Source organism: Ekhidna sp., assembly GCF_965221965.1.
In the GTDB taxonomy this organism is placed as follows: Bacteria; Bacteroidota; Bacteroidia; order Cytophagales; family Cyclobacteriaceae; genus Ekhidna.
In genome coordinates this window covers 2,191,363-2,249,033 of sequence record NZ_OZ244926.1, presented here as the reverse complement: position 1 = coordinate 2,249,033, position 57,671 = coordinate 2,191,363, and the positions used below count along the sequence as shown (strand labels likewise).

60 protein-coding genes (2 of these 60 only partly in view) are annotated in these 57,671 nt (G+C 42.1%); 54 read left to right on the top strand and 6 right to left on the bottom strand.

The features are described 5' to 3' along the window. The 32 genes from ACOQON_RS10750 to ACOQON_RS10595 all read left to right on the top strand — a co-directional run. Window positions 1-95 carry the 3' portion of a hypothetical protein gene (locus tag ACOQON_RS10750; protein WP_420575427.1) on the top strand. Its footprint begins 499 nt before the window's first position, so the window shows 95 of its 594 coding nt (coding positions 500-594); the start codon falls outside the window, past its left edge; the stop codon is at window positions 93-95. A 231-nt stretch (window positions 96-326) separates the two neighbouring features. After that, the gene (locus ACOQON_RS10745; RefSeq protein ID WP_420575426.1) at window positions 327-704 is read left to right on the top strand and encodes a c-type cytochrome; all 378 of its coding nucleotides are present in this window, start codon (window positions 327-329) and stop codon (window positions 702-704) included. Between the two features lie 12 nt (window positions 705-716). Beyond that, the gene (locus tag ACOQON_RS10740) at window positions 717-1,883 is read left to right on the top strand and encodes a hypothetical protein (RefSeq protein WP_350204907.1); all 1,167 of its coding nucleotides are present in this window, start codon (window positions 717-719) and stop codon (window positions 1,881-1,883) included. Window positions 1,884-1,895: 12 nt separating this feature from the next. Beyond that, window positions 1,896-2,210, top strand: a complete 315-nt coding sequence (locus ACOQON_RS10735) for a hypothetical protein (RefSeq protein ID WP_420575425.1) — start codon at window positions 1,896-1,898, stop codon at window positions 2,208-2,210. A gap of 3 nt (window positions 2,211-2,213) precedes the next feature. Continuing rightward, complete coding sequence (locus ACOQON_RS10730) at window positions 2,214-2,756, top strand: cytochrome c (RefSeq protein ID WP_350204909.1); 543 nt, start codon at window positions 2,214-2,216, stop codon at window positions 2,754-2,756. Between the two features lie 91 nt (window positions 2,757-2,847). Continuing rightward, entirely contained in the window at window positions 2,848-3,327 is a 480-nt protein-coding gene (locus tag ACOQON_RS10725; protein ID WP_420575424.1) for a hypothetical protein, read from the top strand. 379 nt (window positions 3,328-3,706) lie between these two features. After that, entirely contained in the window at window positions 3,707-4,240 is a 534-nt protein-coding gene (locus ACOQON_RS10720; RefSeq protein WP_350222536.1) for a YceI family protein, read from the top strand. 26 nt (window positions 4,241-4,266) lie between these two features. Further along, window positions 4,267-5,526 carry a hypothetical protein gene (locus ACOQON_RS10715; RefSeq protein WP_420575423.1) on the top strand — a complete coding sequence of 420 codons (1,260 nt, stop codon included), beginning with the start codon at window positions 4,267-4,269 and terminating at the stop codon, window positions 5,524-5,526. Between the two features lie 199 nt (window positions 5,527-5,725). Continuing rightward, entirely contained in the window at window positions 5,726-5,938 is a 213-nt protein-coding gene (locus ACOQON_RS10710) for an SHOCT domain-containing protein (protein ID WP_348284266.1), read from the top strand. A gap of 19 nt (window positions 5,939-5,957) precedes the next feature. After that, the gene (locus tag ACOQON_RS10705) at window positions 5,958-6,791 is read left to right on the top strand and encodes a universal stress protein (protein ID WP_348284267.1); all 834 of its coding nucleotides are present in this window, start codon (window positions 5,958-5,960) and stop codon (window positions 6,789-6,791) included. A gap of 10 nt (window positions 6,792-6,801) precedes the next feature. Next, window positions 6,802-7,032, top strand: coding sequence for a hypothetical protein (locus ACOQON_RS10700; RefSeq protein ID WP_420575422.1), 231 nt, complete (start codon window positions 6,802-6,804; stop codon window positions 7,030-7,032). Then, window positions 7,013-7,294 (top strand): DUF5676 family membrane protein, encoded by a 282-nt coding sequence (locus ACOQON_RS10695; RefSeq protein ID WP_348284269.1) that lies wholly within the window; start codon window positions 7,013-7,015, stop codon window positions 7,292-7,294. Before ACOQON_RS10700 ends, ACOQON_RS10695 begins: the two co-directional genes overlap by 20 nt. A gap of 113 nt (window positions 7,295-7,407) precedes the next feature. Continuing rightward, window positions 7,408-7,959, top strand: coding sequence for an ion channel (locus ACOQON_RS10690; protein WP_350222531.1), 552 nt, complete (start codon window positions 7,408-7,410; stop codon window positions 7,957-7,959). Between the two features lie 4 nt (window positions 7,960-7,963). Next, window positions 7,964-8,347, top strand: coding sequence for a hypothetical protein (locus ACOQON_RS10685; protein ID WP_420575421.1), 384 nt, complete (start codon window positions 7,964-7,966; stop codon window positions 8,345-8,347). Between the two features lie 41 nt (window positions 8,348-8,388). Next, the gene (locus ACOQON_RS10680; RefSeq protein ID WP_348284272.1) at window positions 8,389-9,012 is read left to right on the top strand and encodes an L-2-amino-thiazoline-4-carboxylic acid hydrolase; all 624 of its coding nucleotides are present in this window, start codon (window positions 8,389-8,391) and stop codon (window positions 9,010-9,012) included. A gap of 9 nt (window positions 9,013-9,021) precedes the next feature. Next, window positions 9,022-10,362: a dicarboxylate/amino acid:cation symporter gene (locus ACOQON_RS10675; protein WP_420575420.1), complete on the top strand. Its 1,341-nt coding sequence runs from the start codon at window positions 9,022-9,024 to the stop codon at window positions 10,360-10,362. Next, complete coding sequence (locus ACOQON_RS10670; protein ID WP_348284274.1) at window positions 10,359-10,778, top strand: hypothetical protein; 420 nt, start codon at window positions 10,359-10,361, stop codon at window positions 10,776-10,778. The genes ACOQON_RS10675 and ACOQON_RS10670 overlap by 4 nt, the downstream gene beginning before the upstream one ends. Window positions 10,779-10,926: 148 nt before the next feature. Further along, entirely contained in the window at window positions 10,927-11,787 is an 861-nt protein-coding gene (locus tag ACOQON_RS10665; protein WP_348284275.1) for a restriction endonuclease, read from the top strand. Between the two features lie 23 nt (window positions 11,788-11,810). Continuing rightward, entirely contained in the window at window positions 11,811-13,169 is a 1,359-nt protein-coding gene (locus ACOQON_RS10660; protein WP_350204919.1) for an MBL fold metallo-hydrolase, read from the top strand. After that, window positions 13,169-14,689 (top strand): thymidine phosphorylase family protein, encoded by a 1,521-nt coding sequence (locus ACOQON_RS10655; protein WP_420575419.1) that lies wholly within the window; start codon window positions 13,169-13,171, stop codon window positions 14,687-14,689. The genes ACOQON_RS10660 and ACOQON_RS10655 overlap by 1 nt, the downstream gene beginning before the upstream one ends. Before the next feature lie 2 nt (window positions 14,690-14,691). Beyond that, entirely contained in the window at window positions 14,692-15,588 is an 897-nt protein-coding gene (locus ACOQON_RS10650) for a ribose-phosphate pyrophosphokinase (protein WP_420575418.1), read from the top strand. After that, window positions 15,581-16,270 (top strand): hypothetical protein, encoded by a 690-nt coding sequence (locus ACOQON_RS10645; RefSeq protein ID WP_420575417.1) that lies wholly within the window; start codon window positions 15,581-15,583, stop codon window positions 16,268-16,270. Before ACOQON_RS10650 ends, ACOQON_RS10645 begins: the two co-directional genes overlap by 8 nt. A gap of 6 nt (window positions 16,271-16,276) precedes the next feature. Then, on the top strand, window positions 16,277-17,008 hold the full coding sequence (locus ACOQON_RS10640; protein WP_420575416.1) for a PPK2 family polyphosphate kinase: 732 nt from the start codon (window positions 16,277-16,279) through the stop codon (window positions 17,006-17,008). Window positions 17,009-17,020: 12 nt separating this feature from the next. Further along, complete coding sequence (locus ACOQON_RS10635) at window positions 17,021-19,105, top strand: copper-translocating P-type ATPase (protein WP_420575415.1); 2,085 nt, start codon at window positions 17,021-17,023, stop codon at window positions 19,103-19,105. 5 nt (window positions 19,106-19,110) lie between these two features. Next, window positions 19,111-20,196, top strand: a complete 1,086-nt coding sequence (locus ACOQON_RS10630; protein ID WP_350204924.1) for a saccharopine dehydrogenase family protein — start codon at window positions 19,111-19,113, stop codon at window positions 20,194-20,196. 15 nt (window positions 20,197-20,211) lie between these two features. Continuing rightward, window positions 20,212-21,438 (top strand): MFS transporter, encoded by a 1,227-nt coding sequence (locus ACOQON_RS10625; RefSeq protein WP_420575414.1) that lies wholly within the window; start codon window positions 20,212-20,214, stop codon window positions 21,436-21,438. Next, a complete protein-coding gene (locus ACOQON_RS10620) occupies window positions 21,435-21,668 on the top strand; it encodes a hypothetical protein (protein WP_420575413.1) in 234 nt (77 codons plus the stop codon). The genes ACOQON_RS10625 and ACOQON_RS10620 overlap by 4 nt, the downstream gene beginning before the upstream one ends. A gap of 80 nt (window positions 21,669-21,748) precedes the next feature. Continuing rightward, the gene (locus ACOQON_RS10615) at window positions 21,749-22,714 is read left to right on the top strand and encodes a nuclear transport factor 2 family protein (RefSeq protein ID WP_348284284.1); all 966 of its coding nucleotides are present in this window, start codon (window positions 21,749-21,751) and stop codon (window positions 22,712-22,714) included. Continuing rightward, window positions 22,705-23,478 (top strand): DUF6503 family protein, encoded by a 774-nt coding sequence (locus tag ACOQON_RS10610; RefSeq protein WP_420575412.1) that lies wholly within the window; start codon window positions 22,705-22,707, stop codon window positions 23,476-23,478. The genes ACOQON_RS10615 and ACOQON_RS10610 overlap by 10 nt, the downstream gene beginning before the upstream one ends. 5 nt (window positions 23,479-23,483) lie before the next feature. Next, window positions 23,484-24,119, top strand: a complete 636-nt coding sequence (locus ACOQON_RS10605) for a DUF2911 domain-containing protein (protein ID WP_348284286.1) — start codon at window positions 23,484-23,486, stop codon at window positions 24,117-24,119. A 10-nt stretch (window positions 24,120-24,129) separates the two neighbouring features. Further along, on the top strand, window positions 24,130-27,555 hold the full coding sequence (porU, locus tag ACOQON_RS10600; protein ID WP_420575411.1) for a type IX secretion system sortase PorU: 3,426 nt from the start codon (window positions 24,130-24,132) through the stop codon (window positions 27,553-27,555). A 306-nt stretch (window positions 27,556-27,861) separates the two neighbouring features. Then, entirely contained in the window at window positions 27,862-28,014 is a 153-nt protein-coding gene (locus tag ACOQON_RS10595) for a hypothetical protein (RefSeq protein ID WP_420575410.1), read from the top strand. Between the two features lie 62 nt (window positions 28,015-28,076). Here the strand turns inward: ACOQON_RS10595 and ACOQON_RS10590 are convergent, their stop codons facing one another. The 5 genes from ACOQON_RS10590 to ACOQON_RS10570 form a co-directional block, all read right to left on the bottom strand. Then, window positions 28,077-29,393: an APC family permease gene (locus ACOQON_RS10590; RefSeq protein WP_420575409.1), complete on the bottom strand. Its 1,317-nt coding sequence runs from the start codon at window positions 29,391-29,393 to the stop codon at window positions 28,077-28,079. 115 nt (window positions 29,394-29,508) lie between these two features. Continuing rightward, window positions 29,509-29,895, bottom strand: coding sequence for a DUF302 domain-containing protein (locus ACOQON_RS10585; RefSeq protein WP_420575408.1), 387 nt, complete (start codon window positions 29,893-29,895; stop codon window positions 29,509-29,511). 226 nt (window positions 29,896-30,121) lie between these two features. Continuing rightward, a complete protein-coding gene (locus tag ACOQON_RS10580; RefSeq protein ID WP_420578688.1) occupies window positions 30,122-32,314 on the bottom strand; it encodes a multicopper oxidase domain-containing protein in 2,193 nt (730 codons plus the stop codon). A 355-nt stretch (window positions 32,315-32,669) separates the two neighbouring features. Then, a complete protein-coding gene (locus ACOQON_RS10575) occupies window positions 32,670-33,278 on the bottom strand; it encodes a DUF4136 domain-containing protein (protein ID WP_420575407.1) in 609 nt (202 codons plus the stop codon). Between the two features lie 250 nt (window positions 33,279-33,528). After that, window positions 33,529-33,798 (bottom strand): YHS domain-containing protein, encoded by a 270-nt coding sequence (locus ACOQON_RS10570; RefSeq protein WP_420575406.1) that lies wholly within the window; start codon window positions 33,796-33,798, stop codon window positions 33,529-33,531. Window positions 33,799-34,116: 318 nt separating this feature from the next. Here ACOQON_RS10570 and ACOQON_RS10565 point away from each other — a divergent pair, with 318 nt between their 5' ends. The 9 genes from ACOQON_RS10565 (at window position 34,117) to ACOQON_RS10525 (ending at window position 44,644) form a co-directional block, all read left to right on the top strand. Then, window positions 34,117-34,695, top strand: a complete 579-nt coding sequence (locus tag ACOQON_RS10565) for an AraC family transcriptional regulator (protein WP_420575405.1) — start codon at window positions 34,117-34,119, stop codon at window positions 34,693-34,695. A gap of 80 nt (window positions 34,696-34,775) precedes the next feature. After that, complete coding sequence (locus ACOQON_RS10560; RefSeq protein WP_420575404.1) at window positions 34,776-37,025, top strand: heavy metal translocating P-type ATPase; 2,250 nt, start codon at window positions 34,776-34,778, stop codon at window positions 37,023-37,025. A gap of 39 nt (window positions 37,026-37,064) precedes the next feature. Continuing rightward, window positions 37,065-37,271: a heavy-metal-associated domain-containing protein gene (locus ACOQON_RS10555; RefSeq protein WP_350205658.1), complete on the top strand. Its 207-nt coding sequence runs from the start codon at window positions 37,065-37,067 to the stop codon at window positions 37,269-37,271. 154 nt (window positions 37,272-37,425) lie between these two features. Then, window positions 37,426-37,848: a DUF6326 family protein gene (locus ACOQON_RS10550; protein ID WP_350205659.1), complete on the top strand. Its 423-nt coding sequence runs from the start codon at window positions 37,426-37,428 to the stop codon at window positions 37,846-37,848. A 175-nt stretch (window positions 37,849-38,023) separates the two neighbouring features. Then, entirely contained in the window at window positions 38,024-38,458 is a 435-nt protein-coding gene (locus ACOQON_RS10545) for a hypothetical protein (RefSeq protein ID WP_420575403.1), read from the top strand. A gap of 83 nt (window positions 38,459-38,541) precedes the next feature. After that, a complete protein-coding gene (locus ACOQON_RS10540) occupies window positions 38,542-39,726 on the top strand; it encodes a TolC family protein (protein ID WP_420575402.1) in 1,185 nt (394 codons plus the stop codon). Window positions 39,727-39,745: 19 nt separating this feature from the next. Further along, complete coding sequence (locus ACOQON_RS10535) at window positions 39,746-40,018, top strand: hypothetical protein (RefSeq protein ID WP_420575401.1); 273 nt, start codon at window positions 39,746-39,748, stop codon at window positions 40,016-40,018. A gap of 21 nt (window positions 40,019-40,039) precedes the next feature. Beyond that, a complete protein-coding gene (locus ACOQON_RS10530; protein WP_420575400.1) occupies window positions 40,040-41,548 on the top strand; it encodes an efflux RND transporter periplasmic adaptor subunit in 1,509 nt (502 codons plus the stop codon). Between the two features lie 12 nt (window positions 41,549-41,560). After that, window positions 41,561-44,644: an efflux RND transporter permease subunit gene (locus tag ACOQON_RS10525; RefSeq protein WP_420575399.1), complete on the top strand. Its 3,084-nt coding sequence runs from the start codon at window positions 41,561-41,563 to the stop codon at window positions 44,642-44,644. Between the two features lie 69 nt (window positions 44,645-44,713). On the opposite strand, the gene ACOQON_RS10520 is transcribed toward ACOQON_RS10525, so the two are convergent. Next, window positions 44,714-45,376, bottom strand: a complete 663-nt coding sequence (locus ACOQON_RS10520; RefSeq protein ID WP_420575398.1) for a metal-dependent transcriptional regulator — start codon at window positions 45,374-45,376, stop codon at window positions 44,714-44,716. Between the two features lie 85 nt (window positions 45,377-45,461). On the opposite strand from ACOQON_RS10520, the gene ACOQON_RS10515 reads away from it, so the two are divergent. The 13 genes from ACOQON_RS10515 to ACOQON_RS10455 form a co-directional block, all read left to right on the top strand. Then, complete coding sequence (locus ACOQON_RS10515) at window positions 45,462-46,655, top strand: di-heme oxidoredictase family protein (protein WP_420575397.1); 1,194 nt, start codon at window positions 45,462-45,464, stop codon at window positions 46,653-46,655. Between the two features lie 2 nt (window positions 46,656-46,657). Then, window positions 46,658-47,089: a Rieske (2Fe-2S) protein gene (locus ACOQON_RS10510; RefSeq protein ID WP_420575396.1), complete on the top strand. Its 432-nt coding sequence runs from the start codon at window positions 46,658-46,660 to the stop codon at window positions 47,087-47,089. Further along, a complete protein-coding gene (locus ACOQON_RS10505; RefSeq protein ID WP_420575395.1) occupies window positions 47,086-48,318 on the top strand; it encodes a hypothetical protein in 1,233 nt (410 codons plus the stop codon). The genes ACOQON_RS10510 and ACOQON_RS10505 overlap by 4 nt, the downstream gene beginning before the upstream one ends. Before the next feature lie 3 nt (window positions 48,319-48,321). Continuing rightward, the gene (locus tag ACOQON_RS10500) at window positions 48,322-48,723 is read left to right on the top strand and encodes a Fur family transcriptional regulator (RefSeq protein WP_420575394.1); all 402 of its coding nucleotides are present in this window, start codon (window positions 48,322-48,324) and stop codon (window positions 48,721-48,723) included. Further along, window positions 48,705-49,076, top strand: coding sequence for a DUF6660 family protein (locus ACOQON_RS10495; RefSeq protein ID WP_420575393.1), 372 nt, complete (start codon window positions 48,705-48,707; stop codon window positions 49,074-49,076). The genes ACOQON_RS10500 and ACOQON_RS10495 overlap by 19 nt, the downstream gene beginning before the upstream one ends. Window positions 49,077-49,260: 184 nt before the next feature. Further along, the gene (locus ACOQON_RS10490; protein WP_420575392.1) at window positions 49,261-53,661 is read left to right on the top strand and encodes a CusA/CzcA family heavy metal efflux RND transporter; all 4,401 of its coding nucleotides are present in this window, start codon (window positions 49,261-49,263) and stop codon (window positions 53,659-53,661) included. Between the two features lie 36 nt (window positions 53,662-53,697). Continuing rightward, window positions 53,698-54,891 (top strand): efflux RND transporter periplasmic adaptor subunit, encoded by a 1,194-nt coding sequence (locus ACOQON_RS10485; RefSeq protein ID WP_420575391.1) that lies wholly within the window; start codon window positions 53,698-53,700, stop codon window positions 54,889-54,891. A 24-nt stretch (window positions 54,892-54,915) separates the two neighbouring features. Beyond that, window positions 54,916-55,803, top strand: coding sequence for a cation diffusion facilitator family transporter (locus ACOQON_RS10480; RefSeq protein WP_420575390.1), 888 nt, complete (start codon window positions 54,916-54,918; stop codon window positions 55,801-55,803). A gap of 80 nt (window positions 55,804-55,883) precedes the next feature. Beyond that, entirely contained in the window at window positions 55,884-56,255 is a 372-nt protein-coding gene (locus ACOQON_RS10475; RefSeq protein ID WP_420575389.1) for an ArsR/SmtB family transcription factor, read from the top strand. Then, the gene (merTP, locus tag ACOQON_RS10470) at window positions 56,252-56,887 is read left to right on the top strand and encodes a mercuric transport protein MerTP (RefSeq protein ID WP_420575388.1); all 636 of its coding nucleotides are present in this window, start codon (window positions 56,252-56,254) and stop codon (window positions 56,885-56,887) included. Before ACOQON_RS10475 ends, merTP begins: the two co-directional genes overlap by 4 nt. 23 nt (window positions 56,888-56,910) lie before the next feature. Continuing rightward, window positions 56,911-57,243, top strand: coding sequence for a heavy-metal-associated domain-containing protein (locus ACOQON_RS10465; protein WP_420575387.1), 333 nt, complete (start codon window positions 56,911-56,913; stop codon window positions 57,241-57,243). Next, window positions 57,243-57,464, top strand: coding sequence for a GDCCVxC domain-containing (seleno)protein (locus ACOQON_RS10460; RefSeq protein WP_420575386.1), 222 nt, complete (start codon window positions 57,243-57,245; stop codon window positions 57,462-57,464). Before ACOQON_RS10465 ends, ACOQON_RS10460 begins: the two co-directional genes overlap by 1 nt. Further along, window positions 57,461-57,671, top strand: the 5' end (the start) of a protein-coding gene (locus ACOQON_RS10455; RefSeq protein WP_350205646.1) for an NAD(P)/FAD-dependent oxidoreductase. Its footprint extends 1,130 nt past the window's final position; the window shows 211 of its 1,341 coding nt (coding positions 1-211); the start codon lies at window positions 57,461-57,463; its stop codon lies beyond the right edge, outside the window. Before ACOQON_RS10460 ends, ACOQON_RS10455 begins: the two co-directional genes overlap by 4 nt.

Genomic DNA, 57,671 nt, shown 5'->3' with positions numbered 1-57,671 from the left:
TTGACGAAATGGTAGGGTATCCTATAGTGAACATTCATATCATTACTACTCTGCTCAACCCTATTATTAAGCGAGAAAAAACTTCCAATGATTAGCTTTTTGGGGTCTGGTCTCTGCAACAAAAGGTATCCATTCATCCTTTCATAATTCCTTAAATCATAACCACAATAAGGTAAATAGTGAGAAGGATTTGCTCCTAAGTTTACTTAGGTGAATTAGTAGTCACTCAATTTTTAGTCTTCTCCTTAATTAGTAGAGAGGGTAGTGATTTAACATGGGGAGGCATGAAAGTGTCTCCCATTTTTTAGGACATTATAGATATTGAAATGAAAAGCGCTTTTGTAATTGCATTCTTAATTTTTATAGGTGGAATATCTCAGGATAAGTGGAAAGCTCCTCCTGAAGCAGATAAGCTCAAAAACCCAGTAGCTGGACAGCAAGAAGCTATTAAAGGGGGTAAAAAAATCTTTGCCACCATGTGTGCCATTTGTCACGGAGAAAAGGGCAAAGGCGATGGAGTAGCTGGAGCTGCTCTCAACCCAAAACCCACTAATTTGATTACAGCGACCTTTCATGCTCAAAGTGATGGAGCTATTTTCTGGAAAATCACAGAGGGTAGGGCTCCCATGGCATCCTATAAAGCTACTCTTTCTGAAGAGAAAAGATGGCAATTGGTCAGCTACTTAAGAACACTGAAACAATAAAACTACTGGCTTATGAAATATAAATACCTAATTAGTCTAACCTTGGTCATAGGTGCTTTGGTTGATATCAATGCACAGAACCAAGGTGGCCTTAGCTCCCAACCTGGCAACAGTAGGTTTTTGCTGCGTGGCTACTCAGATGCGACATTCATGTCAAATGATGAGGAAACTACCTTCGGAAATGCACGATTTGTACCCTTATTTCTTTACAAGCAATCAGACAAACTGTTCTTCGAAGGTGAATTGGAATTTGCCGTAGAGGATGGTGAGATAGAAGTAGCTCTAGAATATGCCAATTTTAATTATAGCCTCGCACCCAACCTAAACCTTAGGGCTGGTAAAATTCTTATTCCTTTTGGGATCTTTTTCGACAGACTGCATCCTTCATGGATCAACAGGCTGCCAACAGTCCCACTAGGGTATGGACACGATGGAATTCTCCCCACCTCAGACTTGGGAGCAGAGTTAAGAGGTGCCTCTTATCTCGGAGGAATGAAGTTCAACTACTCACTCTATGTAATGAACGGCCCACGCATTGAGGACGGTGAGGACGAAGCAGAAGAGGTAGGTATGATTGTGCATGAGGGTGATGAGGACAACAATAACAACAAGGCTATTGGTGGTCGTCTGGGGGTGTTCCCTCTTCGGAATCAGTCGCTGGAAGTTGGGTTTTCTGCTCAATCAGCCAAGCTGGGCAACCGTGACTCTGAATTAGAAGATGTGGGCGCTTTTATGTATGCGTTTGACTGGACCTATGTAAGGAAGGTATCTTTTCTAGGTGGTGTGATTGATCTAAAAGGCCAGGTAAACTTCATCAATATTGATGACCAGACATACACAGTTGAAGAGGACAGTGTGATGGAGTCATACACGTTTGACAACAAATCCAACTCCAGTTTCTTTCAGCTCGGCTATCGCCCAACATTTGGCTCCAACGAGTTTGTTAAAAACCTGGAACTAGTAGGGCGGTATTCCACACTCAACACTCCGGAAGAAGCACCATGGGAGTCAGAAAGCACCCAGTTGGCCATTGGGCTGAACTACTGGATCGATTGGAGAACAGCCATCAAATTTGCCTATCAGATGGATAACGTTTCCGGAGGGCATGGAGAAGGAGGCGAGGAACCTGAAGAACTGGATGTCAGTACCTTTTATATTCAATGGACCCTGGGCTTTTAAAATTTAACGAAAATGAAGAATTTCAATAAAATACTCCTACTAATAACTGCTGTTACCTTTTTGTCCTTGGTTTTCACACAGTGTGCCTCCCAGCAAAGCGCAACGAGCAGTACTGACAATACTTCCAAGGGAACTCCTGAGTATGTTTTGCAGAAAAGTGGCGCTCAGCTTTGGGCAGAGTCATGTATCAGATGCCACAATACTGCTTCCCCTGCCACCTTTAGTGATGTAGAATGGGATGTGGCTGTTAAGCACATGGAGATTCGTGCACAACTTACACGAGTGGAAGCGGAAAAGATTTTAGAGTTTATTCAATCGGCCAATTGATCAATGAATAAAAGTAACATAAAATATTTCTTGATTTTTGGATTATTGATATTAGGCTATGGAAGCTATCCTCAGGAGGTAGATGGGTCGGCCATATTTGCTACCAACTGTGCCGCCTGTCATACGATCGGTCAGGGCCAGTTGGTAGGGCCTGATCTAGAGGGGGTGACCGAAAAATATGCTAAGCAATGGATTACAAGGTTTATTCGTGAGTCTCAGGCTATGATTGAGGAAGGTGACGAAAAGGCGGTGGCTGTTTTCAATGCATACAACATGATACCCATGCCTCCAGTGCCACTAAGTGATGAGCAAATTGATGCTTTACTTGATCATATTACCAAAGTGAGTAAGGGTAAACCAGAACCAGAACCGCTTGTGACTGAAAAAAGGGTTGCTGCCCGACCTAGTGTTGCAAAGCAAGCTAAAGGAGGGCTACCTGCAGAACAGAGAGCGGCTACCCGAAAAGCAATGATGACTGGCATTTTGGTTGCCTTTGGAGCACTGACTGTCATGGGAATCGGTATTTGGTGGGCCACTAGATCATAACATGATACAATATTTAAAAATAAAAGTGAAGCTTTGGTTGTTAGCTGGGCTACTAGTTAGCAGCGGGTCGGTGGTTGCACAAAAAACTTATATGACCAGGCAAGGTTTTATGGTAATTAAAACCTATGAAGGAGATTCGTTAAAAAATTACCGATTCAATAATATCATTGTATTGCTGGATTATGAAAAAGCGACTGTGGATTTGAGTTTTAAACTGGACGATAGCCTGGAAGATATTGTCCCAACCAACCGTTTCTTTTCAGATCATGATGCAAAAATTACCACCCGGCTCTCCATACCCAAGATCGAAACACAACCCCACCCGGACTGGAACTTTTCTACAAAAGGCGAATTATACTATGATGAAAAAGTATACTATATGTCGGGTAATGGTGAGTTGCGCCATCATGACGGGAGTGAAACATTAGCCTGTTACTTGATGCTGAAGCTACAACCCATTGATGGGGTAGAGTTGATAATGAAGCCCTTTGGGAAAGTACAAGAGTTGCACCTGTTCCAGGCAGTACTTAATCATGTCATCCTTGATGATGCCGGGATAAATGATTTTTAGCTGAACCACCAGAATCATGATGGCAAAACATTCAGGGGAAAGAAGTATTCTGAGGAGAAGCTTGTACTACTATACTCCTTGCAGAGTGGTAATGCAGGACTAATCATTCAATCTGTTTTGCCAATAACTACCGAAAGAATCCGCTAAAAGTACGCAACTTCTAATCAACTCAGACTAGGAAATGTTTAGCTCATCTCTTTTAACATGAGTGAATACAGCCCATAATATTGATGAATTACAGGCACTCCAATGACTTAAATCATTGTTTCAGCATTTCATAAAAATCACTCAAAATTTGATAAATATCCACCTTATAACCCTCGTATCTTCACCTTATAAATATCAGATTATAAGAGTCTGAGCAAAAAAAATATTTGATATGGCCCTATATATACGAGTAGTCTTATTGCTTTTTATTACCAACAGTGCTTATGCTCAGTTGCACTTTCACCCTGAAAGAAGTTCCATGAAAATAACCGGAACTTCTTCTCTGCATGACTGGGAGATGACAGTCAATGAATTTAATGTGACCGGAGTAATTACTCACACGCAAGTTCAGAATCTTAAAGCAACCATTAAAGCCAAGTCTATGGAAAGCGGAAAGTCTATCATGGACGACAAAGCTTACGATGCTGTACAAGCCGACGACTATCCTGAAATTATTTTCTCTGCCAAGACTTTACAGATCAGTGGGAATAGTATTGTGGGGAAAGGGAATTTGGTTATTGGAGGAGAATCAAGAGTAATAGACCTGGATGCTGAAATTGTCAAAAATGGCGCGGAAATGCAGCTACAAGGCAAAGTCCCACTTAAAATGAGCGATTTTGACATAACCCCACCAACTGCCATGTTTGGTACGCTTAAAACTGGTGATGAGGTGGTGATACACTATGACATTTTTTTAACTAAATAATTATTCATTTATAAATAACCTGAACTATGAAAACTTCATTTTTTAAACACATAGTAGCGACCCTGATGCTGTTTGGAACGGTAGCAGTCTACGCCCAGTTTCCCTCAATCCAGTACTACAGGTACAACGATAAGAGAGGCGTCAATGTCTTCGAAACAAGTAAAGAAGACACAGTAAAATACGACGGATTAAAACTCCGTGTTGGTGGTGACTTTTCTTTCATGTTCCAGGGAATTTCTCAAGAGAATGACTTGGTAGGAGACACATTGGTAGAGCTTTCAAATAATTTTTCTTTACCAACAGCAAACCTGAACTTTGACGTTCAGCTAGCTGACGGTGTTCGTATGCACTTGAGAACTTATTTATCTTCCAGAAACCATACAGAAGCCTATGTAAAAGGGGGGTATCTCCAAATGGATAAACTGGATTTCATAAGCCCTGGATTCCTTGGCGGATTTATGAAAATGGCCACCATTAAAGTGGGTATGGATGAAATCAACTACGGTGATACCCACTTTAGACGCTCTGATAATGCTAGGGCAATTTATAATCCATTTGCAGGAAACTACATCATGGATTCTTTTACAACTGAGCCATTCTTGGAAGTTACTATTCAAAACAATGGAATAATTGGTCTTTTAGGGTTGTCCAATGGACGTTTGAATCAAAGCCCAACTGCAGGAGATGACGGTCGCGTGTTTTATGCCAAACTGGGCTATGATAAGCAAATGAATGATGATCTAAGGTTCAGACTGACAGGGTCTTTATACAGCAGTAGTGATAAAGGTACGAGAGATTATCTCTACAATGGTGATAGGGCAGGTGCTAGATACTATAATGTATTAGAAGGAATCAATGATGGTGGTAGTGCCTTCTTACCAAGGTTGAATCCTGGTTTTGCTTACCACACGGCATTCCAAATCAACCCATTTGTTAAATATAGTGGTCTTGAATTCTTCGGTGTGTTTGAAAAAACATCTAATGGTGATGATGCAACGGGTGGAAGCTTCACACAATTAGGCGCAGAGCTACTCTACAGATTTGGAACTACAGAACAACTTTACGTTGGAGGTAGATATAACTCTGTGACAGGTGAGTTTGCAGATGGACTGCCAGCAAGTGATGTAAACAGGTTAAATCTTGGTTTTGGATGGTTTATGACACAAAACATTGCAACTAAATTGGAATATGTCACTCATAAGTATGAAGGTGACGGTTGGAATGGAACTAGGTTTCAGGGAGCTAAGTTCGACGGAATTGTGATCGAGGCGACAATCGGTTTTTAAGGAATTAGTAGTTAGTAGTGATGTAGGTTGTTAAAGGACTTATCGGGAGATAAGTCCTTTCTTTTTACTTCAATTACTGTCGATTAAAAAAACAAAATATCATACATTAATCACAAAATATCTAAACTAACTTTAGTATCAATCGACTACATTGAATCATAGGAAAATCCTGTTTTTAATAATATTAAACCAGTGAGTTATGCATTTATTCGAAGGACATTATTGGGGCATGCACATTTTCTGGTGGGTCGTATGGGTGATCTTCATCATTTGGATTTTTGTAACCCCATGGGACATTCCTGGTCAGCGCACCAAAAAGGAAACCCCTTTAGACATTTTGAAAAAGAGATATGCCAGTGGAGAAATAGATCGGCAACAGTTTGAGGATATGAGGAAAGATCTGCAAAACTGACGACAAAGGAATTTATCAGATGAAAAACATTTTGGTCCCTACGGATTTTTCAAAAGCTGCTAATCGAGCTTCAGAGATTGCCATTGCGATTGCCGAACAAACTAATTCGGAAATTCATTTTCTACATATCCAATACACTCCGGTACCTTGGATAACTCTAAACAAAGAAAGGGAGGAACGTTATCCTGAAACACTCAAAGAAATTGGTTATGCTAAAGGGGAGCTTTCCAGACTTGTGAAGAAGGCAGAGGATAAGGGATTAAAAGCTGAGCAATTCTTAGTGTTTGATGAAGGAAGGGAGGAGATCTTGAAACATATTCCTTTTCACCATCATGATTTCGTTGTAATGGGTTCAAGCGGTGCAACTGGAGCAAAGGAGCTGCTCATAGGTTCAAACGCTCAAAAGATACTTCGGGATGCTACCATTCCGGTATTGGTGGTAAAAGAGGGATCCGTTTGGCCAGTTGAAAATATTGTATTTCCTTCAAGTTTTGAGTCTGATGTTAAGCAGCCATTTCAAACTGTGGTAGAATTTGCTGATCTCAATGATTCAAAAATCCACCTTCTCTATGTGAACACTCCTTTTTCATTTGAAGAAACAGAGCAAAGTATGGCTAAGATGCATGACTTTCACAGGACATGTCCGCGAGGAGGATCATGTACTCTTAACATCTATAATTCATTAAATGAGGAACGTGGGATTATGCAATTTGTAGATTCCATAGGTGCAGGCCTGATTGCAATTACAACACATGGCAGGTCAGGATTTCTTCGACTTATAAGCAAAAGTATTACCGAGAGCCTGGTAAATCACACGGAAATCCCTGTGTTAAGCATAAACTTGAGCTCTTAAATTTATTATTATGAAAAACCATATGATTTGGATGCTAATCGGCTGTTTTGGAATATTCCTTTTACTATTCCTATTACCGGTTCTTGGTTTCAATGGCACCAATTCACTATTTATTTTCCTCATTGTCTTTTTTGTGGCCCACCTATTTATGCTCAGAGGACACAGAAACCATGCAGGGCATGTAGGCCATAAAGAACAACAATCTAAAAACGAAGACGATCATGCAACACATCGACATTAAGAAATTTGCACTAGCCTGGGGGGTAGTAGGAGCATTATTCTACCTGGGTTGTATCATTTTAATGGCAACAGTAGGCCGGGATGGTACCATCCTTTTTTTCAACAGCCTGCTGCATGGTCTGGATACCAGTGCGATTATACGGATGGATGTCCCTTGGACTGAGGCTCTGATTGGTTTGGTAGAAATGTTTGTACTGAGTTGGTTATTCGGTGCGTTGGTAGCAACCGTTTACAACATCTCGTTCAATAAAAAATATCGATGATTACCAAGGTGGTTGTATGTTAAGGATAGCCTTCGTTGGTTATTACTAGATCATTCCTGCTTTCGAGGAGGGATGATCTTTCTTTTTTGTTATAACCAGCAAAATATAGTCAAATGAACTCTGGTAAATTCCTAAACTTGCTTCTAAAGCGTTTACGTCCCGCCATTATATTGGTGGTGATAGTAGCAATTGTATATGTCTACCTCATGCAATTCGTAGATCATGGGCTTAGTTGGGTGACCTACCTCGTTATTTTTTTAGCACTGATCAAGACCTCATATTTTACATTTTTCACCTTCAAGCAGGTAAATAAGTCCATCAAAACATGCCACTCCTTTGGGCAGTTGCTATGGATATTTGGGTTATTAGTTATCCTAATTGTCTTTTCATATGCCGCAGACTTTACCTGCCTGATAGCTTCGGATAGATATTCCTTTCAGATCAATGGCTTAAATGCAATCAATAACTTCAGCTATTTTGATTTCTTATTTGAAACCTTCTATTTCAGTGTAGTCACGTTTGCGGCCATTGGTTATGGAGATATTGTGCCAGTTACTACCCCTGCAAAAATTTTAGTGATGATGGAGATTGGTCAAAGCTTTGTGTTGATCGTATTCGGACTGTCCAACATAAATAACATTCATACTACAATCAAAAATCAATAATACCATGCAAAGGAAAATAGCACTTATTGGATATGGCGTAATCGGCAATAGAGTAGCGGATGCGATCGTACGACAAGATGACGTATTGGTTTTCGGAGTATGTGATGTGTTCAGCGACTGGCGTATTAAAACTGCCATAAAAAAAGGTTTGCCCGTTTATGTAGCACCGAAAGATACCAAAGCAAAGATGCAACAGGCCGATGTTTCGATAACCGGCACCATGACAGATTTGTTGGATGTGGTAGACCTGGCGGTAGATTGTACCCCAAAGAATATAGCTGCACAAAATGTAGAAACATACAGGGAGCGGAAAATGAAATTTATCCTGCAGGAGATGAAAAGCACAGAACCACTAGCTACTCTTTTAATAAAGCGGAAAATCAATTAGAAAGACCAATGGAAGTTTAGGGATAAATTAAAAAAAAGACCATGAGAAGGCTGATTCTATTCTGGTTCAGAAGGCAAGCTGCTAAAGCAGCAATGCATGTTCTTTCACCATATTTTGAAAGAAGTGAAATACTTGATATCCTTCGAAACTATTGGCAAAGATATCAGGTTCTAAAGCTGGAGATATCCCAAATGCCTACAATGGGAGGCACTATAATGATCCACCTGTCCGCCATGTCCACGGCGTTTTATGAGGAACTAATTTCAAGAGGCATAAGTAAAGAAGTAACTACCCAACTCTTTTACAATATTGCCTGGAAAATCTACAAAAAAATGGGCAGACTCTCCTGGCGGCTGGCAGGATGGAGTAGTCTGAACAGTTACAGCAGACTTTTAAAAGCAACAAAGCTATTTAGGACATTCCCCTTTAATAGCCCTTCATATCTATGGAGTGACGTGCCTGCCGGTGATAATGTGGTAGGTTTCGATTGTTTAAAATGTCCGGTAGCTGAGTACTTCAAGGCAAGAGGCTTGTCTGACTTTTGTGCAAAAACGTGGTGTGACCTTGATTATCCATTGGCCAATATGTGGGATGCTGAATTAAAGAGAACTGGAAGCATAGCAGCAGGAGCCAAAAAATGCGATTTTCGATGGATTGTGAAATGAAGCAATCAAATGTTTGATACGGAAATAAAGACACTTAAATCACTCAATACCTACCTTCAAAAACTGGTAGAAGGTAAGCTATGGCTTAAGGTGATCATTGCGCTTTTCCTGGGAGTGGGATTCGGCCTTTTATTAAGTCCACAAAATGAATGGGTAAGTAAAACCACTGCCGATGTTTTAGGCAACTGGCTGGCCCTTCCCGGAATGCTATTTCTCAAACTGGTACAGATGATCATGATCCCATTGATTGTGGCATCTATCATTACTGGCATTGCCAGCAATGACAAAGACAACCTGAAAAAACTTGGCGGGGGGGTCCTCCTGTATTTTATTGCCACAACTATCATTTCTGTAAGCATAGGTAGTGTGTTGGCCATGCTATTTAAGCCAGGCCGCTACTTGCACGAGCAGGCAGCAGCCGAACATGAAGAGGCTTTAGCAAAAGAAGCCAACAGTGCGGAATTGTCTTTTGGTATCAATGATATGCCACGTATCATTACGGATTTACTACCGGAAAATCCTCTGGCTTCAATGGTCAGTGGAGAAATGTTGAGTATTGTCATTTTCACCATTATCATTGGAGTGGCTGTACTTTCATTGCCTTCAGACCTATTGCGTCCGGTAAAGTTGCTGCTAAGTGCCATTCAGGAGATTTGTATGACTGTAGTAAGATGGGCAATGATTTTGGTACCGGTGGCTGTTTTTGGACTAATGGCTCAGCTTACCTCTAGTGTAGGCTTAAGCTCGCTTGCGGGACTAGGCTATTATGTAGTCGTAGTGCTACTTGGTTTACTGATTCTTGTAGGTGTCTATTTACTGATGGTAAGTTTACTGGGCAGGAGAAATCCGTTGAAGTTTTTAGGAAAGATAAAAGATGCACAACTCTTGGCATTTTCCACCACCAGTTCAGCAGCCGTTATGCCACTGTCATTGCAGACAGCAGAAGAGAAGCTAAAAGTTGACCCGGCAATCAGCAACTTTATTATCCCCATAGGAGCTACCGTCAACATGGATGGTACAGCACTCTATCAAACCATTACCACTTTATTTATTGCCCAAGCGTACGGACTGGAAATGAGCCTGTTAAATATTATTGTAGTGATCGTCACCATAGTTGCAGCGTCTATAGGAACCCCGGCCATTCCGGGTGGCGGTGTAGTGATACTGGCTTCCGTACTAGGTAGCGCAGGGATTCCGGCCGAAGGGATTATCATCATTATAGGTGTAGAAAGGTTACTTGGAATGTTTCGAACAGCGGTCAATGTTACAGGAGATTTGACGGCTTGTATTCTATTTGATAAATGGCAGAATAACGATTCCGATTTAAAAGTAAATGTTGAGGTCAAATGAAGCAGTATTTCATCAAATTAGTTGTATCTGCTTTCCTACTTAATATCATGTGGGAGAATTTGCATGATGGCCTATATACCACCATTATTTCCTGGATGAAAAACATGGGCTACTTTCTGTGTAGTCTTGGGGATGTGGCCTTAGTTGTTATTATATATGTTGTAGTCGCTCAAATTGCGAATGATATAAAATGGGGGCAAAAACCTTCTGCAAATCATCTCTTATGGATGCTTTTGATTGGTGCGATTGTAGCCTTGATAGCCGAAAAAACCGCATTGTTACTGAATTGGTGGCAATACAACGAACAAATGCCGGTATTACCTCTTCTAGGTGTAGGGGTATCCCCATGGTTGCAAATAACCCTTACACCAGTCATATCAGTTTTAATTTCCAGCAGACTTAAACAGCCAACGTAGTGAATAATATCCAACGTTAATAAATGCTGATATCGATCTATCTTACTATTAAGCAATAACAAAATTTCATACATCGAATATATAATTTCGTAAAGGGTTGGAATGCTGCTCTTATATCTTTAACAGTAGATGTTAAGAGTAGATGTAGATGCCTGAAAAGAATGTTTTTATTACCAAGGCTTCCGGAGAAAAGGCGCCCTTCTCTCCAACGAAGCTCAGACAATCCCTTGAAAGAGCTGGAGCCGGTTTAGCTATTGTAGACCTTATCATTGACGAAATAGAAAAGCAGTTAGTCGATGGAATGTCTACGAAGAAAATCTACAGCCAGGCGTTCTCTATGCTCCGAAAGCATTCAAAACCCGTTGCAGGCAGGTATAAGATCAAGCAGGCCATTATGGAGCTAGGCCCCACAGGATATCCCTTTGAGAAGTTTGTGGGTGAAATTTTGAAGCATCAGGGTTATCGTACCAAAGTAGGTGTGATTGTTCAGGGGCATTGTGTAACGCATGAAATAGATGTAGAGGCCGAAAAAGACAACAAACACTTCATGGTGGAGTGCAAATTCCACAATCGGCAAGGGTATAAATGCGATGTAAAAATTCCACTCTATATCAGATCCCGGTTTGAAGATGTGAAAACGCAATGGGAAAAACGTAAAGGACATGCCACCAAATTCCATGAGGGTTGGGTAGTGACTAACACCCGGTTTACGGAGGATGCCATTCGATATGGTAAGTGCAGTGGCCTGATACTTATTGGTTGGGATTATCCACAGCAAGGAAGTATCCGTGACCGAATTAACCTCTCTGGTCTTCACCCTGTTACCTGCCTGACTACCCTATCTAAGGCAGAAAAACAAAAGCTCATTGATAAAATGATTGTACTGTGTAAAGAACTCTGTGAGCGACCTGAAATACTGGAGGAAATGGGGATAGCACCAAGCCGGGTTTCGAAGATCATAGAAGAAGGGACACAAATATGTTTGAGTACAGAAGCACGTAATAACTAATTGTTTAAAAGATGTTGGATAAAATGACCATAAAATTTCTGGGAGCAGCAGGAACAGTGACTGGCTCTAAATATTTGGTTGAAACGAGCAAAAAAAAGCTTATGGTGGATTGTGGGGTATTCCAGGGTTTGAAAGAATTGCGGTTGCTTAATTGGGCACAACCAGAGTTTGATCCACAAACTATAGATGCCGTTTTATTGACCCATGGACACCTTGATCATACCGGATATCTGGCCAGATTGGTCAAGCTAGGCTTCAGGGGCAAAATATACGGCACTGGCCCCACACTTAAGATTGCAGAGATCATTTTAAAGGACAGTGCAAAAATACAAGAGGAAGAAGCTGCGCGAGCGAATAAGGATGGGTATAGCAAACATCACCCGGCAGAAGCATTTTATGATCTGGAAGATGTAGAAAAGACGGTACCTCTTTTCAACCCTGTAGCTGAGGGTAAATGGCATGTAATTGAAGATGATTTCAGAGTTAGATGGCCTTACAACGGCCATATCATTGGTTCCACTTCCGTTGAGGTGGAATTTCATCATAAATATGTGGTGTTTTCCGGAGACATAGGCAGAAAAAAAGACCTGCTACTTTTTCCTCCAAAAAAACCGGAGAAAGCCGATGTACTATTGATTGAATCCACGTATGGCGGCAGGATTCATGGAGACGAAGAAAACATCATTCCCGAGCTGGAGCGTATCATAAATGAGTCAGTGGAGCGTGGTGGTAGTGTGTTCATCCCCAGCTTTGCCGTAGAGCGGACACAATTAATGATGTTGATGATCTGGAGGCTTTTGAAAGAAAAAAGGATACCAAAGATTCCGATGATCATGGATAGTCCCATGGGAGCCAATGTGCTTCATCTCTTTCACTACTCCCGAGACTGGCACAAGCTGGACCCGGAAGAATGTGACGATATGTGTTCCCATTTTCGTGTTGTGAGCAATTTTCGGGAAACACTAGCACTACGCAAAGATGAAAAACCTAAAATCGTTATTGCCGGAAGTGGTATGATGACCGGTGGACGAATACTCAATTACATGGAGGCACGATCCGGTAATAGCAGGGATACCTTACTTTTTGTGGGCTACCAGGCAGAAGGAACACGGGGAAGAAAGCTGCTTGAAGGAGACAAAAAAATCAAAGTCTATGGCAAATGGCTACCGTTCAACATGCACATAGAACAAATAGAAGGGCTGAGCGCTCACGGAGATCAAAAAGATCTGATCGACTGGCTTTCGGAAATCAAAAAACAGCCCGAAAAGCTATTCATTATCCATGGAGAAACAGAGCAAGCCTGTGCCCTTCAGCAGCGCATCAAAGAAGTATACCAATGGGACAGTGAGATTCCCAAAATAAATCAAAAGGTAGAATTGTGATGGAAGCAAAGGATACCCGGCATAACGTATTAAAACTAGTAAGATTAGGCATAGATGCCCGAAACGAATACATGGTATTCATGCGCAAGGACTGTCCGGTGTGTGTGTCCGAAGGGTTTGAGGCGTTAAATCGTATAAAAGTTTCAAACGGAAATAAAACCATCGTGGCATCACTCATCGTTTGGGATAATAAAGCGCATTTAAACCATGATCAATTGGGGCTTTCTGATGCAGCCATTGAAGCCCTGGAAACAAAAGAAGGTGACTTGCTTAGTCTGAGCCATCTAGATGCCTTGGATTCAATGAGTGATGTTCGAAAAAAGATATACGGGCATAGGCTCAACCAGACTGAGTTTGACAGGATTATTGGTGATATCGTTAATCGGAATTTATCCAATATCCAACTATCTGCTTTTCTGGCTTCCAGTACGGGAGATTCACTCAACCAGGAAGAAGTTATTTTGCTTACCAAGTCTATGATCAATGTGGGTTTCAAACTGGACTGGGATTCGGGCAAGGTTTACGATAAACACTGCATAGGTGGCTTGCCAGGTAACAGAACTACGCCATTAGTAGTATCTATTGTTGCCGCAGCAGGGTTGACCATCCCTAAAACTTCTTCCCGTGCCATTACTTCTCCAGCCGGTACTGCTGACACCATGGAGGTAGTCACCAATGTAAATCTCACCACCGGGCAAATGAAAAATGTGGTGGAACAGGAGGGGGGGTGCCTTGCTTGGGGCGGATCAGTACAGCTAAGTCCGGCTGATGATATACTCATCAGGGTAGAAAAAGCTTTGGATATTGATAGTGAAGGGCAGATGATCGCTTCTGTGCTTTCTAAAAAGGCGGCAGCAGGCTCTACTGATGTAGTCATAGATATACCTGTTGGCCCTACAGCCAAAGTGCGTTCAAAAGAGACTGCAGAGCAACTTTCCGAAAAAATGGTTGCCGTAGGAAAGGCCATCGGACTGAATATTGAAATAATATTGACCAATGGCGCACAGCCTGTGGGGCGGGGCATTGGACCTGCCTTAGAAGCACAAGATGTTTTGTCTGTCTTGAGAAACGAAGAAAATGCTCCGAATGACCTACGTGAAAGAGCGGTAATACTTGCAGGCAGATTACTTGAAATGGGAGGAAAAGCACTTGAAGGTAAGGGCAGCCAATTGGCGATGAAAATATTAGAAAGCGGAGATGGTTACAAAAAATTCATCTCTATCTGCGAGGCACAAGGGTTTTTTAGAGAACCTGAGGTTGCGCCCCGTAAGCATAAGATTAGATCAGCAGTAAGAGGAATAGTTTCAGAGATTGATAATCGCAGACTGGCGAAAGTTGCTAAGATGGCCGGTGCTCCTAGTGTTATGACAGCAGGCATTTTGCTGCTTACGCCATTAGGTACTCAAGTGGAAGAGAACGATACCCTGTTTGAAATCCATGCTGAGTCACAGGGAGAGCTTGAATATGCCCTTTCTTACCTGAAAACACAAAAAGAAATTATTAAAATCAACGAGTCATAAATATGGAAATGATAATATTTGCCCTACCGGGCAATGAAGAACTTACCGATAAAATAGCCGGACACCTCAAGGCTGAAAAGGGAGAGGCAACCATACGGCAGTTTCCCGATGGGGAAAGTTATGTGCAGATTCACTCTGAGGTTAAAGATAAATGCGTGGTAATGGTATGCACATTACACGAGCCGGATGCCAAATTGCTGCCCCTGTACTTTTTAAGTAAGACGGCCAAAGAACTTGGTGCTGCCTGTACGTGCCTGGTAGCGCCTTATCTGGCCTATATGCGTCAGGATAAGCAGTTTAATCCGGGAGAGGGTATCACGTCTACGTATTTTGCTGAATTGATATCAGGCTTTGCAGAAACGTTGACCACCGTTGACCCACACCTTCACCGTAGAAGTTCGTTAAGTGAGATTTACACCGTACCTAATAAACTCATCCATGCGGCATCACACATTTCAAAATGGGTGAGCGATAATATTGAAAAGCCGATATTCATCGGCCCGGATAGTGAAAGTGAGCAATGGGTTTCCCAGGTAGCAGAAGAAGCCGGGGTACCTTTTACCGTGTTAGAGAAAGTAAGGCATGGTGACAGGGATGTGGAAGTGTCCGTCCCCGATGTAGCAAAATACAAAGACCACACCCCGGTATTGGTGGATGATATAATTTCCACCGCCAGAACGATGATAGAGACAGTCGGCCATTTAAAAAAAGCCGGAATGCACCCACCGGTTTGTGTTGGGGTACATGCCGTATTTGCTGGCTCAGCCTATGCGGATCTAAAAAATGCAGGGGTACAACAGGTCGTCACGTGCAACACCATCCCTCATGAAAGTAATCAGATTGACCTTTCAGATATTCTGGCAAAAGAGATTAACCAACTGATGAAGCATCATGCGTAGTGCGCTACTCACCTTAATAGCGTGTCTGCAACTTGCCCCTGCAATTTTGTATGGTCAGGAGAAAGAAATGTTCATTGAGCAAATAGCGCAAAAAAGAATAGTACGTGAAAACTATGATCAAAATGGAGACCTGCAGGGCAAGCAGATATTTTTAACGGGTGAGTTAGAGCAGCAGGGTAAAACTTATCGGATAAAGGTAATAACCGAGCTCTATGACGAAAGCGGCCGGCTTACGGAAAAGTACACAACCACATATAAGTGCAATCCCAATGAGTTTGATGTGTTATTGAATGTATTTCCTTTTTCTGATCCGGATGACGAGAAGATAAAAGTGGATGTCACTTCAGAAGACTTTCAGCAACTGTATGAACTGGGTAAAGGAGAAGAATTAAAAGATATTCATTTGAAGATGAGTGTTGAATCGGGGGTGTTAAGTTTTTTCGGATCCAAAAGCCTGGTCACCATAAAAAACAGGAAAAAGGAGGTAGTGAACCAATCAGTAAAAATAAGTAGTGAGGCTGTTATTGAAGCATACATGATGGGAATCCGTATTAAAACGATAAACTATGTCGTGGAAGAATACCTGACTAACGATTTCGTATTGCAACGTCAGCAGTTTACAGAGGATGATGGGGCCTGGTTTACTATGAAATATGAACAGAACGCAAAAGAAATTGAATAAAATCAGATGGTTGAGTTAGAACACATATCAACACTGCCACCGGAAGATGCCGATAAGGCGGAAACAAAGAAAGCCTTGAAAAAACTCCGAAAGGAGCTTTTTCTGTTGCAGAATAAGTTCTATGCCGATGGAAGATACAGCATGCTCATTGTCTTGCAGGGGCTTGATACTTCCGGTAAAGACGGTACGATCCGTCACGCTTTTAGCGGCATGAACCCGCAGGGCGTGCAGGTAACATCGTTTAAGAAACCCACAATTGATGAGCTCAAACATGACTTTTTATGGCGCGTTTATCCACATTTTCCCCAGAAAGGTATGATCAGGGTATTTAACAGGTCATACTATGAAGACATTCTGGTTCCGGCTACAAACAGGAGCCTTTCAGAAGATGTCTTGCAGCACCGCATCAACCTCATCAATGAACTGGAACATCATCTGTTGGCCAATGATACGTTGATTTTAAAGTTTTATCTGCACCTATCGGCTAATGAGCAGGAAAAGCGTATTGAGGAGCGTAAAACAAAACCGCACAAACGATGGAAATATGCCAAAGAAGATGAACTTATCCCAAAAAAATGGGATGACTACAGGAAAACGTATCATACCATATTGAATGCCTGTGATCACTTGCCCTGGCACATTATTCCTGCAGATAAGCGATGGTTTCGTAATTATACAGCAGCTAAAATTTTAGCCGAACAGCTTGAAAAACTAAATCTGAAATACCCAAACAAATAAAAAATAGTCATTATGGAAAATCATAAAGAGCATAATCACACACACCATAAGCACGAAGAAAGTAAAAAGCATGAAGATCATTCCGGACATGAAGGTCACGGCCATGGTAGTCATTCGGGTCACAACCCCGGGCATGGTGAAATGGGACATGATCATCATAAAATGATGATTGAGGACTTCAAAAAGCGGTTCTGGATATCCCTGGTACTTACCATTCCAATACTTGTTTTTTCGCCAATGATCCAGGGGTTTTTCGGGTATGAGTGGCTGCTGCCGGGCAATGCCTACATTCTGTTCGGGCTTTCTACCATCGTTTATTTTTACGGAGGCTGGCCTTTTCTGAAAGGATTGAAGGATGAGCTGAAGGAAGGTGCCCCGGGCATGATGACCCTAATATCCATGGCCATTAGTGTTGCCTATTTTTATAGTTCCGCAACAGTTTTCGGCCTTGAAGGAGAAGACTTTTTTTGGGAACTGGCCACCCTGATTGATATCATGTTATTAGGCCACTGGCTGGAAATGAAATCCGTACTGGGAGCTTCAAAAGCCCTGCAGTTATTGGTAAGCATGATGCCCTCAGAAGCGCATCGGGTCAAAGGTGACACAGTAGAAGATGTGAAGCTGGAAGACCTGCAAAAAGATGATATTATTTTGATTAAACCCGGTGAAAAAGTTCCGGCTGATGGCATTATCGTAGAGGGGGAAAGCTACCTGAATGAATCCATGCTGACCGGGGAATCCAAACCGGTAAAAAAAGGCCTGGAGAATAAAGTAATCGGAGGGTCACTCAATGGCAATGGCTCACTAAAAGTAAAAGTAGAGCATACAGGTAAAGACAGCTACCTCAATAAGGTAATTACGCTAGTACAAGAGGCGCAAAAGTCTAAGTCAAAAATGCAGAATTTGTCAGACCGTGCCGCTAAGTGGCTTACCTATATTGCATTGGCCATTGGTTTTGGTACGCTGGCTGCCTGGTTGTTTTTAGGCTTTCCTTTCGTATATGCCCTGGAAAGAATGGTTACTGTCATGGTCATTGCTTGTCCACATGCGCTGGGCTTAGCCATACCATTAGTGGTTGCCATATCCACTGCGGTTTCGGCACAGAATGGTCTGCTGATTAGAAACAGGACTGCTTTTGAGGAATCAAGAAAGATCTCGGCCCTCGTTTTTGATAAAACCGGAACACTGACCAAAGGCGATTTTGGCGTTACCCGTGTAGAGACGGTAGATCAGCAATTTGAGGCAGACGAACTATTGAGGCTTTCCAGTGCTTTGGAGCAAAGTTCGGAACATCCTATTGCCGTTGGTATTATCAAAAAAGTAAAAGAGAAAGACATAGCTGTACCCAAACCGGAAAACTTCAATGCCATTACCGGTAAAGGGGTAGAAGCAAAAGTGGAAGGGAAAGATGTGAAAGTAGTGAGCCCGGGTTATCTGAAAGATGAGAACATTTCCATACCAGATGGTGCCTACAGCAGTGCTGCGGAGACAGTTGTATTTGTGCTGGTGGATAATAAACTGGCCGGGTACATCGCCCTGGCTGATGAGATCAGACCGGAAAGTGCCGAAGCGATCAAAATATTTAAAAACAACAACATCAAAGTGATGATGGCCACCGGTGATAATGAAATAGTCGCCAAAGCAGTAAGTGAAGAACTAGGTCTGGACGGATACTACTCAGAGGTATTGCCACACCAGAAGGTAGAAATTGTGAAAGACCTGCAGGCCAAAGATGAATTTGTTGCCATGACCGGTGATGGGGTGAATGATGCGCCTGCGCTGGCGCAGGCCAACGTAGGTATTGCCGTGGGCTCAGGCACCGATGTAGCGGCCGAAACAGCCGACATTATTTTGGTCAATAGCAACCCGCAAGACATTGCCAATCTGATTCTTTTTGGTAAGGCTACTTATAGCAAGATGATCCAAAACCTGATATGGGCTACCGGCTACAATGCTGTTGCCATTCCTCTTGCGGCAGGGGTGCTTTACACATCCGGCTTTGTATTAGGGCCTGCTGTAGGTGCGGTATTTATGAGTTTGAGTACCATCATCGTAGCTATCAATGCACAGCTGCTCAAAAAGAAAATAGGTAAGTAGTGCTAATGAAGAAAGACAAGATATTGGTTGTAGGTGGCTATGGGGATGTAGGCGGCAGAATATGCCTGGGGTTATCTGAACATTATCCTGATCAGGTGATTGCGGCAGGTAGAAGCCTAGAAAAAGCCCGTCAATTTGCGGCCAGCACTGGAGGAAAAGTGCTGGCCCGACAAATTGATATTGCCGGAGTGGTTCCAAATGAGGAACTACAGGATATTCTTTTGGTGATCATGGTGGTTGATATGCCAGACGCCAAATTCGTGCGTCAGTGCTTCGAACAATGTGTCCATTATATTGATATAACGGCTACCTATAAGCTAATAGAGCAAATTAAGGACCTTAATGAAATGGCCATTAGGCATGGGGCAACCGGAATTGTGAGTGTGGGGTTGGATCCGGGGCTATCTAATCTACTCGCCAAGCACTGTGTATCATATATGGAAAAAGTTGACCACATTGATATTCATTTGCTGTTGGGTTTGGGAGACAACCATGGTGAGGCGTCCATTAACTGGATTTTAGATACAATTCAAAGGGACTATGCCATTTTACTAAATGGACGTTTGACTAAGGTGAATAGTTTTAGAGATGGAAAACAAACACAGTTTCCGGGTGGTCTTGGAAAACATACCACCTATTCATTCAATTTTTCTGATCAACACGTGCTGCCAGAAACGCTTGGGGCAAGTAGTGTTAGAACAAGGATTTGTTTTGAAAACAGAAGAATTACTGCCCTGTTTGCTTTGCTTGCCAGAATAGGTTTTTTCAAGTTATTGAAATATAAGCCAGTTAGAAGTATTTATAAGCATTTGCTTAACGCATTCAAATACGGATCAGATGTCTATGCTGTCAAGGTAAAAGCGTATGGCTATGAGTATGACACCATGGTGCAGATGGAGGCTTCCCTCATTGGGCATAGAGAAGCTAATGGAACTGCTATGGCAACTGTGAAAACTGCTTGTTTACTCTTGGATAATGAAATAAAGAGTGGTGTGTTTCATAGCGAAGAGTTATTTGATTTGGGTGATTATGTAGATGATCTGGAGGGTATAGATTTTTATTTAGACAATAGATTACCGGTAGCTAGTTGACGAAACCACCAACGTATGAATTTAAATAATAGGAACATAGCAATTATATTGTTCTGCATCTTCGTGGTGATGAGTGGTTATGGAGTACTACTCCCTGTATTGCCGTACTATACCGAGCGGCTGGCATTAAAGTCCGGTGTAGTGGCAGATGAAGATATTAACTATCATATTGGCATCCTCACCAGTATATACCCGTTTTTTCAACTATTATTTGCGGTAGTTTGGGGTAAGTTATCTGACCGTTTTGGCCGCAAAATACTAATTGTGATGGGGATGCTTGGTTTTGTTATTATGCAATTTTTAACAGGGCTTGCTACTTCCTTAACCATGCTGTATGTAGCCCGTATCCTTGGAGGGATCTTCTCATCTTCGGTTATCCCCGTTGGCAATGCTTTCCTCAGCGACCTCACTGATAGGACCCACCGAAGGAAGGTGTTGGCTTGGTCCGGAGTGGCAGTAAGCGCAGGAGTCATTGCAGGACCTATGATTGGTGGATTTTTGGCACAGACCAATTTACATTTTAGTACGACTTTCGGACATTTCTTGCTGGACAAATTTAGTGTCCCCTTTCTTGTAATTGCACTATTAGGTATTTTGATTCTACTGGTGACCTTGGCTTGGCTTAAAAATCCGGAGAATAATAAGTCAGGAACACTACTGCAAGCACAAAAATCAAAACTGAAAGTTGGCCATGGGTTTATGCTGCTTTTATCTCTTTCATTAGTGCTACAACTAGCAGTTACCTTATTTGAAACAGTTTTCTCTGTATATGCTAAAGACATTCTGACTTTTGGCACGTCACAAATAGGCTTGGGCTTTATGCTTTGTGGCTTGATCATGGCGGTTTTACAACCTGTTTTCGCCAGTTTGGATGAAAAGAAGGTCTCTATCAAGGCACAGCTTCTTTTCGGTTTTGGCATAGCCTCCATTTCCATGTTTGTATTCTCATTGTGGAATTCCGACATGTATGTTTATAGCACTATCGTAGCTTTTGCAATCGGTGGCGCCATGGTTACCCCCAACCTTATTGCCATGGTCTCATTTATTGATCAGGATCATACGGGAACGAATCTATCACTTCAAACTTCTATGAATAGCATTGGTCAGGTGGCAGGCCCTGTTTTGGGCATGTGGTTGTACACCATGGATAAAACCTGGCCGTTTCCTTTTATTGGCGTAGTACTCCTGCTGGCAGCTGTAATGGTGGTGCCGAAACTTAATTATAAAATAAAAAGAGCATGAGAAAATTAAATGATTATTTGGGAGATCAGGCAGAATATCTACTGACGCATCAATGCAAAGCCATTGACAAGGCACGACTTACTATTCCTGCTCCGGATTATCTGGATCAGGTTTTTCTGAATACAAACAGAAATACGCAGGTACTTAATTCACTATCAAGATTGTGTGATATTGGCTTAAGCCTTACAGGAATGGGCTTTATTTTAGAAAGAAAGGCATTGAATTGTTAAATCTAATTCAGCAGGTGTACCTCGATAGAATTTACCATTGCATGATCAAAACAAATGAATAAACAAAAAACTTTATACCTATGAAATACTATATTTTCCTTTTACTGCCCTACTTTCTCAATGCTGTGGCGTTTGGTCAATCAAATGAAGAGATCAGAAGTGGTATTTATTTAAATGTTCAAGCATATGAAAATGATCAGTTAACATACGAGATCGACTGTAGCTCCGAAAAACATAAGATCAAACCTAATACACATAAAAAAAGAGGGTCATTTCGAGTTGTTCACAATAAACAAAAGATAGACTTAAACAAAGAAGAGGTTTATGGTTATAGAGATTGCAAAGGGAGGGATTTCAGGTTTGAAAACAATGTAAGCTATGAGATAATCTTTATAGGTCATTTGATTTTATATTCAAACTACGTAGATGACGGATTGGATGAAAATGGAAACATGCGTCAAAAAAAGGCATATTATTTCGGTAAGCTTCTGAGTTCAGATATTATTCCATTAAGCGTTGAAAACCTCAAAAATGCCTATCCCAACAATCATAAATTTCATGACCTGATAGACACTAATTTCAGCTCAGGCTCAATTACTGCTTACGATGACTTTCATGACACGTATAAAGTTAACCGATATCTAGCCCTTTCCAGGGAAGATATTGCTACTCCAAAAGAAGGGATAGATGAACTCATTCAGCGGATACAGGATGCCATCAATGCAAAAGATCTACACTCCCTTAATAATTGCTTTTCTGATAAGACTAAGGTCTACGAGCAAGGATCTATTGATGATTCCTGGGAACACTACCGGGATGGGCACTTAGGAAAAGAAATAGAAGAAATGGAAGACATGTCGTTCCTGATCGAAGTGGATGAGAGCCTCACTACTAAACAGATGGCACTGGTGAGAGGCAAGTATTTTATCAGGGGAAAAATGCATGGCCGGGAAATCAATTCTTCTGGATTAATTACCCTATCCATGCGCGTAGAGCAAGACATGTGGAAAGTCATTCACCTGCAATTTTCAAGAGGATGCAAATAAAGGGTAACATCTATTTAGGTATTCTTCTGGGTCTGCTCTTTGTCGGCTGTAATCCATCAGCTAGCACAACAACTGACCCTAAGGCACAGGCAGTAGTAGACTCTGCCATAGCCAGAAGCAATCTTCATTTATTAGCTAATGCGGAAGCATCCTTTGATTTTAGGGACAGATCATATGGTTATAAAATGAAAGAAAATCAGTTTGAATATACGCGTCTCTACATAGACAGTACTGGAACGGAAACCTATGATGTGCTTACCAATAGTGGCTTTACACGCTACATCAACGGTGAAGTGCAGGAACTCGTGGCAGAAAGGCAAAACGCCTACGCTAATTCGGTAAACTCCGTCATTTACTTCGCATTTTTACCCTACAGACTAAATGACGCTTCGGTAATTAAGAATTATCTAGACAAAGTCAAGGTTCTTGACAAAGAATATCATAAGATTCAAGTGACATTTAGACAAGAGGGGGGCGGAGAAGATTTCGAGGATGTATTTATCTATTGGTTCGATAGTGAGGACTACAGTATGGACTATTTTGCTTATGAATACCAAACCAATGGTGGTGGTATTCGATTCCGGGAAGCAACCAATCCCAGGAATATCAATAGTATCCAAATCCAGGATTACATCAATTACAAACCCAAACCAGGTGTTGAATTCAAGCTTTCAGAAATAGATAGGTACTATCAGCAAGGTAAGCTGGAGAAGCTCTCAGATATTGATTTAAAAAATTTAAACGTTAAACTAAATAACAATTAAAACCTATGAAAAAACTAATCTACACTCTTACAATAGCTGCGTTCACTTTTTCCGGATGCACAAGTCAAACTTCTGATACCCAAGAAGAGGGCCATGATGATGCCCATGAACACCCAGCCTCAGAAGCTTCTGATGAACATGAGGGGCATGATATGGCTAAAGAAGGAGCAAGTGAAAGTGAAGGGAAGCCTAAAAGCCCTCATACCAGTGCCATGGCCATGATAAATGATGCTCACGTGCATATCGATTACTCCTCTCCACGTGTTAGAGGCCGGGTTATTTTTGGTGGACTGGTAGCCTATGATGAAGTGTGGGTTTCAGGGGCACATAGAGCCACCTGGCTGGACACCAACAAAGAACTGCTCATCAATGGACAGGTACTCCCAAAAGGCAAATATGGCTTTTTCACCATTCCTGGAAAAGAAGAATGGACGGTCATACTCAACAAAAACTGGGATCAGCATGGTGCTGACGAGTACTCAGCTGATGAGGATGTAATGAGATTTTCTGTGACGCCAGAAGAGTTGTCCGAAGTAAAAGAGGAGCTGACTTATACCGTAGCAAAAGATGATGATGGAGGACAGATCTCACTGGAATGGGAAAAGGTGCGCATTAGCTTCGACTTTAAAGTCAACGAATAAATGACCAAAAGTGAATCTGAGAATCACATATCTGCTCATTCTGGTATTGCTCACTTTGGAGGTACGTGGGCAGAGTGTGTTTTCTGAAGGCTCGTGGTATAAGTTGGGTGTTACGCAGGGTGGTATTTACAAGTTAGATCGTGACTTTATTGTCAATGCATTAGGCATTAACATTTCAAACCTGGATGCTAACACCATTAAAGTTTACGGGTTTAATGGTGGTATGCTCCCGCAGGAAAACAGTGCTGCCTGGTACAACGACCCACCGGAAATACCGCTACTTAGAAGAGGTACGCAAGATGGAAAGCTTGATGTAGAGGATTACTTCTTGTTTTTTGCTCAAGCCCCTGATAAGGCAAAGCTAAAAACGAACGGGGCACTCGACTATGAGAAAAACCTCTATTCAGATACCGCCTATTATTTTTTAACATTCGGTGGGGATGCCGGATTGCAGCTGGAGAATCTTGAATCACAAAATGAGGGTGCACTAACTATCAACACTTTTGATGACTACCTCACTCACGAAATAGATGAAACCAATATCCTGGGTTCGGGAAGGGAATGGTTTGGTGAGCGCTTTGGGGGGTCTAGTGGAGTTTCCAGACAGGATTTCAACTATGAGATCCCGGGTATTTTGGATTCGGTAGGAGTTTTTACCCGCCTGATTGGTCAGTCAGAATCTCCTGGTTCTTTCGAATTGCTACTTAATCAAAGCACACTTGGAACTGTAGCGATTGATTCCATTCCATCAGTCTCTAGCTACAGCGATTTTTCTAGGGTAAGATATACTTTCCGCGGTACAGAAAGCTATGGTGTGTTTTCAAGAAACAATTTTTCTTCCAATGACTTGAGACTTACTTTCAGATTTGATGCAGGTGTCAGCACTTCAGGTAGGGCTTATATTGACTACTTCATATTAGGTTTCAAAAGGAACTTGCAGCTCTATGGTAACCAAACACAATTTAGAAGCACCCTGTCTGTAGGTAATGCCATTAGTTATCAGATCCAGAATGCCGATCCTGATGATATAAACCTATGGGATATCACTGATCCGGTAACCCCAAAAATACAGCAGTTTGTAAAAGCTGGTAACGGCATCCGCTTCGGGTCTGCACAAGACACTCTGCTGAATGAGTACATCATATTCCAGGGAAGTGATTTCCCCAATCCATCTTTTTTTGGCGAAGTGACCAATCAGAATATTAAAGGACAAACCAGTATAGATGGTTTGATCATTTCCGCACCTGTCTTTCTCAATGCTGCTGAACGACTGGCCGATTTCCATCAAAGTAATGATGGATTGTCTGTGGCAGTAGTTACTACCAATCAGGTTTACAATGAATTTTCAAGCGGCAGACAAGATATTTCGGCCATTCGAAATTTCATCAGATATGTTTGGCAGAACGGTGGTCGACTGAAGTACGTGCTTTTGATGGGTGATGCCTCGTATGATTATAAAAACAGGTTGAACAACAATACCAATTTTGTGCCAGTATACGAGTCCAGGCAATCATTTCACCGACTTTACAGCCATTCCTCTGACGATTATTTTGGGTTTTTGGAGGATGAAGAAGGCTATTGGGACGAAGGCGTGCTGGAGCTTTACAGCGGCACTCGTTTCCCGATAGGTTATACCGATCACACCCTTGAAGTGGGTATTGGCAGACTACCGGTAAAAACCCCTAAAGAAGCAGACGATGTGGTAAATAAAATCATCAGGTATGCCACCAGTGTAAATGCGCTGGGCAAGTGGAGGTCTGAGGCGGTGTATATGGCTGATGATGGCGATGGTGCGGTACACATGAGACAGTCAGAGACAGTCAACAAAATTGTGAGAGAGGGATATGCCGAGGTAAATGTGGGTCGACTCTATCTTGACAATTTCAAAACTGTGGAATCCATGCAGGATGCTTTTCTGGATAAAATGACTGAGGGCGTTCTGATTCTGGACTTTCTTGGACATGGCAGCCCTTCCGCACTTATGCAGCGAAATGAAGAGAATAGGTTAAAAACAGTCATTACCATACCACTATTGGAAGAACTAAAAAACAGACATAGGCTACCTTTGTTTATGACCGCCACTTGCAACTTTGGTCAGTATGACAATCCCATCTTTGTATCTGGTGGGGAAAACATGATGCTTAACCCGAATGGTGGTGCTATTGCCTTGCTCACAACTACACGTGCCGTTTTCTCTTCTACTAATCTACCGTTAAACGAAGCGTTTCAGAAGGCAGTGTTATCCAAGCAAAATGGGCGCTATCCCAGGCTTGGAGACGTGATCAGACAAACGAAGAACAACAGCCTGGCAGGGCCTATCAATAGAAACTTTGCCTTAATGGGTGACCCAATGCTGATGCTAAATTATCCCGGGCATGAAATAGTGTTTGACGAGCTGGAAAGTGAAACAGATACCCTAAGTGCATTAGAGAAGGTGACGATCTCGGGTAAGGTATTTGATAGTTCGGTTTTAGCCGAATCTTTTGACGGATCTGCTATTGTCACCGTATTGGATATTCCGCGAGAGCGCTATACTTTGGGGTTAGACAACAGCCCCTTCGAATACCAAGAACAAGAAAACGCTCTGTTTCGAGGAGCAGTCTCGGTGACAAACGGTGCATTTGAGGCTACCTTTATTATGCCGAAAAACTCCTCATACAGATATCAAAACGGAACAATTACGGCTTACGCTTTCAGCGAACAAGACAACATCGATGCATCTGGCGCTTCGAGAAATTTTGTATTGGGTGGTACTGACCGTGATGCGGTACAGGATACCAAATCCCCCTCTGCACAACTCTACCTAAACGAACCTACTTTTAAAAACGGTGACCTGGTAGGATCGAACAGCCTCTTTATTGCTAAATTATCTGATGAAAGTGGGATCAGTATAAGCACCAATGGGTTTAGTCAAAGTTTAAAATTGGTACTTAATGATAAAGAACCCATCATACTCAATGATTTTTATACCGCAGACCTGGATGATTACACCCGGGGAACCATTGTTTATCCCATCCAAAATCTGGAGCCCGGCTATTACATAGGGGAGTTGACCGTTTGGGATACGTACAACAACTCCTCTAGTTGGCCCATTGAGTTCAGGGTATCTGATAGGCCTATTTTGAATTTATACGATGTAATAAATTATCCCAACCCTATATCTGCCGGTAGCAGCACTACGTTCAGTTTTGAGCATGACAGAATTGGTGAAGAGCTGGTTGTTTCGCTTGAGATATATGATACCCAAGGTCGCAAAGTAAGCAGTTGGACTAACACCTTCGATGATAGCCCACGAAGAATAGAATATTTGAAATGGGATGCAACCAACTACTCAGGCCAGCCTATTGGAAAAGGTGTGTACTTCTACAGATTGGAAGTCAGTAGCACTCTTGATGGTGGACGTGCTTCAGCGGTGAAAAGAATATTGATCCATTAGCAAGACCCACAAACCACGACTTATAAACCACGACTTTTAATAATCAGCACCTTGCTGATTCATACTTCTGTTTTCACATAACTAACATAAAAAAAAGGGTCAGAACAGCACTACAGTAGTACAGTAGTTGCAGAGCACACCAAGGTGATGTCTTTAGTGGGTAAAAATCATCCAAGAGCATTCACACGATCAGAATGAAAAAGTAACGGCTAGTTTAAGAGATTTTCTCATTTGCATCCCCGCCGCACCATCTACCTGTAAGGGGCTGCTTTACTTCTGCAGGTACTGGCACAATCCTTATGGAAAATGAGATGGATGAAAGTGGTTGTTTTCGCTGTGGCTCTATTAGCTGGGGTTTCAGTAAGCATTACGGGGCACTATGGCGCTCAGTTGGTGCACATAGAGGGCGTAGGTCCACAGGGTAATTATATGGAGGGTAATGATGAACGGGAGCACTAAGAATAAAAATTGAAAAAAGATATTTATATAATCGGAAATGATCGCAAATAATATATGAATCACTATTCCATGTCAGATTCAGCATTTTCCTTTACCCTTAAAAACCACTTTTCACCGGCAAAAATCAATACCATGGAGACAGCCGCAACAATAACGACCAGGATATCACTGGTACCCTTCACCCATAAAAAAGCTCCAAGAACCACCGTGTCCAGAATAATTGCTGTAATGACTATGGCGGCTTTAGCTTTTACTTCTTTACGGAGATGTCTGAGCACTCCCCAGTGTATGGTAATGTCCATAATAAGATAAAAGATAGCACCTAAAGAGGCAATCCTGCTGAGATCAAAAAATACGGTAAGAATGATGGCTATTACTACAACGTAAACCAGCATGTGCTTTTGAATTCTTCCTGGCATTCCTAAATGGCTATGTGGAATTAGCTCCATATCGGTAAGCATGGCAGTCATTCGCGACACAGCGAAAATGCTGGCAATAATTCCTGAAACAGTGGCTACAATAGCAATACCTACAGTAAACCATAAACCATACTTACCAAAGGCCGGGCGAGAAGCCTCGGCTAAAGCATAATCCTTAGCTTCAATGATCTTAGGAATAGACAAATTAACAGAGACCGCTAACGAAACGAGCAAATAGATCACTAAACAGATGAGTAGTGAGATGATAATAGCTCTACCAACGTTTTTATGAGGATTTTTAACTTCTCCACCACTATTCGTAATAGTGGTAAACCCTTTATAAGCTAATATGGATAAGGCCAACGCTCCTAAATAGCTGGCAACCGAATATTCTTCTTGTGCCTGAGGCTGTGGCAAAGCTTGCTCTAAGGAAAACCCGGCCGCCCATAGACCACCAATAGCAAAAATGGCAATTCCCCCAATTTTTACAATCGCCATAACAAGTGACGATTTACCAATGATGTTATTTCCTGAGATGTTGACTAAAAAGGCAATCACTAAAAGTACAACTCCGAGAATAGGTACCAGAAAGGTATTATCCCCAACATCAAAAAGCTGTAGGGTGTAGGTGCCGAAAGTCCTGGCCACTAAACTCTCATTGATGATCATGGAAAAAGCCATGAGCAGGGAGGCAGCAGCTGTCATGGTACCTCTACCGTAAGCCTTCTTAAGGATCATAGCTATACCACCCGCAGAGGGATATTCATTGGAAACTTTGATATATGAGTAGGCACTAAATCCGGATATAATTGCACCTATCAGAAAAGCGACCGGGAAAAGTGCTCCTGATAACTCTGCTACTTGGCCTAGCAGGGCAAAAATTCCCGCACCAATCATGACGCCCGTACCTAGTGCCACTGCTCCGGTGAGGCTAAGGCTGTTTTTGTTGTATTCAGACATATCTTAATTTAATAGGTGAATGACACAAGAGCTGATACTTTGCTTAGTAACAACCTTACATCATGATTTTCAGCTTACAGTCAGTTTTTTATTAAAAAAAATTAAGTGAAAAAAACTAGAGGCTGTCAATAGCTGACCTCAGTTTATCCCTGATTTCGAGAGCTATTTTTTCCAAACCTTCGTTTGCTACCGCCTGCATAGAGGCCACCGGATCTACTGCTGCGACCTCAACCCCTTCATCAACTTGCTGTACGATCACATTGCAGGGTAGCATCGCGCCAATTTTATCTTCAGTTAATAATGCTTTATGAGCGAAAGGCGGATTGCAGGCTCCCAGAATTCTATAAGGCCGAAAGTTTTCATCCAGCTTTTTCTTCAGGGTTTCTTTTACATCGATCTCTGTAAGAATACCGAACCCTTCTTCTTTCAGGGCGTCCGTTATTTTTTGTATAGCTTCTTCGAAGCTTGCGTCTTTCAATGTTTTTTCGTGATAATATTTCATGTCTATATAATTTGATTTTAAAAGGTCACTTGCCTGCATGCCATATTACATTTCGGCACGCAGGCATGGAATTCACATCAAAAACATTCATCCTTTGGTTAGTATAATTAGGATTCTGTTTTTATGCTCATTTCATGTTTTAACTATTTAGTTCTTTCCATATTAGTAAATATTTAAGTAGAAGTTTGTAACAATTGTTACGTAACTCCTATACCTAAACCCATTATTAAAAACGGATGGACAAGCCACCCCCGCCACCAAAGCGGTTGTCATAGCTCCCCATCAACGAAAAGTTTTTGGATAAGAGAAACTCCGCACCTGCATTCCACACGATTTCCTCTTCATAAGAAGCATTATTTTCAAGCGTGTTTATCCATCCAGCATCCAGCTGATATTCATAATACCCAAAAACAACAAACTTTGGGAAAAGCATCACAGATCGGCCTATGCCTACCCTTGGTCTCAGTTCGTTATCAATCCGCAAGTCCACATTAAACATGTATGGTGTGAACCATCGGATACCAGCCACTGCCGTGGTTTTTATATCATCCAGACTATTTTGTGTAGTATTCTCAACATTTACGCCACCAAAGACACGGACATAATCGTAGAGGTAATATTCATAAGAAAACTCAGTTTCAATATTTTCATTCCAACCATATTCTAATGTATAATTGAACTGGTTGCGGATGTTGGATGAAACCACATTTAGTGCACTTGTATGAGAGGCAACATCAGCCATTCCCCAGGTATAAAACTGATTGGTTTCATGCACAAGTTTAGACACAGGATACGGCTCCATTCGTGGATCTCGGGGTGTATCATAACTTATTACACGCGCCATACCACCCATCATGTGATACAGGATATGACAGTGAAAAAACCAGTCGCCATATTCATTTCCATAAAACTCAATCGTTACCTTTTGCATCGGTGGCACATTCACAGTATGCTTTAGGGGCGAATACTCGCCATTCTCATTAATTACCCTGAAAAAATGTCCGTGCAAGTGCATTGGGTGGTGCATCATGGTGAGGTTGTTGAAAGTGATCCTCGTTACCTCTCCTTCATTGATTTTAATCTTGTCTGTTTCAGCAAGGGGTATGCCATTCATACTCCAGATATAGCGGCTCATGTTACCCGTCAGGTTTAAGAGTATTTCTTTAGCAGGTAAATCCTTCGAGTAGGTTGTACTTTCTGTGGACTTGAGGTAATCATAGTTATACTCAGAAAACATATTCATTGCACTGTCACCCATTCCACTCATTTGAGGTTTTTCAGAGTTGTCATTTTCCATATCCATCCCTTCATGCATTTTCATGTCGTTTTTGGTGTGGCCCATCTCCATTCCGCTCATTTCATCCTTCATTTGCATCCCCCATTTACTCATCAACTCTTTTGGTTTGTCTTTCTTGGGGCGATACTTCAGGGCAGGGGCACCCATCCGCATATCCATCTTGGACATTTTCATCATCATGCCAATCTTGTCAGGTCGGGGTACTGAGGGTGCTGGTAGCACTTCACCTTGTCCGAGAAACGCAGATGCGGTACCGGATCCATCCTGAGCAGTGATTTTAAACTCTATTTTTCCTTCATCTGGCATGGTCACAATAAAATCATACGTTTCGGCTATTGCGATGAAGGTTTTGTTGTGGGCAACTGGTTCTACATTCAGGCCATCGGCAGAAACAATGGTAGGCTCCCCTCCACCAAAAGTCATCCAAAACTGTGTAGAAGCTGCTCCGTTGATAATCCTCAACCTTACTTTTTCTCCTGGTTTGAAATCAGGGTATTCTTGCTTTTGCTCGCCATTCACCAAAAATGCCGGGTAATAAATATCTGCTATGTCGGCACTTTCCATTCTCTGCCTCCAAAAATTAAGCTGTGCTCCCAGCGCTCCACGAGCGATTACCTGATTCAGTGGTGTGGCTGTTCCTTTTCGCCAATTATACCATTCCGTTCCTCTTTTTAGAAAACGGAGAACGCTCATTGGTTTTTCATTAGTCCAATCTGAGAGGACCATCACCAACTCTTTGTCATAATCCAGGGTTTCCTCCTTTGGCTCGATTACAAACGAACCATAAACACCACTTTGCTCTTGCAGCATGGTATGGGAATGGTACCAGTAGGTTCCGGCCTGCTTTAAAGGAAACTCATATTTTTGGGTATGGCCAGGCTCAATTGGCGGAGTGGTGAGGTAGGGTACACCGTCATAAAAATTGGGTAATAGTAACCCATGCCAGTGTATCGAGGTTTCCACGTCCATTTCGTTTTTTACATATATAACTGCGTAGGAGCCCTCTTCAAAGCGTAAAGTAGGACCTGGAATTCCGCCGTTTACCGTCATACCAATTACTTCCTTTCCTGCTTTATTTACAGTTTCCTGTCGAAGGACAAGGTTATGAACAATGGTGTCCATCTGAGCTAAAACTGAAAGGTTTCCAACTAAAAGTATGAAAGTGGTAATAAGTGTATTTCTAATCATAAAGTTTATATTCTATTTATTCTTCGATTACATTTTTCATATAGAAAAAGAATTGAAAGGCACAAAAACGAAAAAAGGATTTTCACGCTAAATAATCAAGTGATTAACCCACACTGAGTAATTAACACATGGCTTAAAGTAGTCTGATTCCAATAAGGAAAACCCTATCCGCAACTCGTTCAATTATGAATTAGTACAGAGTCAACAAGGTCAATAAGAACTTGTTTTTATGAAATATTGGTTAAGATTTATGAAATTATAAGTTATGAGCTGATAGCATCTTATGTTTCTACTCTTTCGGAATCTTGATAGGAAACTTTTTCATCATCTTGTGGATAGATGGGTGGAGATCATCATACATGATAGTGGGGTCATAAAGATCGCCCTGAGCCAGGCCTTCCCAAACGATCTGATTCGTTTTAGGGTCGATAGCAGTCAATTTGGCACCACCATGAGCATATTTTACAATCTCCGGTTTAGAATATTCCTCTTTCCAGCCTGGGTTACCGCTAAGTTTGCCATTGTAGAGATAAACTGTAGGCGCATTGTAGTTATCTATTGAATTATAATCAGGATAGTCATTTGCCCGGGGTACTTCAACTTTTCTTGCATGGCTCAGCCACTCTACCTGTAGCAATAGATCCGGATTGGCAGTATCTGGTTTTAGCTGTCGCTCAGCCATACAATGCCCAAAATAGTTTCTGGTCTTTTGCCGGATAAAATCATTGTCATACTCAGTATCAGTATTATGCTCTTTTTCAGGTAGCCAGGCGTAGGTTTCATATTGAGAGAAATCCACACTCTTATCTTTAGTTACCTGCACATCCTGATAAATGTTACAAGATGCCAGAATTGTAAGAGCTACTATGAGTGAATTTGAATGAATGAATTTTATCATGCGTCTTTTGTTGGTCTCCGGGGAATCCGGCCTGCCTTCAGCTCTGCCAAACAGGTAAGCCGGAAGTACTCCCGGAGGTATTATTATTTATAAAGAAACGATAATAATTCGGGATGGTCTTACGAAGTTTTGGAAAGGTTTTAAGGAATTGTGAATATCTCTTTTATAATACATTATCAACTTATGAAAAGAAAATGTATTTAATTAAGTCTTTTTTTGCGGTCTATCTAGGTAGCTATAATTAGGTAATCTAAAGTATAATCATCATAGCAATCATTGATGCTGCCATAACTGCCCCTCCAAGAATTCCCCAGTGAGTCATATGATTCTGAGATATTTTTTTTTGAGAGGTAAAACGTTCCGGGTCTTTCAGAAAAACGGACCGGCATTCTTCAGAATCGAAATTATAGGTAGTTTGTCTAAACTTGGTTGTGATTGTACTGTCTGCTTCAACTACCTGACCACAGACAGGATCAACGTTTTTATCGTGTGTTGAGTGACCGGTGTGCTTCAACGACATACAAGATGTCATTGTTATCAAAAAAATCAAAGTGATTGCTAAATTTTGCCTTAAACTATTCATGTAACCATCTGTTTGAATGCCGGACAAAAGTGGAAAGGATTGATGTAGATAAAGCTGACGCTCGTCTTAAAATACCTTGATTTATTTCACTATCTGGCACCAAAATATATTAAATAAAAAAGACGACTTCATAAATGTAGCAATCTGGCGAATTTGCAACCACCGATTTATTCCAAAATTTCATAACTCATTTCCAAAATTTTGTAAATCCTACAAATCTAGATTTTCGTACATTGTATGCATTAAACTTCGACAATGACCCCAGAAACATTGTATATAAAGAATATGGTTTGCAATCGCTGCATCCAGGTGGTTCGAGAGGAGCTTAATCGGTTAGGAATAGAAGTAGTCGACATCCAACTTGGAGAGGTGAAGCTTTCACAGAAGGTTAACTTACTACAGCTAGATCAAATCCGCGAGGTGATTATGGATCGAGGGTTTGAATTATTGGAGGATAGTAATAGCAAAATCATAGAACAGATAAAAACCTCCATCATCGATCTTATTCATAATCCTGAAGTAGTAAGCAATCAAAACGTCTCTCACTATTTGGAGAAGAAGATCGGAAAGGACTACAGCTATTTAAGTAATTTGTTTTCATCTGTAGAAAACATCACTATTGAGCGATACCTCATTTTGCAAAAAGTGGAAAAAGTAAAAGAGTTGCTGGTTTATGATGAAATGACACTCAGTGAAATATCGTACAAATTGAATTACAGCAGTGTCCAATACCTCTCCGGTCAGTTTAGGAAAGTTACTGGTATGTCCCCTTCAGAATTCAAAAAGCTCACTACCAAAGAAAGGCTACCACTTGATGGAGTAACTACCCAATAATCTCATAAACCTTAACAAAAATTGCATAACACCTGCACCTCGGTTCCTTCATACCTTTGATTTATAAAATTTGAAGGAATATGGATGCTAATGTGAAAGATGCAGATAAAACAATAATAAGGGAGTCCTACGGAGTTTTGGGAATGACTTGTGCCTCTTGTGCTGCGAGCCTGGAGTCTTACCTGAAACAAAATGAAGGCATTCAGGAAGTATCTGTCAACTACCCAAATAAATCGGTAGCAATTGTATACAATCAGGATACTATTACTCTCGATCACATAAAAAATAAGACTCAGGAAATAGGCTATGAGATCTTGGCTGGGGATAAAGATGAGCAGCAAGAAGCTATAGAGCAAGCTGAAGATAATAGGCTTAAAAAGCTCAGGTCAAAGCTCATAATAGCAGCAGTTCTTTCAACACCTGTTTTTATCATGGCCATGTTTTTTATGGGACAAATCCCTTACGAAAACTGGATCATGATGGTGTTCTCGGCTCCTGTTCTATTTTGGAGCGGTTCTGAATTCTTTGTGAACGCCTGGAAGAAGCTGCAGCATTTCTCCTCAAATATGGACACACTTGTCGCACTTAGTACCGGAGTGGCTTTTGTGTTCAGCTTGTTCAACACCATATACCCTCAGTTTTTCCTTAATCATGACATTACTCCGCATGTTTACTATGAATCAGCCGTGATCATTGTAACGCTTATCCTTTTAGGCAGATACCTGGAAGAACGTGCTAAGGGCAAGACTTCATCTGCGATCAAAAAGCTAATGGGCTTGCAACCGAAAGAGGTAGTTGTATTCAGAAATGGAGAAGAAATTTCAGTTCCTTTAAGTGATGTTCTCAAAGGTGATTTAATCTTGCTTCGCCCAGGGGACAAAGTGCCTGTAGATGGGAAGGTAAAAAGCGGTGAATCTTATATTGACGAAAGTATGATCACCGGAGAACCTATCCCCGTAAATAAGGTAAAAGGGGAAGAAGTATTTGCCGGTACAGTAAATCAAAAGGGAAGTTTAAAGATACTGGCCAGCAAAGTTGGCGGTGAAACTCTGTTGGCCCAGATCATTCAACTCGTCAAGTCTGCCCAGGCAAGTAAGCCCCCCATCCAGAAATTGGTAGATAAAGTAGCGGGAGTATTTGTACCTGTAGTCGTAGGTCTGGCACTTCTCACTTTTTTACTGTGGTTTTTTCTTGGTCCGGATCCCTCCATCACGTATGCATTCCTTACACTCATTACCGTACTCATCATCGCCTGTCCATGTGCATTGGGCTTAGCTACCCCTACAGCCTTAATGGTAGGTATTGGTAAAGGGGCCGAGCAGGGGATATTGATCAAGGATGCCCAGGCACTGGAAGTTGCCTACAAAACAAATGCACTGGTACTGGATAAAACAGGTACGATAACAGAAGGAAAACCAGAGGTGACAGATACCTATTGGAAAAGCGATACATCAAAAAAGCTGTTTCAAGATATACTGCTATCTGTAGAATCCAATTCGGAACATCCATTGGCGCATGCTATTGTTCAATACCTGAAAGAGGCTAAGAGCAAACCTGTTGAAATCTCAAATTTTGAAAGCATTACCGGGCAGGGCGCTAAAGCCAAATACGAAGGGGAATGGTTTTTTATAGGAAATGAGGAACTCGTGAGAGACAATGAAATTGAGTTCAATTCCAAATTGAGAAGTCAGTCAGACATTCTGAAACAGGAGGCAAAAACAGTCGTGCTCTTTGCGGATCATAAGGAAGTGCTAGGTGTTATTGCCATAGCAGATAAAATCAAAGATTCCTCAAAGCAAGCCATTACCTCCTTGAAAAGGATTGGATTAGAAATTCATATGCTAACGGGTGACAATGAACAAACAGCCAAAGCGATTGCTGAACAGGTCGGAATTGATCATTACAAAGCTCAGGTTAAACCTGTGGAGAAAGGAGAATTCATCACTGCTTTACAAAACAAAGGTAAGGTGGTGGCAATGGCTGGCGATGGTATTAATGACTCTCATGCGTTGGCGCAAGCTGATATTGGCATAGCGATGGGCAGTGGTACAGACATAGCTATGGAAAGTGCCGGTATTACATTGATGCACTCAGACTTAGAGCAAATCACCCGGGCCATTACTCTTTCCAAGGCCACCATACGCACTATTAGGCAGAATTTATTTTGGGCATTTATTTACAATGTGATAGCCATTCCGGTAGCTGCCGGTGCACTATTCCCATTATTTGGATTTCTATTAAATCCCATGATAGCAGGGGCGGCCATGGCCATGAGTTCAGTTTCTGTAGTCACCAACAGTCTGAGATTAAGAAGGTCAAGCTTCGGCTGAAAAATAATAAAGTGAATTGTTAACTAAAATTTGATAAGAATGGAAACGATAAAATTTAAAACCAATATCAACTGCGGGGGATGCTTGAAATCAGTTACCCCACACCTCAATGAACTGGATAGTATTGAGTCCTGGAAAGTTGATATCGAAAACCCGGATAAAATTCTGGAGGTAAGGCTCGAAGGAGATCAGAATGAAGTGGTCAAAGCGGTAACAGAAGCAGGATTTGAAATAGAGAAGGTATAGTGCAATTTTAGGTTCCAATCATGGAAAAAGTCCCAATGCTGATTGTATTGGGGTATTTTATTTACTGTGCTTCATTGCTGCCAGACTGCATCAATTGTAACTTATTCGAACTTGAATCGTCCACTAGGAAAGAAATAAAATTAGCTCAGTAGATATGATTCAAAATAGAAGAGTGATTTTATCCACCCTATGGATATTTGTTACATTAAATTATTTGTATTGCGATGTTTTGTCATTGATGTCAGCAGAATTGTTAAACGCATTGCTTACGGGTGAAGTCGCTGGACTTAAAATGAATGAAACCACTTTGCTGATATCGGGTATCATTATGGAAATCTCGATTGCAATGGCTTTGCTATCAAGAGTTTTAAAATACAATGCCAATCGCATATCCAACATAATTGCTGGTATTATCAAAACACTAATAATGATTGGAACACTATTCATGGGGACACCTAGTTATCATTATATGTTTTTTGCAACTATAGAAATAGGAACTACTTTATTCATCGTCTGGTATGCATGGACTTGGACTCAATCTGAGGAGAACAAAGAAGTACAAAATTCCCTCAAATAGAAGCAGATCATAGGAAATTACGAAGCACAGCATTCACGATAAAGGGCATGACCTTGCTTAGCTATATGTCAAGAGATGCGAACGATCAGGCAATAGAACTCGGTATATGTCAAACATTAAATTCAGTGAACCCCATTAAAAGCATTGGAAAGTTTCTGTTTAAGTTTGTTCTTTAATGCAGCAGTTTAGAAAAATAGCGGCCGTATCGTTTCTGAGCATATTCAGTATGTATCTGCTACATCAGGTATTGCCGCATGTACATCATGAGCACGGTGCAGAGCACATAAGCATTACTGAGACTAAGGCTGAGCATGCTCATGATCACGATCATCACCACCATCATGATGATGACTCCAGTGAAGGTTTTGATCTCCTAGGATTTCTTTTTGGGACACATGCTCATACCATCCAGGTTGATAATATCCTTGTTGCCAAAAGTATCTCCAAGCAGCAGGTATCAGTAAAGGTTGTAGTAGCAGATGTTGCTTATGAGATTAAGATATCGGAAAGAGAGCCGGAAGAACAGATACTCTGGCAACATCCTCCGGACCCTACAAAATCCCCCCATCTAACTTCGGTTTCGTTAAGAGGCCCCCCATCTTTAGGATAATCATTTCAAGCAGGAAGAATCCCGCTTACTGAGCATATTAGGTTATGCTCTACACTATTTGATTAATTCTAAAATCAATTTTCATGTATAAAAAAATCGTGTTCGCTCTTTGCGGATGCTTCTTGTCCTTTGGCTTGATTGCCCAATCGTCTTCAATAGAAAGCATTCTCAGAGAAGTAGAACAAAACAACCAGGAGCTGAAAGCCCTCAGCCAATATGCTGAGAGTAGAGCTCTTGAACTGAAATCCGGAAATAATCTACCAGACCCTCAACTGGGAGCATACTATCTACCTTTTGGTGAGCATAGTGCGGGAGATTATACCGAGTACCAGGTGAGTCAGTCTTTTGAGTTCCCAACGGTCTATAGCACCCGAAGGAATCTCATTGACAAACAAACGGATCAGTTGCAACTTGACTATCAGGCCAGGAGACAGGAGATATTAGCGCAAGCCAAAGAATACTGCCTTAATCTGATCTACCTGAACAAACGCCTAACAACTGAAACACTTAGAGTGGAGCAGGCAAAAGAGGTGTTTGAGCAGGTGCAGGAGCTTTATGAAAAAGAACAGGTAGGTATCCTGGAATTGAATAAAGCGAAGGTGGCCTGGATGCAGGAGCAGTTCAAAATCCAGCAGATTGAAAGCTATCAGAGAAACACGATGCTACTCCTTAAGAATCTTAATGGAGGAGCGGAGATACGTTTTTCATCTGATGAATATGCTTTATCCCTGGATTTGATTGACAAGGAAAGTGTTTGGCAGGAAAAGCAAGTGCAAGATCCTGAGCTGGTAAAACTCAAGCAACAGGAGGCGATTGCTCAGCAGTCATTAAGGTTGGCTAAAAACAGGACGCTCCCAAATTTGACAGCTGGCTTCAACAGTCAGGGTTTTGCAGGTGAGCGGTTTTCCGGTGTGTATGCTGGCATTAGTATTCCATTATGGAGTAACCGAAACAAGGTGAAGGCTGCTCAATCTCAAGTTGACTTTCAACAGTCCATCAATACCTCATTGTCATTGCAAGCCTACTCGGCATTCGAAAAGCAATACAATGACTATGAGACTATGCTTTCCAAGTTTCAGGAGTATGAAGCAACCTTATCTGGCTTAAACAGCGATGACTTATTGCTTCAGGCCTATCAACTAGGTGAATTATCCTTCCTGGAATACTACATGGAGCTAAAGTTTTATCGCCAGGCATATGATACTATGCTGGACATGCAATACCAACTCTATGTATCGCAAACACAACTTTTAAAACATCAATTATAAAATCGTAAAACATCGAATTATGAAAATTTCAAATATCCTTATCGCATTTACTTTTGTTTTCGCCATTGCCTGTTCGGGTAAAAAATCTGAATCAGGTCATGGACATTCACATGAAACAGAATCAGAAGCGCATCCACACGCTGAATCGAGTGAAGATCACGGGCACAGCCATGATGAGGGTGATCACGACCATCAGGAGCAAGAAGAGTTTACTGTTGAAGGCGACTCCACCGAAGTAGTAGAAAAAGACACGCATTCCCATAAGGACGGTAGTTCTCATCATGATCATTAATCATTAAAAACAAAAGTTGATATGCGATATATAATAGTATTGTTTTCGTTGGTGGTGTTTTCCTGCCAACCTGTAGAGGAAGAAGGACATGCACATGCCCCGGATGGTAGCCACATTACTGAGAGTGATGAAGTGCCTTCGGTGGTCGCAACTATCTGGACAGATAAAACGGAGTTGTTTGTTGAATACCCGGCATTGATTATTGGAAATAACAGCCGTTTTGCAGCACACTTTACGGTGTTGAAAAAGTATCAGCCTGTTTTGGAAGGCAGTGTAACGGTGAGTTTGATAAAAGGTGGAAAGGGCATCCGACACAAGGTTGATGCACCTTCTTCACCTGGGATATTCACACCCTCACTGCAACCGAAAGAACCGGGAACCTATCAATTGATTTTTGAAATCAAGACGCCTGCGTTTTCGGATAAGATAGTAATGGATAATATTCCTGTGTATGCTTCTGAGGAAGAAGCAATTGCCCAGATGGGTAGTGAAGAAGAGGGTAATGCCATTACTTTTTTGAAAGAACAGGCTTGGAAAATGGAGTTTCAAACAGCTCCAGTTTTAAAGAAGCAAGTCTTTCAAACCATCCCCACTTCAGGTGTTTGGAAAGTAGCACCTTCGAATTATCAGACGCTTGTGGCTCCAGCCAATGGACGAGTGAGCTTTAGTTCTGGAATATTGACGGAAGGAAGCGCTGTAAAAAAAGGTCAGGTTTTGATGACTATTAGCAGTGCAGGACTGACATCCAATAATCTGAGTGCGGAGATCCAAAAGGCAAAAGCTGAATTCGAGCAAGCCAGGTCGGAATACGAACGGAAAAAGGAATTGTACAATTCCAAAATCGTTGCTAAAGCTGAGTTTGAGCAAGTAGAGCAGAAATACCAGGTGGCAAAAACCAACTATGAGACGTTGAGCAGTGGGTATAGTGCGGGAGGCAAACAAGTCACTACTCCAATGAATGGATACATCAAATCTATTCAGGCAGTAAACGGTGGATTTGCAAACCAGGGCGATGCGTTGGTGACTGTGACAAGCCATAAGAGTAGTTTGCTAGAAGTACGGGTTAGCCCGAAGTACAGTGCCGAGCTGCAGAACATTCAAAACCTATGGTACCAGCCCAAACCCGGAGCTTGGTCAAGTCTAAAGGACAGAGGTGGCAAAATCTTGTCTGTTGGTAAAGTGGTAGCGTCTGATCAACCATTGATTTCTGTTTTTGCTGAGGTGAATGAAGGCGTGGAAATGCCGGAAGGCAGCTACACGGAAGCTCAGCTTGCCGTTGGTTCTGCTGTTGAAAGTTTGACTGTTCCCGCTTCCTGCTTATTGGAAGATTATGGCAACTACTCGGTGATCGTACAGCTATCCGGAGAAAGTTTTGAACGCAGGAATGTGACGCTTGGTAAACGCAATGGTAGTGAGGTGGAGGTCATTAAGGGACTATCGTCGGGAGAGGTGGTTGTCACCAAAGGTGCCTATGCGGTGAAAATGGCTTCCATGTCAGGACAAGCGCCCGCTCATGGTCACGCCCATTAAACGGTTGATGATATGTTGAATAAAATATTATCGATTTCACTGCAAAACCGATTAATGGTGCTTTTGGGCGCTGTGGTGCTCAGTGTGGCGGGATTGTACATAGCCCGTAATATGAACGTGGATGTATTCCCAGATCTGACAGCTCCGACAGTGACCATTTTGACGGAAGCTCATGGAATGGAATCTGAGGAAGTAGAAAAGCTGGTGACCTACCAATTGGAAACGGCCATGAATGGCTCGCCCAATGTGCGTAGAATCCGCTCTTCATCTGCAGCAGGAATCTCCATTGTTTGGATAGAATTTGAATGGGGTACGGACATTTACCGGGCAAGACAAATTGTGAGTGAACGCATCCCGATGGTTCGGGAGAATTTGCCTTCTGGTGTTGGTACACCTACTATGGCTCCCATTTCATCCATCATGGGTGAGGTGATGCTTTTAGGTGTTCGTTCAGATAGTTTGTCTGCGATGGAACTGCGTACGCTGGCTGACTGGACCATTCGTCCAAGAATCAAATCCATTGGCGGAATTGCTAATGTAATTGTGATTGGAGGGGACTACAAGCAATATCAGGTATTGGCCAATCCGGAGAAGCTCAAATACTATGATGTGAGCCTTGGTGAACTACTGGAGAAAGTACAGGAAAGCAATGTGAATGCTCCCGGAGGCTTTTTGAATGAATACGGCAATCAGTATATCATTAAAGGAAGTGGACGAGCATATTCAGTAGAGCACCTCGAAGAAGCGGTTCTTAAGAATGTCAATGGACAATCCATCAAGATTAAGGATGTTGCAACCGTACAAATTGGTGCAGCGGACAAGATCGGTGACGGTTCGCTGAATGCGGATCCCGCTGTGATTTTGACCATTTCTAAACAGCCGGATGTCAACACATTGGAATTGACCGAAAGGCTCGATGAAGCGATCGCTGATTTGAACAACACATTACCGGAAAGCGTGGAAATCAAAAGCCACATTTTTCGCCAGTCAAATTTCATTGAGGCATCCATTAACAATCTGAATCAGACGTTACTGGAAGGAGCTTTTTTCGTGATGATCGTGCTATTCATCTTTTTGATGAATTGGAGAACTACGGTTATTTCTTTGCTCGCCATTCCAATCTCGTTGTTGGTATCCATCATTGTTCTTAAAATGCTGGGATATACCATCAATACGATGAGTTTGGGAGGTATGGCTATAGCCATTGGTGCGTTGGTAGATGATGCGATCATTGATGTGGAAAATGTTTTCAAGCGATTGCGTGAGAATATTCGAAAACCAAAAGCAGAGCAACAGCCTGTGCTTACGGTGGTGAAAGACGCCTCGGTGGAGATTCGTAGCTCCATCATTATTGCTACGCTCATCATCATCGTATCGTTTGTGCCGCTATTCTTCCTGAGTGGGATGGAAGGACGATTGTTGCAGCCACTTGGCATAGCATTCATTACTTCGGTATTGACTTCCCTGATTGTGGCAGTTACGGTTACTCCGGTGTTGTGTTCGTACCTATTGAAAAGTGAGAAGGTACTTACCAGGCAAGCTGAGGGAACAAAAGTGGAACGCTTCCTTCGCGCTCGTTATGTGGGTGTATTAGAACGGACACTGAAGTTTCCAAAAACAGTAATTGGCTTGACAGTAGGAGCATTCATTGTCAGTTTGATATTGCTGACGCAATTGGGACGTAGCTTCCTGCCCGAGTTCAATGAAGGTTCCTTAGTGATAAGTGCAGTTGGAGTACCAGGTATGTCGCTGGAAGAAAGCAACAAGAACGGAAAGCTGATTGAACAATTACTGTTGGAAATGCCTGAAGTGGAGGTGGTAACCCGTAGAACCGGACGAGCTGAGCTGGACGAACATGCTCAGGGCGTAAATGCTGCGGAGATTGATGTGCCTTTTACGCTGGATGGAAAATCAAAGGAGCAATTCTTTGAGGAAGTACGAACGAAGCTAAGTGTGGTTCCGGGAATAAATATCACCTTGGGACAACCTATCGCTCACCGAATTGATCACATGCTTTCTGGTACTCGAGCAAACATTGCCATCAAGATTTTTGGCGATGATTTGCAGCGTTTATTTGAGTTGGGTAAAAGTGTAGAAACCAATATCAATTCCATTGATGGAATTGCCGATGTGGCAGTAGATCAGCAGATCGAAGTGCCACAAATTCGCATTACACCCAAACGACAAATGCTGTCTGCTTATGGTATGACGGTTGGTGATTTGATGGAGCAGGTGGATATTGCCTTTGCTGGAGAAAAGGCAGGTGAAATCTATGAAGGGCAGAAGTATTTTGACCTTATCGTCCGTTTTAAAAAGGAGTCACGGAGCAGTATGGAATCCATACAAGCCGCTTTAGTCACCTTACCAAACGGAGGACAAATCGCGTTGGATCAACTGGCAGATGTGAAATCTGTGAGTTCTCCCAATACTATTTCACGAGAGAATGTAAAGCGTAAGATTGTAGTAGCTGCCAATGTGCAGGGACGTGATTTGCGTGGAGTGGTCAATGAAATTCAACAGATTGTTGATACCAATATTGATATACCTGAAGGCTATCGGGTAGAGTATGGAGGTCAGTTTGAAAGTGAAGCGAAAGCCTCTCAATTATTGCTCATTACTGCAGTGGTGGCTATTCTCATCATCTTCCTATTGCTCTATTATGAGTTTCAGGATGTGAAACTTTCATTCATTGTCTTGATCAATTTGCCTTTGGCTTTGATTGGTGGGATTTTGATTGTGTATTTCACTTCCGGTATCATCAGCATTGCGGCTACCATTGGCTTTATCAGCTTATTTGGTATTGCTACTCGAAACGGGATTTTGCTTGTCTCCCGCTATGAGGATTTGAGGAAAGAAGGATTGCATGGGTTTGAGTTGCTCAAAACTGGGGCCTTAGACAGGTTAAATCCAATTCTGATGACAGCCTTTACCACGGGTCTTGCCTTGATTCCACTAGCACTGAAAGGTGGCGAGCCAGGAAATGAAATTCAAAGCCCTATGGCGGTGGTGATTCTTGGCGGATTACTGTCAGCTACTTTGCTCAATCTCATTGTGATCCCGTGTGTGTATGAGTTGGTTAGTTCAAGGAAGGATTGACCAGAAAAATGATAGTCAGGCCGATTTGGCCTGACTATTTCAAATATGCATTAGATTCAAATTATATCTTTATAGATTTTCCGAAACATACACATTCTCCGCAACCTTTTGAGAAACCATTCGAGTTTCTCCTTCGATTTCAACATCCAAAGATCCATCAAACTCGTGATGTGATTTGATAAGGATTTTACTATTGATGACAAGTCCCAATTGTGTAATGTGTTGAAGGAATGCAGGAGAATCGTTCTTTACTCCAACAACTTTTAGTTGCTTGCCAACTGATTCATTTTCTAAGGTAGTTTTGTGCATTCCCCTAATCTTGCCAGTGGCATCCGGGATAGGGTCACCATGTGGATCATATTCAGGGAAACCCAAAAGCTTATCCAGTTGATCTACTAGTTTTTTGGACTTAATGTGTTCCAGTTGCTCGGCTACCTCATGGATTTCATCCCAGGTAAATTCCATTTTCTCAACTAAAAATGTTTCCCACAATCGGTGCTTCCTTATGACAGAGAAAGCAATTGTTTCGCCCTCTTTCAGCAGTGATATTGCACCGTATTTTTTATAATCAATGAATCCCTTTTCTTTCAGCTTCTTTAGCATACTACTCACCGTAGCAGGAGATATTCCAAGATGACTCGCAAGTTCATTGGTACCAAGCTCCTTCCCGTTTCGATTCAGGTTTAGGCTGTAGATGGCTTTCAGATAATTCTCCTCTGTGATAGTGATCATGTTTCAAAAGTAAGTATCGCATGTCTTATTTAAAAGTTTGATATGTCTAACTTTAATTAATAGATTTGTATAAAATTATTTTGAGATGAATAAAATAATAATATACCTGAGCATTGTCACTTTTGTGTTGGCTATTTCATGTGAGGAAATAATACCAGCTGCTCCTGCTGAAAATGAGCTGCTGGATGGCCCTACGGAAGGCTTATCCCATGCTGAACAAAGACAATTTTTGAATGGAGATATTGCTTTTAATGACGAGGTGTTTTCAGTGGAAAATGGACTTGGACCAGGCTTTGTTGCCACGTCCTGTGGAAGCTGTCATGCAGGAGATGGCAAAGGTCATCCTTTTACCACGCTCACTAGATTTGGTCAATCACTGCCAAACACATTGCCGGATCTATCTATTGGAGGTCCTCAACTCCAAAACCGAGCAATACCAGGGTTTGAACCTGAAAAACTACCAGATGGTATTCCATTCATGAAGTTTACTCCACCGGCTGTCACTGGGTTAGGATTCCTTGCAGCACTTTCAGATCAACAGATTCTGCAGAATGTGGATTCTCTTGATGAAGATGGTGATGGTATCTCCGGAAAACCAAATTACATAACACCACCAGACTATTTTGAACAGAAAACAATTCATCAACCTGTCAATGGTAAAATTATAGGGCGTTTTGGGAAGAAAGCTGCAGCTATTGATTTGCTTCAACAGACCGTAGGTGCCTACAATCAGGATATGGGAATTACTTCAACTTTTGAGCCCATTGATCCTTACAGCCAGCTTTCTACCGACCCGGAAGTTACGGATCAAACGATTCGTGATGTGGTCTTTTATCTCAGAACATTAAAGGCTCCTATTCCTAGATCAGAAGAAAACACAGTAGTACTACGAGGGAAGTCAATATTTACCCAAATTCAGTGCGCCTCATGTCATATCCCTGAATGGACAACCCCAGAGTCTGATATCGAAGCATTATCGAATAGGACATTCTACCCATACACGGATTTGTTGCTACATGATATGGGCCCAGGTCTGGATGATGGTGCCACCGAAGGATCTGCTGAAACATACGAATGGCGGACTCCACCATTATGGGGCTTGGGGCTTTCCCCCAATTCGCAAGGTGGATCATTCTTCTTAATGCATGATGGACGAGCTAGAAGTATTGAAGAAGCTATCCTGCTTCATGGCGGAGAAGCCGACAACAGTAAAAATCAATTTGTCTCTCTTTCTGAAGATGATGAAGAGGCACTCATTAAGTTTCTCAAATCCCTTTAGATATGGATCGCAGAGAATTTGTCAGGAAATGCGGAATGGGCTGCCTTGGGATAGCGGCGACAGGTTTACTCCTTGAAGGATGTGCTGGAACCCGCTACATTTCCGGCAACATAGATGGCTCCTATCTGAGTCTGCCTGAAGCAGCTTTTTTGAAAGAGGAAAACAACTATTTAAAGTATGTAGTGGTACAGAATGATGCATTGCAATATCCCGTAGTTGTTTTCCGCTTCTATGCCAATGAATACAAAGCATTGCTCATGAAATGCACACACCAAGGCACGGAACTTCAGGTATTTGGAGACCGCCTACAGTGTCCTGCTCATGGAAGTGAGTTTACTCAAGACGGGAGTGTTCAAAATGGCCCGGCTGATACATCGCTTAGAAGTTTCCCAATTATAAAAGAAAATAAAACACTTAAAATCGATTTATCATGAGGAAGTATGGTTGGATCCTTATAACAATAACATCTCTGCTTTCGATAGATGTAAAGGCTCAAATCGACAGTACGTTACTCAAGCGTACACCAGTTGATACGGCACAAAACCAGCTTAATATGGATGCTGTTTACAACAGACCTTTTCTGCAGGTTGGTAAGTTGCCGGTATCAGTAGGTGGATATATTGAGGCAGATTATGGATACATTGGTGAAGATGGTGTGACAGATGGACATAGCTTCAGAGTCCCGCGAATGACGCTTTTTGTTGCTTCTTCAATACACAGAAAAATCAAGTTTCTTTCTGAAATAGAATTTGAGGAAGGTGGAGAAGAGGTAGCCATAGAATTTGCGGCACTTGACATCAGTATGCATCCTCTTTTGAATCTACGTGGCGGAATCGTGATGAATCCAATCGGAGCATTCAATCAAAATCATGACGGACCTAAATGGGAGTTTGTGGATCGCCCAATAGCTGCAACGGATATGCTGCCAGCAACCTGGAGTAATGTTGGCTTTGGACTTTATGGTAAATATTACATGAAAGAATGGGCATTTGGATATGAAGCCTACCTGACCAATGGATTCAATGATGCCATTATCAATAACGGAGAGAATCGCACCTTTTTACCCGCATCTAAAGAAAACAAAGAGCGGTTCGAAGAATCCTCTAACGGAGAGCCATTGCTGACAGGAAAAATAGCCGTAAGACATAACAAGGTTGGTGAAATTGGCCTTTCATATATGGGAGGTATTTACAACACCTATGAAGAAGACGGTTTGATATTGGATGTTAAAAGGAGACTGAACGTATATGCTATTGATTTTAATACGACAATTCCTGTAACCAAGACCTTTATTGTCGGTGAATGGGCGTGGATAAATATCGATGTGCCTGGTACTTTTTCTCAGCAATTTGGGGATCAACAAAAAGGAGGTTTTGTAGACTTTGTTCAGCCGATTCTTACCGGGGATTTGTTTGGCTTCAATAACGCTTCTTTCAATGTTGCTATGCGTTTGGAATATGTTGATTGGAATGACGGGACATTTCGTGAAACAGGAGGAAATATAGGAGATGAAATTTGGGCAGTTGTTCCGGCGATAAGTTTTCGCCCCACCGCCCAGACAGTGATTCGATTAAACTATCGATTCATGGAACAAACCGATATTCTGGGCAATCCACCTGCTAAGATCTCAGGTATCCAGTTTGGCGTTTCTTCGTATTTTTAGTCAATGCTCGAACAAAAACTTGAAAATAGAGACATCAAACCAACAGCCATGCGGCTGTTGGTACTCAGAAAGCTTGTAGAATCAGGAGCCGCCATAAGTCTCAGTGACCTGGAAACAAAATTTGAACGGGCAGATAAAGCCACACTCTACAGGACCCTCAAAACCTTTGAAGATAAGAAGCTCATCCATAGCATTGATGATGGAACCGGTGCGGTGAAATATGCGCTCTGTGAAGAAGGTTGTGAATGCGAGCCACAGGATCAACATATTCACTTTCATTGCGTGGGGTGTGGTGAAACGTATTGCCTAACCCAGTCAAAAATCCCTCAAACAAACATTCCAACAGGTTTCAAGGCAGCCAGTGCCAGCATGGTTTACAAAGGCACATGCGCGAACTGCTCCTAAAACAATGCAAACAGGTTGCACTCCTTTTTCGTTATTGTTGCATAGTGAAATCTTTCGCATTCATATTATCACTGTTTCTGCTAGGGCTATCAGTAGCGCGGTGCGCGGATGAAACCACAGCGGATAGCATCGGGGTTTCCTACCAAGAATCCGGGTCTGATCATGACCACAATGAATCCGAAGATTTGTGTTCTCCTTTATGTGTTTGCCATTGCTGCCATTCACACCTTGTCGTTCAGCAAATTTTTATAAGTGAGTTAGGCATCCTTACATTTCCTCTCCAGAGAAGCACCTACTCAGACCCTATAACCTCAGGGTTTATTGGCACACTACTACAGCCACCACAGGTTTAATATTAATCATTTGTTCAAAGTTGTGAAACTAGCGTTTTGCCTCTCTATTTTGATCATTCGCGATTAGCGTTTCTCAAAATTAGGGTTGAGCATCATGCTCATTTCATAAGGACAAATCCGTCCAATCGATCGGACTCCACGATCGAAACAGAATCATTTTAACTGATACTAAATCATATCATACATGATCAATAAAATCATATCGTTCTCGATAAAGAACAAATTCATTGTGGGCTTACTCACACTTGCACTCATAGGTGTGGGGATCTATTCCATGTCCACGGTCAATCTGGGTTCCGTCCCGGATATCACCAATAACCAGGTACAGGTGATGACGGTTTCACCTAATCTGGCAACTGAGGATATCGAGCAGTTCGTTACCTATCCGGTGGAACTGGCCATGGGTAACCTTCCGGGTGTAGATGAGATTCGCTCCATTTCTCGGTTTGGACTATCGGTGGTGACCATCGTTTTTGAAGATGACATGGGCACCTACCTACCACGGCAGTTGGTGCAGGAAAAGCTCAACGTATTGCAAGAGACCATACCCAAGAAATTCGGCAGCCCGACTATGGGACCTATTTCCACAGGTTTGGGTCAGATTTACGAATACACCATCCAACCTCAGGAGGGTTTTGAAACAAAATACTCACCAACAGACCTGCGAACCATCCAGGACTGGATTGTAAAACGACAGCTCACACTACTGGATGGAGTAGTTGAAGTCAACTCCTTTGGAGGCTACATCAAGCAGTATGAGGTAGCCATCAATCCCGACAAGTTGAACGCCATGGATGTGAGTATTTCACAGGTGTATGAGGCATTGGCGAGAAATAATGTCAATACCGGAGGGGCTTATATTGAGAAGAATAGAATGTCCAACTTCATAAGAGGAGAAGGATTGATTCGGTCATTGGATGACATTCGAAAGATTGTGGTCAAAACCGAAAATGGCATTCCCGTAACGATTGGTGATGTCGCTTCTAAAGTCCATTTTGGACACCAGGTACGCTATGGTGCATTCACGCAGGATGGTGAAGAAGCTGTTGGGGGTATCATTATGATGCTCAAAGGTTCCAACCCGAATGCGGTCATACAGAATGTGAAAGAACGAATGGTGGAAGTTGAGAAATCGCTTCCTGAAGGATTGGAAATCAATACCATCATAGACAGAAGTGATCTTATTTCCAGAACGACGAGTACAGTGCAAACCAATCTGATCGAAGGAGCACTCATCGTCATATTTGCGCTCGTTATCCTACTTGGAAGCTTACGAGGCGGTCTCGTCACGGCCACAACCATTCCACTTTCATTGCTTTTTGCATTCATTCTGATGAAGCAATTCAATGTGTGGGCTAACCTGATGAGCTTAGGAGCCATTGACTTTGGAATCATCATCGATGGAGCGGTGATCATCATTGAAGGCACGGTCTATGAAATCCAGAAAAGAATCAGAGCTGGCAAGGTGGGTTTCAATCAGAAAGTAATGGATGAGGTGGCTTATGAGTCCGGAAGCACCATGATGGGTTCCGCCTTTTTTGGTCAGATTATCATTCTAATCGTTTTCGCTCCTATTCTGTTTCTCACAGGTGTTGAAGGCAAGATGTTCCAACCAATGGCCTACACCTTTGGTTTTGCAATGATTGGAGCAATTGTACTTTGCCTGACTTACGTACCCATGATGTCAGCGCTCCTTATGAAGCCTGTTCAGAACAAAAAGAATTGGTTCGGTCGCTTTGAAAGATCATTGGAAAAGGTCAGTGATAAACTCATTGGAGGACTTCAACGAGTTTACCTTCCTGTTTTAAAAAGCGCTTTGCGATTTAAGGCCATAGTGATCATGGTAGCCATTTTACTCCTGGCAATCGCTGGTTTTACGTTTTCCCGAATGGGCGGAGAATTCGTCCCTCAGTTAGATGAAGGTGACATTGCGATGCAAGCATTGATCAGGCCGGGGAGTTCGCTAACAGAGTCTAAAGAAGTCTCGATTAAAATTGAAAAGCTGCTACTTGAAAATTTCCCGGAGATCAAAACGGTCACAGCCAGAATCGGGGTTGCGGATATTCCGACAGATCCCATGCCAATGGACATTGCGGATATGTACCTCATTCTGGAAAAGGACAAAGACAAGTGGGTCTCCGCAGCGACCAAAGACGAGCTAATTGATCAAATCAAGGACAAACTCAATGAACACCTGGTAGGTGTTAATCTCGTATTCACACAGCCTGTAGAGCTACGCTTCAATGAGTTACTCGAGGGAGTGCGAGAAGATATTGCAGTAAAACTATACGGTGAAGATTTGGAGGTTTTGGCTACCAAAGTTCAAGAGATGGCGGATATCATATCAACTGTGCCGGGCGCAGGAGATGTCAATGCAGAACGCACCTCCGGGCTTCCTCAGATGACTGTGAGGTACAACCGAAATAAGGTTGCCCAGTATGGACTGGATATTCAAAAATTGAACGAGTATGTCAGCTCCGCTTTTGCTGGTGGAGTTGCCGGGGTGGTCTTTGAAGGTGAGAAGCGATTTGATTTGGTCATTCGCTTTGACAATGCACATCGTCAAAGTATCGATGACTTGAGAACCCTATATATCGATCTACCGGACGGCACAAAGGTTCCCATCAAAGAAGTAGCTGATATAAGCTATGTGCCAGGGCCGATGCAGATCTCTAGAGACAACACCTACCGCAGAACGTATGTTGGAGTAAATACCCGAGGCAGGGATGTGGAGTCTGTAGTGAAAGACATTCAGCAAAAATTAGATGCTGAGCTTGACTTACCGGCTGGTTATTACATCACCTACGGTGGAGAGTTTGAAAACCTGGAGCGAGCAAAGAGCCGATTGTCCATTGTCGTCCCAATAGCTCTTTTCCTCATTTTCGTTTTACTCTACTTCGCTTTGGGCTCATTCACTCAATCCATCATGATTTATATCGCCATTCCGCTTGCGGCCATTGGAGGTGTGTTTGCCCTATGGGTCAGAGACATGCCATTTAGTATTTCGGCAGGTGTAGGATTCATTGTACTGTTTGGCGTGGCGGTCCTCAATGGTCTTGTATTGATCAACCGATTCAATTCATTGAAAGAAGAAGGAGTGACGAGTATTAGAGAAAGAATTCTAACAGGAACAAAAGAACGAATCAGACCTATTATGCTTACAGCAACTACAGACATTTTTGGATTTCTGCCGATGGCATTTTCAGCATCTGCAGGTGCAGAAGTTCAACGGCCATTGGCTACCGTGGTAATTGGAGGAATGCTGACAGCCACGTTGCTGACACTTGTAGTTCTTCCGGTGCTCTACACATTTGTAGAGGGAAGAGGGGAGCGAAGATTAAAAGCACCAAACGCCAATGTGATCATCGCTTTGATCGTTTTCGGAGGTCTCTTTGCAATGCCTGCTTTTGCAGATGCTCAAGAGACCAGGAATGACAACCTTCCAACCATCAAGCTTGAGGAAGCCAGAAAAAGGGCGATCGAAAACTATCCTAGAATTCAGTCAGCACGATTGGAAATTGAAAGTCAGGAGGCGCTGAAGAAAACGGCCTGGGATTTTGGAAACACACAGGTATTCACAGGAAAAGAGGAAGTTGGCAATGGCTCAGAAGGTGTTCATACGCAGATTGGTATTCAGCAACAGCAGATTGACATTTTTGGTATTGCGCCCAAGATGAATCTGCAAAAAGAGCGGGTTGCACTAGCTGAATCCTCTTTAGACCTCACGGTTATTGAGCTGGAGCGTGAAGTGAGCAAGGCCTGGGCAAAGGTCTATGCCACTAAAAACACCTACTTGGTCTATGAGCAGCTTGACTCCATTTTCACAGATATTGAGCGGGCAGCAAAGATCAGATTGGAAACAGAGGAAACATCCAGACTGGAATACCTGGCCACCTCCAATCAGGCCAGTCAGGTTCAGATACAGAAAGAACAAGCCTATCGAGATTATCTGAGCGCACTACAACAACTCAACGTATGGTTTGTCAGCGATTCGCTTTTTACGGTTTCTGACATACCGGCAAATGATCTGGATCAGCCACTTGTCTACACATCTGATTCACTCGGAAGGCATCCGCTATTAGATGTGTCTCAGCAAGAATTAGGAGTTGCCGATGCTTTGGTCAAAGAAAAGCGATCGCAATTTTTTCCACAGCTACAGGGTCAGTATGGCCGACAGGAAATTGCCGGACAGTCCGGGTTCTATCAATATCAAATTGGCATTCGAATTCCGCTCCTGTTTGGACCGGAACTCGGTAGAACACAGGCAGCAAAAATTCAACGGGATATAGCGAATCAGAACTTACTCCAAACGCAATTGGAGCTGAATGCAGCATATCTAAATGCAAGGGAGCAGTATCTGAAATGGGAAAATTCCTGGAATTATTACCAGAATACGGCTCTACCTCTTGCAGCGGAACAACGCTCAGGAGCTATCACGGCTTACCGGGAAGGAGCCATTGATTATGTATCCTTTTTGCAAAACATCCGGGATGCAATAAGAATGGAAGTGGATGCGTGGAAGGCTTTTGGCAATTACCTGGATAGCCGCTATCAATTGGAGTATTTCCTAAAAAAATCAAACTAAAATCTACGGATCAATGATCCCTGAAAATAAATACACATGAAAAATCAAATCATATACATCTTGACACTAGCGGTGCTGGTTGCAGCATTTACAGGTTGCGGTAGTAAAAGCACTAACCCGAACAGTGATGAAAAAGCAGAAGAAGGACATGCTGAAGAATCAGTAGATGCTGTTCACTTGTCACAGCTGAAATTCAACAGCCTGGAATTTAAAATTGACACGCTTCCATTAAGAGCTCTTTCCGGAGTAGTAGAAGCCAATGGTCAATTGGAAGTTCCGCCTCAACATGAAGCAACTGTCACTGCAATACTTGGTGCAAACATCACTTCCATCAAGGTCATTGAAGGTGATAAAGTGCGGAAAGGACAGGTCTTAGCATACCTCTCTCATCCAAACTTGTCACAGCTTCAAACCAACTATATCAAAGCGTATAGTCGCTTCCAGTATTTGGAAAAGGAAATGCAGCGACAAAAGCGATTGTATGAAGAAGAAGTTGGATCAGGAAAGGCTTATCAGGAAACAGTAGCTGAATATCAGGGAATGAAAGGTGAAGTGAAAGGGTATGAAGTACAGCTAAGACAGCTCAGCTTGAATGTCTCAAAAGTTAAGACTGGAGAGATATATCAGAACGTTCCCGTTGTAAGTCCGATTGGAGGATACATTGAGAAGGTAAAAGTTCAGATTGGCCAGTTTGTAGATCCTCAATCAGAGATGTTCATGATTGTCAACACAGAGCATATTCATGCTGACCTGATGGTGTTTGAAAAAGATGTCTCTAAAGTGAAAGAAGGTCAGATGGTTTCCTTTACTGTAGAATCAGTTCCTGAAAAAAGGCTGGAAGCAGAAATCTATTCGGTAGGTAAGAAGTTTGAGCAAAATCCAAAAGCGGTTCACGTCCATGCGGAGATAAAGAATAAGGAGGACTTTCTTATCCCCGGGATGTACATCAATGGTAAAATCCACACCACAGGCAGGAAGGTATTTGCACTTCCCTCGGAAGCCATTATTGAAGAAGAAGGGAAGCCTTACATTTTTATAGCACAGCCACCGGAGGGAGATGAAAGCGAATGGAAGTTTACGCCCATTGAAATCCACACAGGCATTACCGATGAAGGATGGGTAGAGATCAAGTTGCTGGAAGAGTTACCCGAAGGAGCTAAAGTTGCCTGGAATAATGCGTATTATCTTATTTCGGAAATGAAAAAAGGAGAGACGGAACATGAGCATTGAGTTAAAAAAAACAGAAGTTTAATCATGGGACATAATCACGATCATTCTCATAATCATTCGGAAGGCAATGTAAAAGTTGCCTTCTTTCTCAACTTGAGTTTCACCATCATTGAAGTCATTGGTGGGCTTTATACCAATAGTTTAGCTATCCTTTCAGACGCGCTACATGATCTGGGAGATAGCCTCAGTTTGGGACTCTCATGGTACTTTCAAAAGCTCTCCAAGAAAGGAAGAACAAAGAAGTTTTCTTATGGATATAAACGGTTTTCTCTGTTGGGTGCTATCATCAATTCTATCGTTTTAGTTGCCGGATCCATATTCATACTCACGAAAGCAATTCCGGAACTTTTCAATCCAGGAGAAACCAATGTTCAAGGGATGCTCTATCTCGCTATTTTGGGAATAGTGGTCAATGGAGCTGCTGTTTTGAAACTCCGAAAAGGTGAATCTCTGAATGAAAAGGTTGTTTCATTACATCTATTGGAAGATGTCTTGGGATGGGTAGCTGTCCTTATCGGTAGCATCATCATGATGTACACAGATGCCCCATTTATAGATCCGCTACTCTCCGTTCTAATTTCCCTTTTTGTGCTGTACAATGTCTATAAGAACCTACGTAAAAGCATGTTGGTAATCCTGCAGGGTATACCCGAGGATGTTTCTCTGGAGGATATCAAAGAGAAACTGAAAGACATTTCGGAAATCACAGATGTGCATGACAATCACGTTTGGTCTATGGATGGGGAATACAATATCCTCACAATACACCTTCAATTGGACAAAGACTACAAACTTTCTGAGCAGGCCAAACTCAAAGAGAAAGTGAGGTCTAAACTCAAAGATGAATCCATTAATCACATCACGATAGAGTTTGAAGCTCAGGATGAGAAATGTGAGTTGGAGGATTGTTAATACCAATATTTTAGCATTCTCTTAAATACTGAACCTTTCTCGGCATCTTTACGTTTTAGTAATTGCTAAAACATTAAAAGATGAGCAAGACCTGTATAAGAGTATTGGCGGATCCCGTCCAAATTAAGGAATGCAAGGAATCACTGAATCAAATTGATGATCAGCTTGATCAAGCAACTCAGATATTCAATCTTTCAGGAAACCCAATAAGGTTGAAAATTCTCTTTCTATTGCACAAAGAAGGAGAAATGTGTCCGTGTGACCTGAGCGATATACTGGATATATCTGTAGGTGGTGTTTCACAGCATTTGCGCAAGCTAAAGGACGGGAAGCTTGTCAGAGACAAGAAAGTAGGCCAAACGGTCTTCTATTCTCTGGTAAAAGAGAATATACAAGTGATCAAGCCCGTCTTAAAAAGCTTATTTGATAATTATAAAGAACCAGTATCATGAGCAACTCAAATCAAACAAATACATCCCCCAAAAGTGTTGGGGCAGGTTTGTTGGTGGCCATAACAGCGTCACTTTGTTGTATAACTCCTGTTTTTGCCACGTTGGCAGGGATTGGAGGCATTGCTTCGTCTTTTTCGTGGATGGAGCCTTTTAGACCTTATTTAATAGGCCTCACCATTTTGGTATTAGGGTTTGCCTGGTATCAAAAATTACGACCCAGAACCCAGGAAGAAATTGAGTGTGCTTGCGAAGAGGATGAAAAACCTTCCTTTTGGCAGTCTAAGAAGTTTCTAGGAATAGTTACCGTCTTTGCTGTATTGATGCTTGCTTTCCCATCCTATTCCGGCATTTTTTTCCCTGACAACAGCAAAGGGGATAAAGTTATCGTGGTGAAAGAAAATGATATTTTGAATGCAGAGCTAAGTATCAAAGGAATGACCTGCACAGGATGCGAGCACAGCGTGAATGCTGCGCTTAATAATAGTGAAGGTGTTCTCGAAGCTTCTTCATCCTACGAAAGTGGCATTGCAACGGTAAAGTTTGATCAAACAAAAGTATCAGTTGATCAATTGGCAACTAATGTTGAGGAAGCTACTGGCTATAAAGTGACTGATAAAAAAGTCATTGACTGAAAAAATTTTAAACAAAAAAGAAAATGAAAACCATCATTCTAAGTCTAACATTTGTCTTCTTGCTTGCAGGAAATGGAATGGCACAATCTGCCAATTCCCCAACAACCGAGTCCACACAGAAAAGTGAGACAGTTAAACTGAAAGTCACCGGTCTCACTTGTGCCGGCTGTGCCAGTCATCTGTATAAAGTCTTGAAAGAAACTAAAGGTGTTGTAGACAATTCGGTGGAATATCCCGGTGATATTGCAGTGATTGACTATGATCCTGAAAAGACCCAGCCTGAGCAGCTTATTGCAGCTATTGAAGAAAAGACCAGCTATAAAGCTGAATTACTAAAACCTAACAACGACGAATAATGGAAAAAGAAATCGTTTTACAATCCACTATTACCTGTCCCAATTGTGGCCACCAAAAAGAAGAAACCATGTCTACAGATGCATGCCAGTACTTCTATGAGTGTGAAAACTGCAAACAAGTCTTAAAGTCAAAAGACGGGGATTGCTGTGTGTATTGCTCGTATGGAACTGTGGCATGTCCTCCTATTCAGGAAGGTGGAAAAAGTAGCTGTTGTTCATGAAATACGATGTAATAGTAATCGGGTCAGGCATGGCGGGAATGACCATTGCCAAAAAATGTGCTAAGAAAGGATTGAAGACTGCTGTTACAGACTCCAGACCTTATGGTGGAACCTGCGCACTACGCGGTTGTGATCCAAAGAAGATTCTGGTTGGTGCAGCTGAAATCATTGACCGGGCCAATAACATGAAGGGGATCGGCATTCAAG

Coding starts and splice junctions, on each gene's coding strand:
- ACOQON_RS10510 (WP_420575396.1), top strand. CDS start 46,658: ATGGATCGCAGAGAATTTGTCAGGAAATGCGGAATGGGCTGCCTTGGG.
- ACOQON_RS10490 (WP_420575392.1), top strand. CDS start 49,261: ATGATCAATAAAATCATATCGTTCTCGATAAAGAACAAATTCATTGTG.
- ACOQON_RS10580 (WP_420578688.1), bottom strand. CDS start 32,314: ATGGACACCATTGTTCATAACCTTGTCCTTCGACAGGAAACTGTAAAT.
- merTP (WP_420575388.1), top strand. CDS start 56,252: ATGAGCAACTCAAATCAAACAAATACATCCCCCAAAAGTGTTGGGGCA.
- ACOQON_RS10615 (WP_348284284.1), top strand. CDS start 21,749: ATGAAATACTATATTTTCCTTTTACTGCCCTACTTTCTCAATGCTGTG.
- ACOQON_RS10475 (WP_420575389.1), top strand. CDS start 55,884: ATGAGCAAGACCTGTATAAGAGTATTGGCGGATCCCGTCCAAATTAAG.
- ACOQON_RS10720 (WP_350222536.1), top strand. CDS start 3,707: ATGGCCCTATATATACGAGTAGTCTTATTGCTTTTTATTACCAACAGT.
- ACOQON_RS10535 (WP_420575401.1), top strand. CDS start 39,746: ATGAAAATTTCAAATATCCTTATCGCATTTACTTTTGTTTTCGCCATT.
- ACOQON_RS10565 (WP_420575405.1), top strand. CDS start 34,117: ATGACCCCAGAAACATTGTATATAAAGAATATGGTTTGCAATCGCTGC.
- ACOQON_RS10715 (WP_420575423.1), top strand. CDS start 4,267: ATGAAAACTTCATTTTTTAAACACATAGTAGCGACCCTGATGCTGTTT.
- ACOQON_RS10700 (WP_420575422.1), top strand. CDS start 6,802: ATGAAAAACCATATGATTTGGATGCTAATCGGCTGTTTTGGAATATTC.
- ACOQON_RS10465 (WP_420575387.1), top strand. CDS start 56,911: ATGAAAACCATCATTCTAAGTCTAACATTTGTCTTCTTGCTTGCAGGA.
- ACOQON_RS10655 (WP_420575419.1), top strand. CDS start 13,169: ATGGAAGCAAAGGATACCCGGCATAACGTATTAAAACTAGTAAGATTA.
- ACOQON_RS10590 (WP_420575409.1), bottom strand. CDS start 29,393: ATGTCTGAATACAACAAAAACAGCCTTAGCCTCACCGGAGCAGTGGCA.
- ACOQON_RS10595 (WP_420575410.1), top strand. CDS start 27,862: ATGAGATGGATGAAAGTGGTTGTTTTCGCTGTGGCTCTATTAGCTGGG.
- ACOQON_RS10685 (WP_420575421.1), top strand. CDS start 7,964: ATGCAAAGGAAAATAGCACTTATTGGATATGGCGTAATCGGCAATAGA.
- ACOQON_RS10585 (WP_420575408.1), bottom strand. CDS start 29,895: ATGAAATATTATCACGAAAAAACATTGAAAGACGCAAGCTTCGAAGAA.
- ACOQON_RS10485 (WP_420575391.1), top strand. CDS start 53,698: ATGAAAAATCAAATCATATACATCTTGACACTAGCGGTGCTGGTTGCA.
- ACOQON_RS10645 (WP_420575417.1), top strand. CDS start 15,581: ATGCGTAGTGCGCTACTCACCTTAATAGCGTGTCTGCAACTTGCCCCT.
- ACOQON_RS10670 (WP_348284274.1), top strand. CDS start 10,359: ATGAAGCAGTATTTCATCAAATTAGTTGTATCTGCTTTCCTACTTAAT.
- ACOQON_RS10675 (WP_420575420.1), top strand. CDS start 9,022: ATGTTTGATACGGAAATAAAGACACTTAAATCACTCAATACCTACCTT.
- ACOQON_RS10560 (WP_420575404.1), top strand. CDS start 34,776: ATGGATGCTAATGTGAAAGATGCAGATAAAACAATAATAAGGGAGTCC.
- ACOQON_RS10575 (WP_420575407.1), bottom strand. CDS start 33,278: ATGATAAAATTCATTCATTCAAATTCACTCATAGTAGCTCTTACAATT.
- ACOQON_RS10690 (WP_350222531.1), top strand. CDS start 7,408: ATGAACTCTGGTAAATTCCTAAACTTGCTTCTAAAGCGTTTACGTCCC.
- ACOQON_RS10540 (WP_420575402.1), top strand. CDS start 38,542: ATGTATAAAAAAATCGTGTTCGCTCTTTGCGGATGCTTCTTGTCCTTT.
- ACOQON_RS10695 (WP_348284269.1), top strand. CDS start 7,013: ATGCAACACATCGACATTAAGAAATTTGCACTAGCCTGGGGGGTAGTA.
- ACOQON_RS10650 (WP_420575418.1), top strand. CDS start 14,692: ATGGAAATGATAATATTTGCCCTACCGGGCAATGAAGAACTTACCGAT.
- ACOQON_RS10610 (WP_420575412.1), top strand. CDS start 22,705: ATGCAAATAAAGGGTAACATCTATTTAGGTATTCTTCTGGGTCTGCTC.
- ACOQON_RS10570 (WP_420575406.1), bottom strand. CDS start 33,798: ATGTCGTTGAAGCACACCGGTCACTCAACACACGATAAAAACGTTGAT.
- ACOQON_RS10500 (WP_420575394.1), top strand. CDS start 48,322: ATGCTCGAACAAAAACTTGAAAATAGAGACATCAAACCAACAGCCATG.
- ACOQON_RS10545 (WP_420575403.1), top strand. CDS start 38,024: ATGCAGCAGTTTAGAAAAATAGCGGCCGTATCGTTTCTGAGCATATTC.
- ACOQON_RS10605 (WP_348284286.1), top strand. CDS start 23,484: ATGAAAAAACTAATCTACACTCTTACAATAGCTGCGTTCACTTTTTCC.
- ACOQON_RS10635 (WP_420575415.1), top strand. CDS start 17,021: ATGGAAAATCATAAAGAGCATAATCACACACACCATAAGCACGAAGAA.
- ACOQON_RS10725 (WP_420575424.1), top strand. CDS start 2,848: ATGACCAGGCAAGGTTTTATGGTAATTAAAACCTATGAAGGAGATTCG.
- ACOQON_RS10520 (WP_420575398.1), bottom strand. CDS start 45,376: ATGATCACTATCACAGAGGAGAATTATCTGAAAGCCATCTACAGCCTA.
- ACOQON_RS10550 (WP_350205659.1), top strand. CDS start 37,426: ATGATTCAAAATAGAAGAGTGATTTTATCCACCCTATGGATATTTGTT.
- ACOQON_RS10495 (WP_420575393.1), top strand. CDS start 48,705: ATGCGCGAACTGCTCCTAAAACAATGCAAACAGGTTGCACTCCTTTTT.
- ACOQON_RS10730 (WP_350204909.1), top strand. CDS start 2,214: ATGAATAAAAGTAACATAAAATATTTCTTGATTTTTGGATTATTGATA.
- ACOQON_RS10555 (WP_350205658.1), top strand. CDS start 37,065: ATGGAAACGATAAAATTTAAAACCAATATCAACTGCGGGGGATGCTTG.
- ACOQON_RS10515 (WP_420575397.1), top strand. CDS start 45,462: ATGAATAAAATAATAATATACCTGAGCATTGTCACTTTTGTGTTGGCT.
- ACOQON_RS10680 (WP_348284272.1), top strand. CDS start 8,389: ATGAGAAGGCTGATTCTATTCTGGTTCAGAAGGCAAGCTGCTAAAGCA.
- ACOQON_RS10625 (WP_420575414.1), top strand. CDS start 20,212: ATGAATTTAAATAATAGGAACATAGCAATTATATTGTTCTGCATCTTC.
- ACOQON_RS10530 (WP_420575400.1), top strand. CDS start 40,040: ATGCGATATATAATAGTATTGTTTTCGTTGGTGGTGTTTTCCTGCCAA.
- ACOQON_RS10710 (WP_348284266.1), top strand. CDS start 5,726: ATGCATTTATTCGAAGGACATTATTGGGGCATGCACATTTTCTGGTGG.
- ACOQON_RS10525 (WP_420575399.1), top strand. CDS start 41,561: ATGTTGAATAAAATATTATCGATTTCACTGCAAAACCGATTAATGGTG.
- ACOQON_RS10660 (WP_350204919.1), top strand. CDS start 11,811: ATGACCATAAAATTTCTGGGAGCAGCAGGAACAGTGACTGGCTCTAAA.
- ACOQON_RS10505 (WP_420575395.1), top strand. CDS start 47,086: ATGAGGAAGTATGGTTGGATCCTTATAACAATAACATCTCTGCTTTCG.
- ACOQON_RS10460 (WP_420575386.1), top strand. CDS start 57,243: ATGGAAAAAGAAATCGTTTTACAATCCACTATTACCTGTCCCAATTGT.
- ACOQON_RS10705 (WP_348284267.1), top strand. CDS start 5,958: ATGAAAAACATTTTGGTCCCTACGGATTTTTCAAAAGCTGCTAATCGA.
- ACOQON_RS10640 (WP_420575416.1), top strand. CDS start 16,277: ATGGTTGAGTTAGAACACATATCAACACTGCCACCGGAAGATGCCGAT.
- ACOQON_RS10630 (WP_350204924.1), top strand. CDS start 19,111: ATGAAGAAAGACAAGATATTGGTTGTAGGTGGCTATGGGGATGTAGGC.
- ACOQON_RS10480 (WP_420575390.1), top strand. CDS start 54,916: ATGGGACATAATCACGATCATTCTCATAATCATTCGGAAGGCAATGTA.
- ACOQON_RS10745 (WP_420575426.1), top strand. CDS start 327: ATGAAAAGCGCTTTTGTAATTGCATTCTTAATTTTTATAGGTGGAATA.
- ACOQON_RS10740 (WP_350204907.1), top strand. CDS start 717: ATGAAATATAAATACCTAATTAGTCTAACCTTGGTCATAGGTGCTTTG.
- ACOQON_RS10735 (WP_420575425.1), top strand. CDS start 1,896: ATGAAGAATTTCAATAAAATACTCCTACTAATAACTGCTGTTACCTTT.
- ACOQON_RS10620 (WP_420575413.1), top strand. CDS start 21,435: ATGAGAAAATTAAATGATTATTTGGGAGATCAGGCAGAATATCTACTG.
- ACOQON_RS10665 (WP_348284275.1), top strand. CDS start 10,927: ATGCCTGAAAAGAATGTTTTTATTACCAAGGCTTCCGGAGAAAAGGCG.